The following is a 57,671-nucleotide window of genomic DNA, read 5'->3' on the forward strand; positions in this document are numbered from 1 at the left end:
TCGGTCCATCCACCGGACCGTCGGAACGTATGACGATAATGTCCGGGCTCAGTCCGATGGAACGCATCTCCTTTACGGAATGCTGGGTGGGCTTTGATTTGTATTCATTGGAGCCGGAAATATAAGGCACCAGCGTCACGTGGATGAACAGGCAGTTTTCCTTCCCCACATCCAGCGCCACCTGTCGGATCGCCTCCAGGAAAGGCTGGCTCTCAATATCTCCCACTGTGCCCCCGATCTCCGTAATGACCACGTCCGCATCCGTCTTCTCGCCCACCGCGTAGATGAAATTCTTGATCTCCGTGGTCACATGGGGGATGACCTGCACGGTCTCTCCCAGATATTCCCCGTTTCTCTCCTTCGTCAGCACGTTCCAGTAGACCTTTCCCGTAGTCAAGTTGGAATACCGGTTCAGATCCTCGTCGATAAACCGCTCGTAATGTCCCAGATCCAGATCCGTCTCGGCCCCGTCCTCCGTTACATACACCTCGCCGTGCTGATAGGGGCTCATGGTCCCCGGGTCCACATTGATATAAGGGTCCAGCTTCTGAGCCGCCACTTTCAATCCCCTGGCTTTTAAAAGCCTACCCAGGGACGCCGCTGTTATCCCCTTTCCCAGCCCCGATACAACGCCGCCTGTCACAAAAATATACTTCGCCATCTCACGCCTCCCCGCAGTTGATTCTCAATCGCTGTCTTTTCACAATAACTTCATCTGGTCACGCCGGCTGTCCCGGCCTCCATCGCTCTATTTTTTGTTGCGATCCAACAAGAATATTATTCTTCCCATTTCACCCCTGTTTTCTTTCGTTTTGAACAACAAAAAAGCCGTTGGAAGTGCAGGATAGAACACCTGCACCTCCAACGACCGCCCAAATAAAGGAATTTCAATGTAAAACTCAAGAATAATATTCTCTAGTATGCCCTGTTTCTTTCCTCTTGTCAAGAGTTTTTCGGCCTCTTATGGCACCTGAAACGGAACAGATTTATCAGCAGCCCATCTATGGCAGAACAGGCAGCCATATATTTATAGTGAAGAGCAGAATACATCCGTTCAATGCCACGCTGATCAATAAGTTTATAAACAATAGGACTTTAATCCACACATGGTATTTTCCAAGATCCAGCCCATACTTTTTGATATACCAGAAGGACAGTAAAGTAAAGACTGTCCCTATTACCGGAACTTTAATGCAAAGCACGCTGAGTACGTAGAATATGGTCAGATTTATCTTTTGACTCTTATCCATCAATCTCCTCCCCTGGGCGTGCCAAGCATTCCTATTTCCTATTGTGTGGAGTGAGGGTTCAGGTCTACGGCGCTGCCGCGATCCCTAAACGGCAAATCCTCCGCTGACGCCCAGCACCTGACCCGTAATAAAACCCGCGTCTTCCGAGGCGAGAAAATATACGGCCCGGGCAATATCCTCCGGCGTCCCCAGACGCGAAAGCGGCGTCTCTTCAGCCAACTCCCGCCTGATGTCCTCCGTCACCGGGGACATCATATCTGTGTCCACCACTCCCGGGGCCACGCAGTTCACGCGTATCTGGCTGGGTCCCAGTTCCTTGGCCAGGGCTCTGGTCAGCCCGATGACCGCCGCCTTGCTGGCGGAATAGTGCACCTCGCAGCTGGAGCCTACCTGGCCCCACATGGACGACACGTTCACAATGGCTCCGCGCTTTTCCGGCAGCATGTCCTTCAGCGCCTCCTGAGCGCAGAAAAACATTCCTCTGCAGTTCGTGTCCATCATCCGGTCCCACTGGGTCTGCGTAATATCTGTAAACAGGGCGAATTCGGAGATCCCTGCGTTATTCACCAACACATCGATCCTGCCGAATATCCTGCGGGCGGCGGCGAACATAGCCTGCACCTCTGCCTGACTGGTCACATCCACCGGAAGCGCCGCCGCCAAAAGTTCTCTGTCACAGTCTGCCGGCTTCCCGCCTCCGGCCGCCGCGGCGGCACGGCCGTCCGGGCGCCCGTCTGCCGTCTCCCTCTCTTTTGTTCCGTCTTCGCTGTTTACACTCATCCCACAGGCGTTCAGCTCCGCGGCCAGCCGCTCCGCAGTCTCGCGGTTTTCCCGGTAACCGATGATCACCCGGTCGCCCCTCCGCACAAACAACCGCGCGCAGGCGGCGCCGATCCCGCGGCTGCCGCCGGTGATCAGCACTGCCCGTCTCCTTCTTCCTTCGACGCCGGCGGCGTTATTCTTGCTGCATTCTGCATTCAAAGCTTTACTTTCTTCCGTATATTCCGTCATTTCCCATTCCTTTCACTGCCAGACCGCACTGAACTTTTATCAGCTGCGGCATTTCAGTCCCTCTCCCTCTTCCCCGATCTTGAGGGCGGCGCTCCGCAGGGCCTGCGAAGTATGATAAAATGTCATTTATGAAATTCAAAAATTATCAACAGGCCGGATCACTTCCATATCACGGCGGCCATGACTTTCTAGTGACCCTCCCCTGTCGAAACCATACCCTTATGTCTGTTTTCAGCTCATGGGGGGCTGCCTTATTCCCAGTCGTCCGCCCTCCGCTGCCGTTCCGCCGGGCCGATGCGGCCTGCCGCCGGTGCCGGGCCTGTGCTGTCGACCGCCATACTCTGGCCGTCGGCTCCGCTTGACCACAGGCCTGATGCGGCCTGCCACCGGTGCCATTCCAGCTCCGCCGGACCGGTGCTGCCGGACCAATGCGTTAGACGGTTTCCGAGCCGGTACCGACGCCGGCAGATAGGTCAAAACGTTCAAAAATAATCATTTTCACCGAAATGCGAACCCAAAATAGGCGAAATGGACTATTTTTTTCTGTAATCACCGAAAACAGCCGTGATTCAGACTAAAATCAGGCCAAAATGATGTTGTTTTGGGTGAAACAGCAATTTTTTTGCGTGTTTCACCTATTTGCACAGGCCGATTCGCCGGCTGGCGCTGACCGCCCGCCGTTATCTGGTCGGTACTGCCGGGTGGGCGGGACCTGGCGGGCGCAGCTTCTCTTTCCCGCCCCATCACTTTCACCGCGGCTTTGGAGAGATTATACCATGACTGGCCGCAGGCCATCATAGTATAATCCGCGCATGGCGTCTGCCGCGCACAGAATCTATAATGTCCGCTCTGCGGACATTATACCATGACTGGCCGCAGGCCATCAGGGTATAATCCGCGCATGGCGTCCGCCGCGCACAGAATCATATAATATCCGCTCTGGGGATATTATACCCTGAAATGCCACCACTGCCTACTGATTTCCCGTCCGCGACCCCTGCCGGGGTTGAAATCCCCGCCTGACAAGAGTATAATCAAAACTGGTTAAAACAGTGCAAGCCAGCCTCCGTCCGGACGTTTTTCGGAGGCTACCGTATGTGTGCATACCCGTCCGCCCGTGGGAGCAGCGGCGTATCTGCGGCTCCGGCGGTCAGGGTAAAGAGGAGAGAGAAAACATGTTCAAAGAAGCCATTCGGCCGGCCTGGGTCGAAGTAAATCTAAGCAATCTGGACTACAATATCAAAAATATCAAAGCCAAAGCCGCGGGACGCCAGATCATCGGCGTCATCAAGGCGGACGCCTACGGTCACGGATCCGTCCAGGTGGCCAGGGTGCTGCAGGAGAACGACGTCCACGTGTTTGCCATCGCCACGCTGCAGGAGGCCATCACACTGCGCGAAGCCGGCATCCAGGAACCTATCATCATGCTGGGACTGACGCCTGATATGTACGCCGACACCATTGTGGAGTATGATATCACGCCGGTGACCTGTTCCTATGAGAACGCCAGAGCGATCTCCGACGAAGCCGCGAAAGCGGGCAAAGTCGTAGAGGGCCTTATCGCCGTGGATACCGGCATGGGGCGCATCGGCTACCAGCCTTACGATCCGGCGGCCGTGGAGGATGTGAAGAAGATCAGCGGGCTGCCCAACTTCAAGATCAAGGGCATGTTCTCCCACTTCTCCACTGCAGACGCTGTGGATAAGACATATACCCACGGTCAGGAAAAGAAATACGCTGATTTCTACGACGCCGTGACGAAGGCCGGCGTGGAGATACCATTCCGCACGCTGTCCAACAGCGCCGCCATCATGGAAGTCCCCACCGCTTACTACGACGCGGTCAGACCGGGGATCATCCTGTACGGCCTGTATCCTTCCGACGAAGTGGACAGAAAAGAGCTGGATATCAAGCCGGTCATGTCCGTTAAGGCGGCTATCGTGCACCTGAAAGAGGTGGGCGAAGACTTCTCCGTAGGCTACGGCAGAAAGTTCATCTCCAAGCGTCCCAGCAAGATCGCCACGCTGGCTCTGGGCTACGCGGACGGCTATCCCCGCCCCTATTCCGCCTACGGCAAAGTCATCGTCAACGGCGTATACGCGCCTCTGGCAGGAAACATCTGTATGGACCAGTGCATGGTGGACGTGACCGACGTCCCCGACGTCAAGGTGGGCGACGAGTGTATCCTGGTGGGAAGCGACGGCAAAAACACCATTCTGGCAGACGACATCGCAAAAGCTACCGGAACCATCAACTACGAGATCGCCTGCGCTTTCGGTCAGAGACTGCCCAAGATCTACGTGAAGTAAACGCGATAGTATACGCGGATATATCAATTCATGGACTCGCAGGAGCCGGGACACTTGTCTCGGAGCCTGCGGGTCTTTTTGTATGGCCCCGCCCCGCTCTGAACAGAAGATTGATCCGTATTCCCGTCAATTATCCTGCGGGGGCAGAGCAAGGGCGGAGAGAAACCGCTCCAGACGGTCCATTCCCTCTCTCAGCGTTTCCTCGCAGTAACAGTAAGAGATCCGTATGTGTCCGTCGGCTCCAAAATACTTTCCCGGCAAGGCGGCCAGCCTGGCCTCGCGGACCATGCGCAGGCAGAATTCCTCAGAACCCAGGCCGTATTTGGCGATGGACGGAAAGATATAAAAGGCGCCCCGGGGCTCGCTGACCTCCAGGCCCATCTCCTGGAGACGGCCGTACACGTAATTCCTGCGGTTCCGGTACACCTCCCGCATCTCCGCCGGGTCGCAGTCCAGCGCTGTCCCGCAGGCCTGCTGGATAAAGGAGACCGCGGAGACCACCGTGCTGGCGTGCAGCTTTACCAGCTGAGAAGTCACTTCCCTGTCCGCCATGAGATAACCCGCCCGCCATCCAGTCATGGCGTATGGTTTGGAAAAGCTCTGCACGCCGATGATCTGGCCGCGAAGCTCCTGAAACTGCGTAAAGCTCCGGTACTCCCCATAAGATAGCTGGGCGTAGACGTCGTCACAGATGACGAAGACCACCCCGTTCATGCCCATTTCCGCCTGCCGCATCAGCAGCACGTCCCGGATCATTTCCAGGGTCTCCTGTGTGTAGACCGTCCCTGTGGGATTGTTGGGCGAGTTCAGAACGATGGCCTTGGTGCGCTCTGAAAGGCACGCGTTCAGCATGTTTTTTTCTATCTGGAAATGCGGTCCCACGGTGGGCAGCGGCACCACTGTTCCCCGCGACAGTTCCGTAATGGACTGATAAAGAGCGAAGGCCGGAGTGGGGACGATCACCTCGTCGCCCTCGTTCAAAATCCCCCTCAGGGCCAGATAAAGCGCTTCCGTGGCCCCGTCGGTCAAAATGATCTCTTCCGGGTCATACGTCACGCCGTTCTGTTCCAGCTCGAAACGCGCGATGCGCTCCCGCAGCCGGCGCTGCCCGGCCCAGGGCGGATAATGGACGTCATTTTCGTCCAGAGCCCTTTTCGCCGCCTCTTTTATTTTGTCCGGCGTATTGAAATCCGGTTCGCCGATGGTGAGAAGCAGGCAGTCCTCCACTTCTCCTGCCATGTTGGTAAATGTTCGTATACCGCTTGGCTGGCTCCGCACCAGCTCCCTGTTCATTAATTTCTCCAGCATCTTTTTCCCTTCCACATCTCTGTACACACTCAAGCGAACTGCCCGGCGATGGCATGACCGGGTTCTCAGCTTGTTATCCTGAAACTGTATTTTAATATAATTTCTCTTATGTTGCAAATGCTTATATTGCCTGGGGGCAGACTGTCTAACATAGAGCGTCCTCCTGTGATGGGCTCAAAATGGGCGGTGGGGCGGCGGTTTCCCCTCCGGCGCAGCTGTGTCATCCGATTCCGCCGGTCCACGCCGGCCAAAAATATTTTTTAAATTTCTCTTGATTTTTGATCGAAAGGGTGGTAACATACGACACAATATGATTGACAGAGGCGCGGAAACGACCGACGCAGCGGGAGCCGGCAGGCAGTGATCGCTGGGAAGAGCAATTTCGCCGAACTTTTCCGAACAGGCATGAACGGAATCGTGGGTCTGTGGAGAATATCCACAGGACTGTCCGCATAGCGGTACGCATGTGGGAGTGCTGTCTTTCCGAATATACGCAGATCCCGTATTTACCGGACGGCCCGTCACGCTGGCAGGCTTTCGTGTTTTTGTATTTGGTATGTGTATGATCGGCGAGGAGCAGACTTCCCCGCCGATTTTTTTATTATGCAGGAAATAACAAAAAAATTTACCTGGCGAAGGCGTGCCCGCCCGTTCTGTCATACGAAACAGAGAGAGGATAGGAAGATGATGAAAAATAACTGCAGTCTCAACGATGTTTTTGTGAATAGAGTCAAACACAGTCTGGGTCAGCGAAAGCGTATGCCGGCGCGGTACGGACGATTTTCTGCGCCCGCAGCGCACCGGCTCGCCCCCGGTCAGGTCTCTGTGCCTTTGACCGGCAGATCCTCCGGCCGCAATGGACGCGGCCGCTTTCGAATATCTCAGACGCAGTGAAGACCCCGGCCGGAAGACAGGCTCGCGGGTCGTGAAAGGAATTCTATCATGATGACGGCAACACAACTCAGAGGCTCTATCGTAGCGCTGGTTACCCCTTTTAACGACGACAACACAACCAATTTCGGCAAGCTGGCCGAGTTGCTGGATTGGCACATAGAAAACGGCACAGACGGTATCCTGGTCCTTGGGACCACGGGCGAGACGTCTACCATGTCCCACGAACAGGACGACGAGATCTGCCGCTTCGCCATCGAGCGCGTAAACGGACGGATTCCCGTGATCGCGGGGATCGGGTCCAACTCCACGCAGACCCAGCTGGAAAAGGGACTGAAATATTCCGCCATGGGAGCGGACGCTCTGCTGGCCATCGCCCCTTATTACATCAAATCCAACGTGGAGGGCATGTATCACCACTTCGCCGACGTGGCGGATCAGACCGACGCCCCTCTGATCCTCTATAACGTTCCCGGCCGCACGGGCTGCTCCATCCCCGTGGAGGTGGTGGAACGTCTCTCTGCCCATCCCAACATTATCGGCATCAAGGAAGCCAGCGGCGACATCGCCTACGTAACGAAGATCGCCCGTTTCCTCTCCGATGATTTCGCCATGTGCAGCGGAAACGACGATATCACCATCCCGCTGATGTCTCTGGGGGCCTCCGGCGTCATCTCCGTGTGGGCCAACGTCATGCCTGCGGAATGTCACAACATGGTATTCGACTATCTGGAAGGACGCAGGGAGCAGGCCGCCGCCGCGCAGCTGGCCCATCTGGATCTGATCAACGGCCTGTTTATGGAAGTCAATCCCATTCCCGTCAAAGAGGCCATGAACCTCATGGGCTTCGGCGTGGGAGGCTACAATCTGCCCCTGTATCCCATGGCGGCGGCCAACCGGGAAAAGCTGATCGCTATCATGGAGCGGGAGGGACTGCTGAACTCCCGCCGGTGCGCGGGCGGCAGGGCCGCATCCTTCCATTCATCCTCCTGTGCCGCCGCTTCTGCAGGTTCTGCCGCCGGCGTCAGCGCCGCGTCAACAGGAGGGGAACAGATATGCGCATCCTTCTGATCGGCCGCGGCAAAATGGGCCGCATGCTGGAAGATCTGCTGACCGCTCAGGGCCACACGCTTCTGGGCGCCGTGGGCCGGGGAGATAAGGAGCGTCTGGCGGCCGCGGATAAGGCCGATGTGGTCATCGATTTTTCCGATCCGGCTCTGCTGCCGGATCTGGCCGCCTACATCCGGCGGACCAAAAGCCCCCTCTGCTGCGGCACCACCGGTTACAGTGCGGAACAACAGCAGATCCTGCAGGAACTGAGCGCCTTCGCGCCTGTCCTTTACAGCGCCAATTTCAGCCTGGGCATAGCCCTGTTCCGCCGGATCCTCTCACAGGTCTCTCCCATTCTCCTTGACGGCTTCGATGTGGAGATGGTGGAGACCCACCACAACCAGAAGATCGACGCGCCCAGCGGGACGGCAAAGCTGCTGGCCGACGCCGTGGACCCCTCGGGCAGGCTCAGACGAGTGTACGGCCGAAGCGGCAAGTGCGGAAAGCGCGCCCGGGATGAGATGGGGATCTTCTCCATGCGGGGCGGCACGGTCAGCGGCGCCCACACCGTTTCCTTTTTCGGAGAAGACGAAACGTTCTCCATCACCCACTCCGCCGCCAGCCGCAGGATCTTCGCGGCGGGCGCTCTGAAAGCTGCCGCCGTCCTGACAGAAAAACCGCCGGGACTGTATGAACTGGAGGACATACTGTTCGGCGGCGCGGAATAAACTGTATTAAACGGCCGTTGCCGGCCGGAAGCCGGGGCTTCCGGCTGAGCCTGCAGACGGCAGGCTGCAAACGGCCGTCATCCATTATCATGTTCCGGCCCGCCCGTCATCCCGGACGGGCGGGCCGGTCACACAGCCGCGGGAGGTCTTACGAAAATATGAACGCTTATGAAATCATCGAATACATCAGGTCATCGGAAAAAAAGACGCCCGTGAAGATCTATCTTCGCGAAAAAACGCCGGAGGGCGCAGGCAGCGCGGCGTTTCAGGGAATCACCTTCCCACCGTCCGCAAAAGTCTTTCCCACCGGGGGCGAAACGAAGATCATCTTTGGGGACTGGCGGGATCTTCAGCCTGTCATCGAGGCTAACCAGGGAGCCATCGCCGATTTGGTCATCGAAAACGACGCCAGAAACTCCGCCATTCCCCTTCTGGACAAAAAAAATATCCGGGCCAGGATCGAGCCCGGAGCGATCATCCGTGAACAAGCGGAGATCGGCAATAACGCCGTTATCATGATGGGCGCCATTATCAATATCGGCGCTGTGGTGGGCGAAAACACCATGATCGACATGGGCGTGGTCCTGGGCGGCCGGGCCACCGTAGGGAAGCGCTGCCATATCGGCGCCGGCGCGGTCATCGCCGGCGTAGTAGAACCGCCCAGCGCCACTCCGGTGGTCATCGGGGACGACGTCCTGGTGGGCGCCAACGCCGTAGTGGTCGAGGGCGTGCACATCGGCCGGGGCGCCGTGGTCGCCGCCGGCTCCGTGGTGCTGGAAGACGTGCCATGCAATACCATGGTGGCGGGCATCCCGGCCAGAGTGGTCAAGATCAAGGATGAAAAGACGGAAAAAGGCACGGAACTCATCGACGCCCTGAGGGAGCTGTGATCACTCCCCGGCGTCCTCTTTTTCCACTTCCGTGATCTCCGTATACTGACGGAACTTCCCATCAGGCAGACGGTCCGTGATAATGCAGGCCTTCTCCAGGGTCTCGATGGTAGCCGCGTACACTTTATTGAATTTGCTGTGGTCCGCCAACATGTAAGTCGCATAGGAACGGCGGATGGCTTCCGATTTGACCAGAGCTTCCTCCGGGTCCGCCGTCGTATAGCCCTGACCCGCTGAGATCCCCGTTACGCCCATAAACGCCTTCGTAAAATTGAACTGCCGCAGGCTGTTCAGCGCTCCGGCGCCTACAATGGCCTCTGTGGAAGGCTTCAGCTGACCGCCCAGAATATAGACCTTCAGGCCCTTCTCGCTGAGGATCCGCCCGTGGACGATCCCATTGGTCACAAAGGTCGCCTTCGTGGCTCCCATGTACTCCGCCAGTTTCATCGTCGTAGTCCCCGCATCCAGAAACACAAAATCATCGTCGCCGATCTGTTCCGCCGCGTACTGCGCGATCTCCTCTTTTTCCTCTACATTTAAATATTCTCTGGTGACCACATCCCGCTCCAGCGCCATGAACTCGCTTTCCAGAGCGGTGGCCCCGCCGTGTACTTTATTTAATCTCCCCTGCCGGTCCAGCGTATTCAGATCCCTGCGTATAGTTGACTCCGACGTTCCCGTCTCCCTGGCAAGCTCCGCTACTGTGGCCGCCCGTTTCTGTTCCAACAGCGATAAGATCGCCTGAAACCGTTCCTCTGCCAGCATGTGTGCGGCCTCCCTTCTCCATGATTTTTTTACAGAAATTCTTTTCTTTCATCGAGTATAGCATGCTTTTCAGTCAAAATCAAGCACGATCAGCCAATTACGATCAATCAGAGCGCCAAATCGTCATCTTTACGCAAAAATACGCAGAACTCCTTATTCAGGAAGAAAGATCTCCGCAATGGATAAACGCCATGCAGTGTTTTAGGAATAAAAAAATGAAGGCGGCACTTTGCCGCCCTCATTTTCCGTCACACACTCTCCCGCGCCAACCGGCCAGGCAGCTGCTGCGCTCTCTGTAAAGGATCCGCCCATATCCTACAGACCGGCTCCGGTCCATCCAGCGGTCTTATTTTCGCTCTCCGCCGGGGCAGAAGTGCGGATCACACACTCTTGCCGGAACCGGAATTGCGGCACACACCCCGCTGCTCCACAGTACTGATGGGATATAATGGGGCGGCCGTCTCCAAAAAAACAGAAGCGCAGCAGCATCTCAGCTGTTTTGTATTTTACATACAGTCAGCTGACAATTCAATGTACCACGAAAAGGAGGATCATGCCGGATCTTGTCATAATTCATATATGTTTCTGTTATAATCCGTATTTTTCCCTCTGCCTTATACTGTTTACCTGCGTTTCTCCCGTTCCTGCGTCCCCGTCTGCCTTTCACTCTGATTTAGATAAATAATGATCTTCACAGCAAAAATATCATTTTCATGCCGGATGTCCAGCGCCCCATGGTATTTTTCCACAGTCTTTCTGACGGAAGAAAGGCCGATCCCGTGACCCGCTTTCTGTTTCTTCGTGGTCTCCAGCTTACCATCCAGCCAATAGCTTGGACCCGTATACGTATTTTCTATTCGGATGAGCAGCAGATTGCTGGTCAGGTAGATCTCCACCCAGAGCTTTCTTACCCTGCTTTCCTCCAATGCCCGCAGCGCGTTATCCAGCAGATTCCCAAGGATAATATTCAGATCCAGATCAGATATGCCGAACTCGCAGGGAACATTCACGTCCACGTGGAGTTCCGTATTCAATCGAGCCGCGTCGCGCAGTTTCATATTTACGATACCGTCCAGCACCACATTTCCGCTCTGCACGAATTCATCGCTGCTTTTGAGAGACTCATCCATATCATTGAGATAGTCCGTCAGCTGATCGATGTTCTTATTTTCAGCCAGTATTCGGAGAGCGATGATGTGATTTTTCAGATCATGACGCAGCCGTTCCACCCGCTCATCCGCGCTTTTCTGAAGCCGCAGCTGATTTTCATAGGCTTCCGCCTGCCTCTTCTGCAGTTCCAGCTCATAGGCTTTCCTGTAAGCCCCGGTCAGATGATCCAGCAGATAAAAAATGACCGCGTTCATAAGCAATATTCCCGCGATGGCAAAGGCGGACCACAACACATGAGGATTGTCGTCCAATACGATACCCTCTACGTAGATACTGACCAGCGGCATAAAGATCGTACTGATCCAGCTGGCCGCAGGTACGTGGTATCCGTCTTTCAAGTCTTCCAGCCGCTCCAGGATCATCACCAGAGAAAAAAGGAGCATGTTGGGAACCACAATGCCCAGAGACGGGTTATTTACATGAAAGACAACGATCATCAGCCGATATACGGCCGTCTCACAGATCAGGCTGACAAGACAGATCAGTCCCGCCGCCCGCAGCCTTCTGCCCATCCCGTCCCGATATAAAAATGTAAGCGCGAAAGTCAGCGCAAGATTCAAAGTCACATTCATATACAGCGAATGGAAACACAGATACGCCCCGCTGAGCAAGATAAAATAGGCGAGGTAGGCCGCCGCTATCCTCCCCCCTCCGCGCCGTGAAGGTCCGAAATACAGACGAAGGAAACGATAGATCACATAGACCCGAAACGAATTACCGGCAAGATAAAGCACCAGATCTGCGTAGAATCTGTCCGGCATGCTATTACCTCCTTCTGAGAAGTGCTTCCCTCACAGCCTTTCGGTAAGGCTGACTGATGGGCAGCGCGACCTGATTGATCAGTGTCACTTGATTATATTCGTAAGCCCTCACGTACAGGTGATGGATCAGATACGACTGATGGATCTGTATGAAATCTTCTCCTGCCAGATCCCGCGCCACCTGGGTCAGTTTTCCATAAAATAACGCTTCCGTGTCCGCCGGCTCCGACGCGGTCACCAGTCTGATCTTCCGCCCTCTGCTTTCAAAGTACATAATTTTGCTTAGAGGGATCCGGTAATGTTCCTTACCCATGTCATATTCAAAAAAGCGTCTTCTGCGGCCGGAAAGTTCTCTGGCCTTTTCCGTCACGTCAAAGACTTTTTTCTCATCCAGAGGCTTCAGCAGAAAATGCAGGGGCCTGACCTCAAACAGTTCCATGGCATAGCCCTGCTTGGCTGAGATGTACACGATCTGTATTCCCTCGTCCCGAAGTTCCTCCCGGATCATGCGGCCCACATCAACGCCGGAAAGAAGCTTCAGCTCGATATCCAAAAAGATCAGGTCGGGGCCCGATGCCCCGGAGGATGAGATGGCCTGGTAAAGTGTTTCCCCGCTGTAAAACACATTGACTTCCAGTTCAACGCCATTCTGCGCCCCATATCTCTCCATCATCTTTTCCAATTGAACGCACACCTGCGGTTCATCGTCGCATACAGCAATATGGAACATAGCCGTACTCCTTTTCCATTTGATGCCTTAACTTATCTATGTATGAGAAATTATACCGTACAATTCAGTTAAAATCCACTTCCCCCGTTTACTTTCAGGCCTGTCCCACGGGAGTGTCTTTACGTCGGGCGCTCACAAAAAATTACCCTCTACTGCTGTCATAGAGGGTAAGCCTTCCTGATAGCGCGATCGCCTTCCCCCACGGCTCTAAGCCGGCGGGACGCCCTGGGATCACCGGATCAGCTAAATATTATTCAGCAGGTACACTGCAAACACAAACACCATCTGGGAAGTCTCGCAGACCATGCCCATCGTATCGCCGGTAATGCCGCCCAAAACCTTTTTCAGATACCCGGTCAGGAGGGAAACAGAGCCCATTCCCGCGATGACAGCGACCAGATTGATCCCTGCGGCAGCCGTGGCCGGTCCGAAGGTCTCTCCGAACAGAGACAGCCCCATGGCCGACAGAAATCCGGCGCCGTCGGCGTCGGCCGCCAGAGCTCCCGGCTTCAGAGCGCCGCTGGCCAGCACCCAGCACCTCGCCGCCGCAGGCCGCCACTGCGAACGGCACGGCCAGCGACACGATGATCGGCAGCAGCAGCGCGATGGCGTACTCCCTTTTTCCCACATTGTCCACCAGCAGCTTTCCCATGCCCGCCGGCCGTATATAATCGGCGTGATAGGCGGAAATAAGGGGCGCGCTTTTGCCCACCATAGGCAGAAGGATCAGCGCCTCATAGGGCAGATACTGGTACATCACCATGTAAAACACGAAAAAAAACAGCATAGCCAGCACACCGAAAGAGCCGATCCGGCTGTCCTTCATGATCTCCAGCATACGTTCCCGCTCTCTTCCGCTGAATATACCGTCGCAGGTATCGGCCAGTCCGTCCAGATGCAGCCCCCCTGTGATGAAGATATATCCTCCCAGCAGGATCATGGCTACCACCGGCGGATGGAAAAGAAAATGGAAAAAGGACAGCGCGTACAGCAGCAGTCCCATGATGATCCCTACAAACGGGATCATCGGCAGTCCCCTGACATACCGCTCCTCCGTGTATTTCACCCTCGGCACGGGCAGCCGCGTAAAAAATGACAGCATCAGAAAAAACGTCTTCATTCTTCCCTTCCCTCCGGAAATCCCCTTGCACTGGCCGGCATACCGCCTGTCATAGACGGCTTTCGTTCTACAGCGACTCCTCACGGACCTTCTCTGCCAGAGCCTTGACCTCCAGCGGAATACCAGACACCAGAAAGTAGACCCGGTCCGCCGACGCGGCCACGGTCTGATTGGCCCGTCCGAGAATATCTCTGTAATATCGGGACGAACGCTCCGCAGGCACCAGACCCATTCCCACCTCGTTGGTCACGGCGATGAGCGTCTTGCCGTCCTCCCTGGCCATGGCCATAAGGCAGGAAAGCTCCTCCAGCATGCGCTGTTCCACAGTCTGCATCTCCGCGGTCTCACAGACGTCCCAGTCGCTGATCGTATGAAACATGATATTGTTCAGCATAAAACCCAGGCAGTCGATCAATACCGCCTGACACTGGGCGTACGCAGGTTCTTCCCGCAGCTTGGCAAAGTTCCAAAAGCCCTCCCACGTGCTCCACGCGGATGGGCGCTGGGCCCTGTGCTTTTTTACCCGCTCCGCCATCTCCGCGTCGCAGACCGCCGCGGTGGCCACGTAGAGCACTTTATCCCCGCCGGCCTCCTTCGCCAGTTTTTCAGCCAGCGTGCTCTTTCCGCTCCTGGCTCCCCCGGTGCACAGTATGATCTCACTCATCCGTCTCTGCCTCTTTTTCCTGGCGGATATCGATGCGGTAGGACTGGTCGTACTTAATGTCCTCAAACGTTGCCATATTTCTCATCATAGCGCAGGCCGCGCCGATAATGTTGAAGGCCAGCGTGCAGCCCGTTCCCTCGCCCAGACGCATATCCATGTCCAGCATGGGTTCAATGCCAAGTTCCCGGCAGATCAGGTCGTAAGCCGGTTCGATAGAACGGTGCGATGAGAACAGATAGTCCTTTACCAGCGGATTGATCCTGCAGGCGGCAAGAGCCGCCAGAGCGGAGATGACACCGTCGATGACGATGGGAAGACGGTAATAGGCCGCCGCCAGAAAGCACCCGGTCAGGCCGGCAATGTCCAGTCCGCCCACCTTGGAGATCACGTCGATGGGATCCGCCGGATCCGGCCTGTTCAACTCCAAAGCCCCTGTGATCACCTCTTTTTTATGCGCCAGCCCTTCGTCTGTCAGGCCGCCGCCCTTGCCTACCGCTTTCTCTGCGGATAGACCCGTAAAGGCCATGAGCACCGCGCTGGTGGAGCTGGTATTTCCGATCCCCATCTCCCCGGTACCCAGGATCTCGTAGCCCTCTTCCTTTGCCAGTCCCACCATCTCAATGCCCACCTCGATGGCCTGAATGCATTCGCTGCGGCTCATGGCCGGGCCCTTGGCAAAATTGTCCGCGCCGTATTTGATCTTGCGGTGATACACCTTATCGTTATTGTAATCCGCGTCGATGCCGATGTCTACTACTTTTATATCCGCGTTGGCGTAGGCGGAAAGGACTCCCATGCCGCAGATCCCTTTGGTCATATTCATGCCCTGGATCAGCGTAATATCCTTGGGCGATCCGGCCACCCCTTCTTCGATGATCCCGTTATCCGCTACCATCACGATGCTGCAGCGTTTTTCCACGGTATTCTTCACCTTGCCGGTGATACCTGCCATCTTTACCGCCATGCTTTCCAGCTTTCCCAGGCTGCCCAGCGGTTTGATGAGACTGTCCATGCGCTCCTGCGCCGCAGTCAGCGCCGCCCCGTCCGCCGGACGGATCCCCTCTGTGATCTCCTGCAGTGTTTTCCTTTCCATCGCCTTCTCCTTTTCCGGGAACCTTCCCGTTCCCTCTTCGCCGCTTTTCAAACCGCCGCGGCCAACGCTGCGGCACAGGATGCGCCGCAGCGTTGGCCGCACCTGCCGTCTATCTGCCTCCGGCCATATAAAGCATTGCGTTGCAGATGGCCGCCGCCACGTTGCTGCCGCCCTTCCGCCCGCGGGCCACAATATAAGGTACGGGAAGCTCCAGGATCAATTCCTTTGACTCCACCACGTTCACAAAGCCCACAGGCACGCCGATGATCAGCTCCGGCCTGAGCTTGCCCTCGGAGATCAGTTCATACAATCTGACCAGCGCAGTGGGCGCGTTTCCCACCGCGAAGATGACCGGTCTGCCCGACGATGCCAGTTCCGCCCCCTTGTCCACCGCAGCCGCAGCCCTGGTGGAACCCGCGGCCTTCGCCGCGTCCTTCACTTCCTCGTCGGCGATGAAGCACTGTACCTCCGCGCCGAATACGGAGAGCGCCGGTTTGCTGATACCGGCTTTCGCCATCTGTGTATCCGTAATAATGCAGGCGCCCTTTTTCAGCGCTTCAATGCCCTTTCGCACCGCACCCTCGGAAAAGACCAGATTATCGTAATAATCAAAGTCTGCCGACGTATGAATGACCCGCTTTACCACAGGCTCGATCTCCGGGTCCAGCTTCCTGTCCCCCAGCTCCTGCCCGATGATCTCAAAGCTACGCTTCTCAATATCTCCGGGCAGTACATTGTCCAGTTTGATCTTCATTGAATCCTCCCCATTCCCAGCTGATCGTCTCTTTCTTTCCGAATCGTACCGATGACAGCTTACAGAATTCTGACCTTATTTTTGACCTTTTCAGACAGCGTCCCGCTGTTCCATCAGACGCCCTGCTCCAGAATGCGGTATACCGCGTCCATGTCCATGTTTTTCCTCATGACCTCAGCCAGCAGATCGTACTGCGTTTCCTTGTACGCCGCCACATCCAGACCGGTCACGGCGCTCTCGTCCAGCCCCTTGCTGCGGTAAAGCGCCGACACGATAGTCCTTGCCACATCTTCTGCATCAAAGATGCCGTGTATATAAGAACCGTATAGATTCCCTCTGCACAGGCCCGCCGGCTGAGACGCCGGTTTTCCCGACAGCTCTGTGACGCAGATCAGCGGCTTCGTCTCATCAGCTTCGCCGCCCTCCGACAGCAGTTCCGTCTGGCCCATGTGGATCTCATAGCCGGTGAAATCCACTCCCGCCAGTCCGGAGAACAGGCCGGGGATCTCCTGCGCAAACACGCCCCGGGCCTGGGTCCTGGTTTTCTGCGGTTCAAATACGGTGCGGGCGGGAAGCAGGCCCATGCCCCTCATCCGGCCGCCGTGTTCCACCCCGTGAGGATCGGAAAGTTCCTCTCCCATCATCTGAAAACCGCCGCAGACGCCGAAGACCGGCTTTCCCGCCGCCGCATGTTTCAGCACCGCCGCTTCCAGACCGTTCTGCCGGATATGGAGCAGGTCCTCCATGGTATTTTTCGTCCCCGGCAGTATGATCAGATCAGGGCTTCCCAGCTCGCCGGGAGTCTCCACATAGCGCAGGGTCACGCCGGGAGCGTATTCCAGAACGTTGAAGTCCGTAAAGTTGGAGATGCGCGGCAGGCGGATCACCGCAATGTCGATCAGGCCGCTCTCTCCCTTTCTGCTGAACCGTTCCGTCAGGCTGTCCTCGTCGTCGATGTCCAGATGAGCGTAAGGGATCACTCCCACCGTGGGCACGCCGATGCGTTCTTCCAGCATGGTGAGACCCGGCTTCAGTATGTTAATATCTCCCCGGAATTTGTTGATGATCGTCCCTTTGACCATAGCCCGGTCTCTCTCCGGGAAAAGCATCATGGTGCCCACCAGCGACGCAAAGACGCCGCCCCGGTCGATATCCCCGGCAAGAAGTACGGGCGCTTTTGCCAGATGAGCCATGTACATATTCACGATATCGTTTTCCTGCAGGTTGATCTCCGCCGGGCTGCCCGCACCTTCGATCACGATGATATCGTATGCTGCGGCCAACGTCTCATAAGCCCTGTGTACGTGTTCCACGATCTCCCGTTTCTTCTCGTAGTATACGCTGGCGCTCATGGTGGCGAACACCTCTCCGTTCACGATGACCTGGGACCCCATGTCGTTAGTGGGCTTCAGAAGCACCGGATTCATGAGGACCGACGGCTCGATGCCCGCAGCCTCCGCCTGTACCACCTGCGCTCTGCCCATCTCCAGACCTTCCTTCGTGATAAACGAATTCAGCGCCATGTTCTGTGCCTTAAACGGCGCCACGCTGTATCCGTCCTGTCTGAAAATGCGGCACAGCCCCGCCGCCAGCAGGCTCTTTCCCGCATTGGACGCGGTGCCCTGTATCATGATTGCCTTTGCCAATTCCGTCATCCTCCCATTCTCACGTCTCCATGGACGCCATCTCCGCCGCCCGGGCCCGTGGCCGCCTATCCTTCCCTGACCGCCTCCAGAGCCGCCAGCAGCCTGTCGTTTTCTTGTTCAGTCTTTACCGCGATACGGAAATATTCCTCCGAGAGCCCGCAGTAATTCCCGCAGCTTCTGACCATAATACCCTTCTCCAGCAGCCTCTCTCTGAATCCGTCGGCGCTGTAGCCCGGCCCCAGCCGGAAAAAGATATAATTCGCCCCCGGGGGATAGACGGTGAACCCCAGAGCGCGAAGCTCCTGGGTCAGTCTCTGGCGCTGGCGGAAAACCAGTTCTCTGGCCCGGCGCAGATATTCTTTCTCCCGAAGCGCCTGGACCCCCGCCAGCTGAGCAGGAAGGGACACGCTCCAGGGCTGTCCTGTCTCCCGCAGCACGTTCAGCAGCGTCTCATTCCCGCAGATCCCATAGCCAAGGCGCAGGCCCGGCATGGCGTAATTTTTCGTGAAAGCCCTCAGAACAAACAGATTGTCGTATTCCTCCACAAAGCCTTTCATGGTGTAACTTTCCCGATCCTCCACGAAATCGCAGAAGCATTCGTCCAGTACCAGCAAGATCCCTGCCTCGCGGCAGCGCTTCAGGATGGCCGTCAGCAGCTCTCTTCCGATGAGCTGACCTGTAGGATTGTTGGGGTTGCAGAGAAACAGCATATCCACAGACTCGTTCAGTTCAAAGAGAATGCTCTCGTCCAGGCAAAAGCCTTTTTCTGCGGTGAGCGCGTGGCGTCTGACCACGGCCCCCACGGATTCCAGACACTTTTCATATTCCGCGAAGGTAGGCGAACAGACCAGCGCCTTATAGGGCATCTTTGCCACCACCAGCCGGAAGATCAGATCGGCGGCTCCGTTGCCGCAGACCAGCTGCTCCCCCTTTACCCCCTCGTGTTCAGCCAGAGCCGCGATCAGCTCCCGGCACAGGGGATCGGGATAGTGGGCCGTATCCGACAGTCCCTCTGCAACGGCCCGCTTCACCGATTCCGGCAGCCCCAGAGGGTTGATGTTCGCCGAGAAATCCAGCAGATCCCCGCCCCGTCCCTTTTCTCTTTCCGTATAAATATCTCCGCCGTGAATCAGCTGAACCATAATATTGCCGCTCCTATTCCTGTCAAACACAAAATAAGGCAAAGCCACGCCGTGACATAGAGCAGTCTGCCCGCCCGCACGATGTCCTCCCGCTCCACCGGCCGAAGGGGATCGCCGATGGTCTGTTTCGGGCACAGCTTTCCAAAATAATACGCGTCTCCCGCCAGCTGGATGTCCAGCGCTCCCGCGCACACAGCCTCAGTCTGGGCGCTGTTGGGACTGGCGTGATTGAAGCGGTCCCTTCGAAAGACCCGGAATGCGTTTTTCCAGTCCAGTCTCAGCAGAAACGATCCGGCGATCATGAGGAACGCGGAGACCCTGGCTGGAATAAAATTCAGCAGATCGTCCAGCCTGGCCGCCGTCCTGCCAAAATACAGATAGCGGTCGTTTTTGTAGCCGATCATGGAATCCATGGTGTTGACGGATTTGTAAAGAAAACCGAAGGGCGCGCTGAGAAATACCGGATTCACCGCTCCGAACGCTCCCGTGCCCGCCGCCAGAAAGACCGTCAGCGGGGGGACTGAGCCGTAGACGATCAGCCCCGGCATGCTTCCCTGAGACAGCGTCAGCCAAAGGCTCAACGCCGCGCCCAAAGCCATGGAAAGCATCGGGGCCACCGTGCCGTCGGAGGTGTTCTCCGCCACCGTCTCCACCGCCGCCTTGGCCACCTGTTCCTCCGTCAGCTCTTTCGTATCCCGCCCCACGATCATGGACACCTGAAAGCGCGCCTTTTCCAAATCGCACCGCCCGTCAATATCCGACGGCGCCAGCGCGTGGTACACCTTCATGCTCTCCGTCTTCAGCCCCTTGACCGCCAGGATCTGATAGCACATCACCGCCTCCAGTCCCAGAGCCAGCAGGGGATGGATCAGAGAAGCCCCCCACAGAAGCAGAGCCGGGACCAGAAAGGAAAGGCTCATGACGATGATCGCCAGCACCGTTCCCGCCGCCCGCTCTCCCCTCTGCGCGGCGGGGAAAAGCGGGCGGATCAGTGCCTCGCCTTTTTCTATGAGGGTCCCGATCAGCCGTATGGGATGGGGCAGAAAATCAGGGTCGCCAAAGATCAGATCGGCCAGAAACCCCAGCGTCACAGAGATCACTGGGTGCCTCCCGCCGCGCCTCCCGGCCTGCCCGTGTACGTCTGCTGCGCCGCCTGCTCAAGCGCATCCAGCCGATCCAGTGGATCCAGCCGATCCGCGTTCGCCCGCGCGGATCTGCGCTCCAAAAGCAGGCGGTCCACCATGCTGTCCATGGTGGCTTTCTCCGAGACCAGCACCTGCATACCGTAAGCTCCGGCCTGGGCCGCCGTCTGCTCTCCGATACAGAGAGCTTTCACCTTCGTGAGATCTGCGTTCTCATTCATCTTCACAAAGCCCCGCACCGTGGAAGCGCTGGTAAATGCCACGTAATCCACCGTTTCGTCGCAGAAGGCGAACCCGCCTCCGGGCAGGTAGATCGTATCGTACACCGGCAGATCGGTAAATTCAATAGCCGCCTCTTTCAGCGGCGCGATCACATCCTCTGTGCCGATCTTCGACCGGGGGATCAGCAGCCTGGCCCGCCGGCCCGCCGCCTGTTCCTCTTTCAGCCGTTCCGCCAGCGCCTGACCCAGGGCCTTCCCGCTGTACACCTCCGGCATAAGATCCGTCAGGATTCCCTTCTCCTCAACCGCCTTTCGCGTCCCCTCGCCGATGACGGCAAATTTCAGGCCCCAGAGGCGGCGGACGTCCATCTGCATCTGCTTCATTTTATCGTAGAACACCTTCACGCCCGCCGGACTGGTAAAGGCGATCCAGTCGTAGTCACTGATCTGCGTCAGAGCCTGTTCCAGACCGCGGTCGTCCGTCAGGGCCTCCGTCTCGATGGTGGGCAGGACCACCACCTCCGCTCCCAGATCGGAAAGCTTGCCCGCCAGAGCCGAATTTCTGTCCTTCGGTCTGGTGACGGCGATCTTCAGACCGCCCAGCGGCCGGTCCTCCGCCCAGTGAAACTGTTCCGCCAGAGCGCACACCCGGCCTACCACGATGATGGCCGGCGTGCTGATCCCGGCGGCCGCCGCGTCCTCAGTCAGATGAGCTACGTCGGAGACCACCCTTCTCTGATGGGCCGTAGTGCCCCGTTCCAGCACCGCCGCCGGCATATCCGGCTCCATGCCCGCCGCCAAAAGTCCGGCGCAGATCTTTTTCATGGCCGTCACGCCCATGAGAAAGATAAACGTCCCGCCCACCCGGACCAGCGCTTCATAGTCGATATCCGCTTCATCGGATTTCTTCGTGTGGCCGGTTATGATATGGAAGGAAGAACAGAAATCCCTGTGCGTCACGGGAATGCCGTTATAGGCCGGGACCGATACCGCCGAGGTGACGCCGGGCACGATCTCAAAGGGAACGCCGTGTTCCACGAGCAGCTCCAGCTCCTCGCCTCCTCTGCCGAAGACAAAGGGATCGCCCCCCTTCAGGCGCACCACCTGTCTGCCCTTCTGCGCCTCCCGCAGCAGGATCCGGTTGATCTCGTGCTGGGGAATAGGGTGATGACCCGCCACTTTGCCTACGGTGATCAGCTCTGTGTCCCTGGGGATCAGCGCCATAACGCCCTGGCCCACCAGTTTGTCGTAGACCACCACGTCGGCCTTCTCCAGAAGCTCCCGGCCCCGGAGAGTGAAAAGTCCCGGGTCCCCCGGACCCCCGCCTACCAGATACACCTTGCCCTGGGCGGTCCTGTCTTTCCCAGTCCCGTTTTTCCCAGTCTTCTCTTCCGCCTTTTTATCTGCCGCCCTGTTTTCCGCTGTGCTGCACACTTGCCATACCTCCCTCCCGCAGTCCTTCGGCCAGCTTTACAGCCAGCTCTTCTCCCTGAGTCTCCGGTCCCCGGATCTCTCCGGTCCGCCAGAGACCGCTCTCTTCGTAGTAAAGTCCCCGAATGTGGATCTGCCCGTTTTCCGTCTGAGCGAAGGCCCCCACCGGCGAACTGCATCCGCCGTCCAGAAAGCGGACGAAAGCCCGTTCCGCCCTGGCCTCGATCTCCGCCTTCCTGTCGTTGATGCAGTCCAAGAAGGAGTAGTCCTCTCCCTTTCTGCCCTGTACGGCCAGAATTCCCTGCCCGGCGGCGGGGATCATCTGATCCGGCGTGAAACGCAGGCCGATCCGCTGCGACAGATCCAGTCTGGCCAGTCCGGCGCCGGCCAGGATCAGCGCGCCGTACTGGCCGTCGTCCAGCTTCGACAGCCGGGTGATCACATTTCCCCGCACACTCTTTGTCTCCCAACCGGGATAGAGTACGGACAGCTGCAGATTCCTGCGCATGCTGGAACTGCCGGCCGGCTTGGAAAGATCCGGTTTTTCACATCCCGCGGGAAACACCATCACGTCCGATGGATCTTCCCGCCTGGAAAACGCCAGAAGAGGCAGGTCCTCCGGCACTTCCATGGGCATATCCTTCAGACTGTGCACGGACAGGTCGATCTCTCCCTCCAGCAGAGCCCGGTCCAGTTCCTTGACGAACAGACCTTTCCCCCCCACTTTGTCCAGCGTCCTGTCCAGTATGATATCGCCCGTAGTCTTCATGGTGACCAGCTCAGTCCGGATCTCCGGATGGTATTTGCTGATCAGATCCATGACGATGCGGGACTGAATGACAGCCAGCCTGCTTTCCCGGCTGCCAATGCGTATGGTCTTCGTTTTCATATGGTCTCATCCCTTCTGACGACTGGACCGGCTGCCGCAGCCGGCGTCTCCGTCCGTCGTCCTATGTGCGGCCTGATCCCGAAGGACGGCCTCCGCCGCCCCGCCGGAGTTTTTCTGTCCCATCTGCGCCAAAACTTCCCGGACGCGCCCTGCGGCCTCCTTCGCCAGACTGTGATCCCGCCCGCAGGCCGTGACCCCTGCCACGACGCCGCCGCCGGCGGCCACCCCTGGAAAATAAAAATCACACTCCGCCCGGCAGTCCGCTGTATTCACCGGTATGCCAAGTCTGCGGCAGTCCTGCACCACCTGGCTGCTGCATTGGCGGTCGCTGACTGCGGCCAGCACAAAGACCGCTCCGGGACTCCCATCTTCGTTCAGGAGGTCCTCAGGGCCGTAGGCCTTTTTCACCAGCCGCAGCCTCCCCTCCTTCGCCGCTTCTTCCACCGCCTCCGAGACTTCCGGCGCGATGACCGTCAGCCGGCAGGAAAACTGCAGAAGCGTACGGATCCTCCGGGCGGCCACGCGTCCGGCGCCCACCACGATCACCGGCCGGTCCTTAATATTGATAAACAGCGGAAACCAGTCTTCCGGCCCGCCGTCCCTTTCGTCACTGCATTCTTGACCCCCGCCGACGGCCTCCAAGCCGCCGGGTCTTTCCGCCGGGGCGGTCCCTGTCCCTTCCAAAGGGCTCTCAAAATCCCCCGGGGCCCCGGGTACCCCGAATTTCTCCTCCAGCAGGTCCAGCACCTCTTCCAGGCTTTTCCCATCCTCCTCCGGCTTCCTGCCGATGATGACCGGACGCACGCCCAGATCCAGCGCCGCCCGCAGCTTTTCGTCAAATCCGCCGGCCTTTCCCGTCTCCTTGGACACCAGATATCTGGCCCCCGTCTGCTTCAGCATGGCCGCGTTCATCTCGTAGGAAAAAGGTCCCTGCATGCAGATCAGCTGCCTGCCCTGAAAGCCCAGCTTTGTACAGGCTTCCACCGCCTCGGCCATGGGAAGCACTCTGGCGTACAGCCTGCGGCCGAAATCCTCCACCGCTGTGAAGGCGGCCAGCTCTTTGCTCCCCGTGGTCAACAGCACCGGTCCTTCCGTGGTGTTGAGAAAATCCGCGGCCTCTGCGGCGCTTTCCACAAAGACGATGCTGTCCGCGCCCTCTCCCCCCTGTTCCATCTGGGGATCGATCCTTTTCCCCTGGTCCCGCACCAGCCGCAGACAGCAGGTGTGCGTCTCGCGGCAGGCCTGCCGAATGCAGGCTGTCACCTGTGAGGCGTAGGGGTGGGTGGCGTCCACCGCCACATCGAACCGTTCTTCGGTCATCAGACGGCACATTTCCTCTTCTGAGAGCCTGCCTGATAAAATACGCAGCCTGCCGCTGCCGGTCTGCCGGCCTGCAGCGCTGTCTTCCAGGACCACCCGGCCGTACTCCGTGGCCACGCAGGCCGTGATCTCCACCGCCGCCTCAGCCCTTCCGGCTCCCCATCCGCCTTCGCCCCGTTCAGCCGTTTCCATGGACCCGGCGCCGGCTGCTCCAGCGTTTCCGGCGGCCGCGGCCCGCGTCCGCTCAAGGAGCCGCTCCGTCAGCACTCTTCCCTCTGTGGTCCCGGCGAATATCAAAATCTTTATCATTTTAAACTCCCCGATAGCCCCTGGGGGTCACCATCTTTCCACCGATGTTTTTCGTCTGGGAATTTCCGATATAGACGGTGGTGAACATATCCACCGCCGTGTCTCTCAGCTGGGCCAGAGTCAGAACGGTGCCCGACTCGCCTTCTCTGCCGATGTTCTTCACAAATCCCGCCACCGTGTCGGGCCCCCTGTGCCTCATGACGATGTCGCAGGCTTTCTGCAGATAGTCGTGACGCTTTTTGCTGGACGGATTGTACAGACAGATGACAAAGTCCGCCTCCGCCGCGCAGTCCAGCCGCTTCTCGATCCGCTCCCAGGGAGTCAGAAGATCGCTGAGACTGATCACGGAAAAATCGTGGATCAGCGGGGCGCCCAGCACCGCCGCTCCGCTGCAGGCCGCCGTGATCCCCGGTACGACTTCGATCTCTACCGGCTCATATTCCTGCGCCACCTCGTACATGAGCCCCGCCATGCCGTAGACGCCCGCGTCCCCGCTGCAGACCATGGAGACCGTCTGGCCCTTTACCGCTTCCGACAGAGCCAGATGACACCGGTCCACTTCTTTTTTCATGGGCGTGGACAGCAGCTTCTTGTGCCCGAATCTCTCCCGGATCAAGTCAATATAGACATCGTAGCCCGCAATGACCTGGCTTTCTTCAAGTACCGCTTCCGCCCGGCCCGTCATCTGGTCCATGCCCCCGGGCCCCAGGCCCACCACATATATTTTCATTCTGTTCTTATCCTTTCTTTTGCCTGATCCGTCTGTTTTAAGCGATCGGGCTTTTTTCTATCGGCCTGCCGGATTGGGCGAGCCCGTTTTCAGCGTGTCCTTCTGCGCGGCGCGGACCAGAGCGTCCATACAGACCTCCCACAGTTCCGGCGTCAGCGTCTCCCGCAGCCCGTAGAGGATCTTGCCCACCGATTTTTCAGCAGCCGTGTAGATAGAATCCGACAGCTCGGCCACGGCGTCGTCGGAGACGGTCAGCTCGCGCATGGTCCCGGACAGACGGTCCATCACATCCTCCGCGGCCAGCTCGGTGATCTTCTTTACCTGAGGCACCTCTTCGCGGAAAGCGAACCATCTCTCCAGCTCCGCCGCGTGATCCTCCAGGATCTCCAGGGCCCGTCTAACGGCGGTCTCGCTGGCAGTTCCCATGCTCCCGTCGCTGAGAGAGTCGATATCGTAAACGTGAAAGCCTTCCATCTCCCCGATGCGGGGATCAATATCCCGTGGAACCGCCAGATCCAGCCAGATCCGCTGCTCCGGCAGCTTCATGCCTTCTATGTCGGTCTTGTGGATCGTGTAATGGGGCGACAGCGTGGCGCTGATCACTACCTGACTGTCCGTCAGCTCGGCGATCCGGTCTTCGTAAGGGACCATGCGGCATCCCTCCGGTACGATGGAGCCCTGCTCTTCCCGGCCGTGTATGCGTTTGCGCAGAGTCATGCTGACGCAGGCCCCCTGATCGACCAGCGCGTTGGCGATCAGCCTGCCCATCTGGCCGTTTCCGATCACAAGACACCGGACGCCTTTCAGACTGCCCATCCTGTTTTTCAGAAGCTCCAGCGAACTGACGGCCGTAGACTGGTCCGCCGCTGTGATGCGCACGGTGGATTTCACTTTCTTCGCCGCCGCGATGGCGCTCTGAAACAGCTTTTCGATGACCATGTCGTCGCAGCCGCACTCCCTGCAGTGGACCAGCGCTTCCCGCACCTGGGAGATGATCTGATCCTCGCCGAACAGTCTGGAGGCCAGTCCGCAGCTGAGCTGAAAGAGATGATCCACAGCCTCCCCGTCCCGGCGTTCCACGAAGTACGCGCCGTATTGGGACTTATCGATGCCTTTTACCTCACACAGCATGTCATAGGGCGAGATCCGTCTCCCGGCCTCCCCGCTGATCCACAGCTCTGTCCGGTTGCAGGTGGAGAGCAGCAGACAGCCGTCCACGGCGAACTCGTCTCTGATGCGCTTCATGGCCGCGGCCGCCTGCGCTCTGGTAAAGGAGAACAGTTCGCGGTAGGCCACGGAAGCCCTGCTGTGATCGATTCCTATCATGCTGATGTTCATTTTATAACAGCCTCTCTGAATTCATGAGTAAAGGCGGGATCGTACAGTTTGGAACGCTGATAAACGTCGCCCAGGAAATTCCCCACCAGGATCAGCGCCGTCTTTGTGATGTGATTCTCCGCCGCCGTTCTCTGCAGGCCGCCCACTGTGGTGTAAAACACCTGCTCATCCGGCCACGTGGCCTTATAGACGATGGCCGCCGGCGTCTCCGCCGTGTAGCCGCCGGCGATCAGACGCTCTGACAGCGGCTCCAGCAGTCCTGTGGACAGAAAGATGGCCATGGTGGCCTGATGGGACGCCAGCAGCGAGATCTCTTCTTTTTCCGGCACCGGCGTGCGCCCCGCCATGCGGGTAATGATGACAGTCTGGGACACATCGGGAAGCGTATACTCCGCTTTCAGCGCCGCCGCCGCGCCGCAGAAAGAACTGACGCCCGGCGTCACCTGAAAGGCGATCTTCTCCGCGGCCAGCAGATCCATCTGCTCCCGGATCGCCCCGTAGATGCTGGGATCTCCCGTGTGAAGCCGAACGGTCGTCTTCCCTTCCGCCTCCGCCTTCTTCATCACGCCGATCACCTCTTCCAGCGTCATGGAAGCGCTGTCGTGAATCTCACAGCCCTCCTTTGCCAGCTTCAGATGTTCCGGGTTCACCAGCGAACCCGCATATATGATCACGTCCGCCTCCGAAAGCAGATCGCGGCCTCTCACGGTGATCAGGTCCGTAGCCCCCGGTCCCGCTCCTACAAAATGTACCATACTGTTACCTCCTCCGTCGCCGCAGGCGTTTCCATTCACCCGATCCGTCCCCGGCGCCCGCCGCTCTGATTCATCATATCGTTTATTTGCTTTATACGTTAATTTTTCTTGTCCTTCACGACGATGAGGGAGAAATATCCCGCGTTCTCGTCGATCTCTTCCGCCGACCGGAAGATCCGCTCCCCTTCCATGCCGCAGCGCTCCACCATCATGACCTCCTGAGGCGGATCCATATCGGCGATCATTTCCCTGATCTTTCCGATGGACTTCCCGCTTTTCATAAGCACTTTGGTGCCCGACAGGCTGAGCGCCTCCTCCAGCCCCTTATAGGAGGCCGGAATGATGTGCAGTCCCTGATGGGCTTCGGTGAGCCCCTCGTTCAGCCGGGCGGCTACGGCGCAGAAGGACGGGATGCCGGGCACGATCTGAGCCTCATATCCCGCCGCCAGCACTCTGTCGTGGACATAGATATATGTAGAATAGATAGACGGATCTCCCAGGGTCAGAAATGCCACGTCCCTGCCCTCCTTCAGTTTTTCCACTACCTGAGCGGCAGCGGCGGCGTGGCAGGCCTCCAGCTTTTCCCGGTCTCTTGTCATGGGCATCTCCAGCTCCAGCCGCTCTTTCCCTTCGATCTCCGGGCAGGCTCCCCTGGCTATGGTGTATGCCGCATTGACCTCCTGACCCGATCTCGGGACCGCTATGATACCGCACTGGCGGATCAGCCGCACCGCCAGCAGCGTCATCAGTTCCGGATCTCCCGGCCCTACACCGATTCCATATAATTTTGCCATTGTTTTCGCTTTCCCTCTCTCCGGCTGTAAAGCCGGTCCGTTTCTCTGTCCGCCGGCTGCTCCCTTGCGCCTCCGGCCCTGCCATTCTATCCATAGACCGCGCTGTTTAGGTCCGCGGCTTCCCCTCCGCGCCGTCCTGCCGTAATTTCTCCACAAGGCAGGACGCCCGTGACGTCTGTCCCAATAATCCATAGCGGTTGGAGAACATCACCGCTCCCGCCGCCATGCCGTCTCCCACGCGCTGCCCGATGTGATACTCCACCTTTTCCAGAATGGAAGCCATCGTCTTTATCCGCAGCATGCTTGGCCGCTCCGTTCCTCCGCCGCCGTCCGTTTCCTCACGTGCTTCTCCATCCAAAACAGCGATGGCGTCGTCTGTGGTCACGCAGGAAAACAGCCGCTCCACGATCTCCCTTTCGGCTCCCATTCTGGCCGCGTGGGCCGCCAGGATCTCCAGTCTGGCGTCTCCGTATTTCGAATGGGTATTCATGATCCCGCCGGCCACCTTCACCAGCTTCCCGATGTGGGCCGTCAGCAGTACGCCGTGAAAGCCCAGTTCAACGGCATGATCCAGAGCTTCCCCCAGAAAATTGCTGCACTTGACCGTGTAGATGCTGCCCAGGCTCATACTCTCCCTCAGAAAGGTCTCGCCGTAGTTCCCCGGCGTAATGAGAAGGTACTCCGCTCCCGCCGCCTTCTGCATATTCATCTCCACCTTGATGGTGTCGATGAGGGCCTGCTCGCTCATGGGTTCCACTATGCCGCTGGTCCCCAGCACAGAGATGCCCCCCTCGATACCCAGTCTGGGATTGTATGTTTTTCTCGCCAGGTCCGTTCCCGCTGGAATGGAGATCTCCACGAATATGCCTCCCTCATAACCTGCTTCGGCGGCCGTCCGGCGGACCTCCTCTTCGATCATCCGCCTGGGCGTAGGGTTGATCGCCGCCTGACCCACCGCGCAGGCCAGACCCGGCTTGGTCACCCGGCCCACGCCGGGGCCGCCGTCGATCAGGATCCGATCGTCGTCGCCCCCGGTCAATTCCACTCTGGCGTAGACCAGCACGCCGTCCGTCACGTCGGGATCATCCCCGCTGTCCTTTCTGACGGCGCACACCGCTCCGGCTCCGCTTCCCTTTTCCACGCAGCTCCCGCCGTCAGCAGTACTTCCCCCTGCAGTGAGACGGCCTTCCTCTATGGGAATAGTCAGTACCGCGCCCCCCGGCGTGGCGATCTCAACCTGTTCCACCCGCCGGGCAAGCCCTGTGGCCAGCACAGCCGCCGCCCTGGCCGCCGCAGCGGCGCAGGTTCCGGTGGTATAGCCCCGCCTGAGCTTCTTATGATCTTTCATTACGTAATCTTCCATGGCGTCCTGTTTCTCCTCCCGGCGTGGTCTCTCTCTGCCGCCGCGCCGGACCATTCGTCCCGCATGCTCCTGAGAAAAGATTATTCCTGTTCCTCCATGGCCGCTCTGACGTGTTCCAGATAAATATCCCGCACCGCCTGGATCTCACCCAGCCCTTTCATCACGCACTTGACCGCGTACCCCTGAGATTCAAAGATGTTTTTCCAGGAGTCCTCATCCTCCCCCGCCATATCGTTGCTGGCGTGATCACCGGCCACGATCATGAACGGCATGAGCACCACCCGCTTTGGTCCAAACCGTTTCAGCTGCTTATGCACCTGCTCCAGCGCGGGATAACCCTCCACAGTGCCCACGAATACATTCTCGTGGCCCGTGTCTTTAAAGCGATAATCCAGAGCGGCGTACGCCGCGTCCACGTGATGTTCCGTACCGTGGCCCATGAGCACCAGCCCATCTCCCTCTTCCAGCTCCGCCTCGCGGATCACCGCCTCCACTACCTTATCGTAATCCTCGGAAGAAGTGAGCAGGGGCCTGCCCACCAGAAACCGCTCAAAACGTCCGCTCCAGGGGGCCAGCAGCGCGACCATCTTCTCGTACTCCTCCCCGTTGATCACGTGGGTGGGCTGCACCACCAGATCCCTTATCCCGTCGGCCGCCAGACGTTCCATCGCCTCCGTTACATTATCGATGTGGATCCCGTCGCGCTTTTGCAGGACCCGCAGGATCATGCCGCTGGTAAAGGCTCTGCGCACTTCCCATTCCGGCCAGGCGGCGGCGATCTCCCTCTCGATGGCTCCGATGGTTTTATCTCTTGTCTCCTGATAACTGGTGCCGAAGCTGACTACCAGGATCGCTTTTTTTGTCTCTCCCATTTTGTCTCCTTTGTCCCGTCCTGCGACCTGCATTTTATTTAAAAAAAAACTGCTCCGGCTATGCCAAAGCAGTGTAATAAGCAAAAATCCAAAAAGATTTTTCTTCCATTACGCCTTCTCATCGCCCGTAAGAAATTGTAATCCCGGCCCCGCCGGCCGGTCTCATGCGTTCAGGCAGGTCTTCTGGCTCAGGCGTCCTCACCGCATTCTATCTTCCCGTGTTGCACAGTGATGTTTTGAATGCAGCTCTTCCTTTACAGCGGCGCGACCGCGCGGGATTCTCACCCGTCTTCCCTATTCTCCCGGCAAAAATCGCCGGGCACCTGTCGGCATCTCTATTTTCTTTTATTCATCCATACATTATAGCACGGCGAAAGGGCTGTAACAAGTGGTTTTACACACTTTCAGCCGCTTTCATCTCCCTCCGGCGCATATCTTCCACTGTCCGCGGAAGCGGCTTCATCCCCTGCAGGATGCCCACCTGATACAGGATCGGCTGCTCCAGTCCGCAGCGGGTCAGCAGTTCCTCATCCGCAAACACGGATTCCGGGTCCGCGTCCGCCTGCAGCCGTCCCCGGTGAAAGACCAGAATGCGTTCCGCCCAGCGCCACGCGAAATCCACGTCATGGGTGGCGATCACAAGGCCCAGCCCCCTCCGGGACAACAGCTCCAGATTTTGTTCCAGAAGCCGGGAATTGGCCGGGTCCAGACTGGCCGCCGGTTCGTCCAGCAGCAGAAGCTGCGGCTCCATGGCCAGCACATCCGCAATGCTGACCCTCTTCTTTTCGCCCCCGGACAGATAGTGGGGCGCGCGGCTGCGAAAATCCTCAAGCTGCATATTCGCTATCGCCTGATCTACTCTGCGGCGCACGTCCTCATCCTGCAGCCGCAGGTTCATAGGGCCGAAGCTGATCTCCGCCTCCACCGTGCCCGCGATGATCTGACTGTCCGGATCCTGAAATACCAGACCCACAGACCGTCTCAAAAGGGAGCGGTCAGGCCCCTTTCGTTCCAGCTTTTTTCCCTCCAGCACGATCTCGCCGGAGGCGGGAGACAGCACTCCGTTGCAGCACAGGAAAAAAGTGCTCTTCCCCGCGCCGTTATTCCCAAGCACAGCTACCTTCTGCCCTCCGTAAAGAGTCACGGATAGATCCGCCAGCGCGGTGCGGTCTTCCTCATAGGCGTAACTGAGCCCTTCCAGTCTCAAAATTTCTCTCATGAAATATCTCCGATCTACATCCTGCCCCCCGCAAACAACAGCCCGGCCGCGAGAAGCGCCAGTCCGGCCGCGGTCAGGATATGCAGCGGACGCAGCGGTTTCGCCTGCTCCAGAAAACGTATCTCTCCGTCGTAACAGCGGCTCTCCATAGCGTCGAAGCAGGCTCCCGCTTTCCGGAAGCTCAGCGCCAGAAGATTGCCGTAGATCTGTCCCGTCGTCCGCAGGCTCTGTCTGTAGCTGTCGTAGCCTAACCGGCTTTCCGCAGCGTCCCTCATGGTGCGGTGCATGTTCAGCAAAATAAAAATATATCTGTAGATCAGATACATCAGCTCCACCACCACCGCCGGCACTCTGGCGCGGCGCAGCACATTGATAATGTCCGTCATGGGGGTGGACAGGCTCAGCAGGTACAGGCAGCTCACCGCCCCCAGAGCCTTGGCCATGACCAGCAGCGTTCGGACCTGGGCCGCTGCAGTCACCGAGAGCCAGCCTCCGGCCAGGGGCAGGTTGATGACGCCCACCGGAGACTTTTCCCAGGAAAACAGCAGAGCCAGACCGCTGACCAGCATAAAAGCCGCCGGCAGCGCCAATAACGCCAGATAATCGTGGAGAGGCAGTCCCCCCGCCGCCACAGTCAGCAGCAGCATAGCCAGCGCCAATCCTACGCCCACGGGAACGGAATCCGCCGCCACACAGAAGATCAGCAGCCCCACGCATCCGCATACTTTCAGCGCCGGATTGACACTGCAGAGCCGGGATCTCTGAGCGATGATGTCGATGGACAGCACTCCGTCGTGAGAGTGGCGTCCCAGCGCCGCCAGCCCAGCGCCTGCCGCCGCGCAGATCATCCCCAGCGGCAGGGTGGCTACCGTTCCGTAAAACAGGAGCCACACCACTACCGCAGTCAAAACAGCAGTCACTATCATTTCGTTTTCTCCACATCCCTTTCCCCTGCACCCCGTCTGCGCGGCGGACCGCGCGGACCCGTACCCAGGGAAGTATCAAAGAAATAGTCTGCCCCTCAGGGGCAGACCAGTCTTTCTCAAGGCCTACGCCTTGGTCGTTTTATATTTTTTACGGGCTACCAGATAGCCGAATCCGTAAGCGATGATGCCCACGCCGATCCCTGTCTGCAGGCAGAACAGCAGACTTTCTACTTCTCCGGGCAGTTCTCCGCCTATCATGGTCTCCAGAACCGGCGTAAACCAGGGTTCGTACTCCGTCCCTGTGATCTCAGCGACCATCTGGCTTCCGGCGTCGTCGCTGCCGCCGAATTCAGCGCCTTTCAGTGCGAACAGCGGAACGATGGCGATGAGCAGAACGATAATCAGCAGAACGATCACAGTTGTTTTATTGCTCTTCATATTAAATTCCCTCCCCGATAAATCCGATTTCCTTCAGCTCCGGTTTCGCATAGCTCTCCATGCCCATGATGATGATCACCGTGAGGATCCCTTCAATGACCGCAAGGGGCAGCTGCGTGGGGGCAAACACGCCCAGAAATTTTACGGCGCTGGCCATAACGCCGCCGGTAGCGCTGGGGTAGGCCACCGCCAGCTGGATGCTGGTCACGCAGTATGTAAACAGATCTCCCAGAGCCGCCGCGATGAACACGTTGACTTTTCGGTTGAGATTCAGCTTCTTGCCCAGCTGATAGAGCAGAAACGATACGATCGGGCCCGCGATCGCCATGCTGAAGGTATTGGCGCCCAGAGAGGTCAGACCGCCGTGGGCCAGAAGGATCGCCTGAAAAAGCAGGACGATGATGCCCAGTATGCTGACCGCAAAAGGTCCGAAGAGAATTGCCGCCAGGCCCGTGCCGGTCATGTGGCTGCAGCTTCCCGTAACGGACGGAATTTTCAGCGATGAAATAACAAAGATGAATGCGCCTGACATTGCCAGCAGAAGCAGCGATTTGCGGTGATCCGACACCGTGCGGCGGATGCTCATCAGCCCCAGGACCAGAAACGGCAGGCAGATCACGCCCCAGATCAGGCAGTGAGACACAGGCAGATAGCCCTCCATGATGTGCATGGCGCTGGCCGTGGCCGCTGTGCCCAAGGCCACTGCGGCTGTCACACTGGCCAAAAAGATACGTCTTTCTGATTTTGTTCTCATAATTTTCCCTCCTTGTTTTGTACCGAAATACAAAAAAACTGCTCCGAACTTGTCGAAACAGCGTAATAAGTGAGAAACTCCCTCTTTTCAGGTAGCCAAAAATAATGGCAGAGGCGCTCGTCTCCCATTCACTACACCTTCCTATCGTCCGTAAGAAAATGCAATCTCCGGTCTGTTTACCGGAACATATCATCAGGCAGGTCTTCTGGCTCAGGTCTCTTCATCGCATTCCATCTTCCCATTTCCACAGTGATGTCAGCCAATGCGACTCTTCCTTTACAGCGGCGCGACCGCGCGGGATTTTCACCCAACTTCCCTATTCTCCCGGCAGGAAAAAACCGGGCACCTGTTGATACCTCAATTTTATGTACCGATCGCTGTTGTTCAGATCGGGACGCCGTTATTATAGCACACGGATCCCCTGAATGCAAGTCGCCTGTTCGACAATTTATCTGAAAAAAAGCGGACCCGGCCGCTTATTTTTCGGCCTTTCGGGTCCGCCTGTCTCTTCTATAGTCTCTCATCCAGAAACTCGTCAAAATACTTCCTGTCTGCGCTCAGGCGCTTCTCATTGCCCAGGACCACGGTCCGCGCCCGGTCAAACGCCCTTTTCAGGTAAGCCACAGCCTCGGCCTGATCCTGCAGCGAGGCGCTGCGGATATCGGCCGTCACCTGCAGTCCCGTCTGGGGATCCACGCCCTCCACCGCCTGACTCAGGGCGTTCATCGCGCTGTTCAGAGGGCCTGCGGGCTTTTCAGCGGCAGCGCAGGTGCCCAGGATATATCCCAGCAGCTCCTCCTGAGAGAACTCCGCCCGGGCCATCTGATCCCATACCCGGTCCAACGCTTCCAGCGTACTGCCCGCGCCGGGATCTCCGAAGGTGTAGAGGTACATCTGTTCCAGCCAGATCCGAAAGGCTGTACCGGCGCCGTAGGCTCCGCCCTCGAAGCGCAGATGGGGCACCAGGAAGCGGTCGGCGGCGGCGGTGAGCCAGACCAGATAACGGCCCTGAAATCCCGGCTCTTCTCCAAAAGACGTCATGCGGACGCAGCTCTGATCTGAGGCTTCGATGCAGATGGCAGATCTGCCTTTTTCCTCCCTCTGCAGAAATGGATAGGGCAATTCCCCGGGCATCCTCTGGCGAGCCTCCGGCGGCAGCGCGTTCAGCTTTTCCTCCAGGATCCGTTCCATTCGAGGCAGCTCTGCTGCGGGGGCCGCCGTCAGCGCGCAGAGCCGGCGGCTGTGGACCGCGGCGCCTACCGCCTGCTCCAGCCTGTCCTGCAGCACGGCGGCAAAGCCCTTCTCCTCTTCCAGACGCGACAGCGTATCCACGAGAAACCGGTAAAAGGGCTGTCCCTCGATATAATTTCGATACCGCTGATACAGGTCCACGCTTCCCGCCGCCAGATCCACCGCCGTAGACAGCGGATCCCCCGTGCGGGACAGGTCGTAATCATACATGTATTTTTCCATCAGACCGGCTATCTTTTCTCCGTCATCAAAGCGGGTGCCCCTCAGCACCTCCAGAATAAAATCCAGTCCGGTCTCGAAATCCTCCGTCAATCCGTACCATTTGACTGAGAGCATGGGATGGTGATTTTCCCCGGCCTGGGGCCCGGGATAGGCAAAATCAACAGACAGCCGGCCGGCGTATTTCAGCTCAAGCAATTTCTGCCGCTCTACGCTGAGACGGCCGGTGTCCAGCTCCAACAGCAGAAAAGCCCAGAGGGACAGATAGTGGAGATCCTCCTCCCTTACAGCCGAAGTATCAAAGAGCAGCCGGCAGCAGTATGTGCCGTCGGACTCCGCAGGGGAGGTGTAGCTTCTCACCGCGCCCAGAGGTTTTTCCATCACCGGCGCAGGGGCGGCCGGTTCCGGCAGACTCTGCAGATCCTCAAGGCCTGCGGCAAAGCTCTTCTCCTGTCTCTCCAGGCCGTTCCAGCGGTCGAACGCCTCCGTCTCCCTGATGAGGGCGTCGATCTCCGATTCCGTCATGGCCGCTTTCCGCAGGGCCAGCTCCCCTTCCCGCCGCCGCTCCAGTTCTTCTGCCAACCCCGGACGGGGCACCGTCACCACCAGCGCACGCCGCCCGGCCCGGACCAGCCTTCCCGCCAGCTCCCGCAAAAGCCGCTGACCGCCCTCGCCCTTCACCCTGGCCAGAGCGGACTCTCTGCACGCGTAATAATCCGTCTTCCCCGTAACGGCCCAGTACAGCCCTACGGCCGCCGACACGTCGGCTCCAACCCCCGACCCTTCCCGGGCCAGGCGCAGGGAAAACTCCCGATCCTTGACCACCGCCTCCGCCACTTCCGGATCCGGCCCCACGCTGGCCGTCTCGGCCAGCGCTCTCTCCGCCGCCTGACGGAACGCCTCTTTCTGCTCTTCCTCCGCATCCTCGATGCCCATGAGAAAATAATTTTTCGAGCCGTCCTGACTCAGATCGCAGTAAGCCCGGTTTTGGATGCCCGCCTCTCTCAAATATCGATGAAACAGCGAGTTCTCGTGGTCCAGCATATCCGTGAGAAAGTCCAGCTGCAGCTGTTCTTCAAAAGTAAGATCCGACACGTCGATCCCAAGCTCCACCACAGAGGCCCATTCCTCCGAATCCCCCTCGTAGGACGGGCACTGGCAGACCTTCTCCACAGAGCCCTCCGGACTTTTTTCATCGAAGAGACTGCGCACCGCCTCGCCCCGGTCCGTGCAGCCGTCCCGTCCGGTCATGGAGGAACGATGGCGCCGGCTCAGATACTCCCGGTCCAGAAATTCCATCATGACGTCAAAATCCATATCCCCGTACAGCACGATCAGCGCGTTGTCAAAGACGTAAAAATCCTCATACAGCTTCCTGATCTTCTCTTCCGTCAGTTCCCCGGCGTTGCGGTGAGCTCTTCCCACACAGTTGGCGGCCCGCAGGCCCGGATACAGAGCGTGAGCCATATTGTGGGAAGCCTCCGCTGCAATGTCCGTCAGATAACCGAAGTCCTCCCCGTAGACAGTGCCCGCCAGAGTCAGATCCTGATCTCTGTCCCGCAGCTCATACCGGACCGCCTCTCTGCGGAATATGTTCGGTTCCCGCAGAAAAGCGGGATCTGTCAGACAGCTCAGATACACGTCTGCCAGCTTCATCAGCTGATCCCCGCTTCGGCTGCACAGCGGAAAACAGGTCATCACCGGATAAGTATAGGCGTTGATCACCGTGCTGTAGCTTTTCCCCACCGCATCAAAGAAAATGTCCCGGCCGGGGTATTTGGAGGACGCCGTGAGTACTGCGTGCTCCAGCGCGTGGTTGGCGTCCGACTCGTCCAGATACGGCGTCCGGTAGATGACGCTGAAGCCCAGTTCCCGGTCGCTGTTTTGTATGCAGAGAAGCTGCGCTCCGCTCTGCCGGTGATAAAACGAAAGGGTCCGGGCGGCCAGCGGACGGATCCGCCCCTCCTCCACCGCCCTGAAGCCATGGATCTCTCCGCCTGCCGGCGGCAGCTTGCATTTCCTGCTCTGATTCATAATCTATCTCCCGTCGTCTCCCGCAGTGCGCGGAAGTGTATTCAATATTTTATCATATCTCACTTCACCGCCGCTTTCAACTACTTCAGGGAGTTTCGGACGACCTTGACACAGGCGTTATAATGAAAAGAAAGGAGGCGAGATCATGGCAGTACAAGGAATCGGAGATATTTTATACGGCTACGGAGCGGGTATTTATCTAAATATAACCAATCGCTGTCCCTGCTGCTGCGACTTCTGCATCCGCCATATGACGGATGCGCTGGGCGGCGCGGATTCACTGTGGCTGAAACGGGAACCGACAGTAAGCGAAGTGATCGAAGAAATGAAAAAATGGGACCTGAGCGGTCCCGGAGAGCTGGTCTTCTGCGGCTACGGCGAACCGCTGGTAAGACTGGACGACGTTCTTCTTCTCTGCCAGTGGATCAAAACCAACACCGGCCGCCGGACCAGAGTCAACACCAACGGTCTGTCCGATCTGATCCACAAGAAAGAGACGGCTCCCATGCTGGCCGGCTATTTCGACGCGGTGTCCGTAAGCCTGAACGCTCCCACGGCCCAGGCGTACAACGCCCTCTGCCACCCGGAATTTGGGGAAGCGTCTTTCGACGCCATCCTGCACTTCACACGGGAGGTAAAAAAGGTCGTGCCGGACGTGACCATGTCTGTGGTGAGCGTGATCTCCGGGCCGGAGATCGAGGCCTGCCGCAGGATCGCCCAGGATGATCTGGGCGTGCAATTCCGCGTCAGATAAGGTCCCCTCCGCGGATGAGACCGCGGGAAAAACTGCTGCAGGCCGTCACAAACCGGCCTGCGGCCTGCGGGTTGGAATAAAAATGGATGTGCGGATACCCGGCGGACAGATTCCCTTGGGTCTGAATGCCGTCGGACAAGATGCAGTTCCAGGTCCTGTTTCTCAGGGGCTTCTCCGCCAGATAGCAGTCTCCTGTATTGGTGCTGTCCCAGTAATGGAACTCGTGGCCCCGAAGCGTCGCGCCCTCCCTGCACAGCAGCGTATCGCGCCTGGCGGTCAGGCTGATATAACCGAACCGTCCCAGCTTTCCCGTGGGAAAGCTCTCGCCCTTTATCACTCCCGCCATGGGCCATCGTCCGCCCTCTTCATCCAGGATCCATTCATGCAGGTACATAAAGCCTCCGCACTCCGCGATGCAGGGCATGCCGCTTTCCAGCGCGGCGCGGATCTCCCCCATCAATCCCCGGTTTTGCGACAGCTGCTTCAGGTAGAGCTCCGGATAGCCGCCGCCGAAGATCAGTCCGCTCAATCCCTCCGGCAGAGCGCTGTCTTCCAGCGGACTGAAGGGCACCAGCTCAGCCCCCAGTTCTTCAAGCAGGTCCATATTGTCCTGATAATAAAAACAGAATGCTTTATCTCTGGCCACGCCGATGCGGGGCTTTTTTTTCCGCTCGTTCCCCACCGGCTCCGTCTCGCCGCCGGCGATGGGACCGGTCATGTGGTATGTCAGCTCAGGCGTCTGCTCCGCCAACTCCAGCAGCCTGTCCAGATCCACCGTTTTTTCCATCTGATCCGCCAGGCGCTCCACGATCTCCCTGAGATTTCCCACCTCCTGCGCCGTCACCAGTCCCAGATGCCGGCTTTCCAGCCCGCAGTCCTTCATCACAGGCACGTAGCCGCAGACGGCGATGTTCAGCTCCTCTTCGATCATGCGCTTCATTTCCGGATAGAGCATCGGCGACAGGCGATTCAAAATGACGCCCCGAATACCGCTGTCCTCCCTGTATTCAAGGAACCCCTTAAGCTCCGCCAGAATGGAGACGGATCTCCCCCTGCAGTCCGCCAACAGCACGGCGGGAGTCTGCGTGGCCCGGGCCAGATCGTAGGAACTGGCCTTGGTTGAAATCGCCGCCAGTCCGTCATAATACCCCATGACGCCCTCGATCAGAGCCAGCGCCGGGCCTTCGCCCCGTTCTCCAAAGGCGGCTGCCGCCGCCCTGCACAGCAGAAACCGCGTTGCGTTCTCGTCCGTAAAAAAAAGATCCAGATTTCGCGAGGGGATCCCCAGAACTTCCGTGTGAAACATGGGGTCGATATAATCAGGACCGCATTTGAAAGAGGCCATCTTCACGCCCCGGCGCGCGAAGGCTGCCAGCAGCCCGCAGGTGACGGTGGTCTTTCCGCTTCCGCTTCCCGCCGCCGCGATCATGAAACGCGGCACGCTTCTTCTTCTTTCCATCCTACCCTCCTGCTCTCTTTCTCTTTCGCTTTACTCTTCCGCCCCGCCGCCGGTGATGATAAATACGGGATTCTGACCCGTCATCATGTGGTACCTCCCGGCTTCTCTGGCCCGGGCCGCCGACAGCTGCACCACGTCCACGGGGGCCCGGCCTGCTTTCGTCAGGCAGGAGACCGCTTCCGCCAGCGTCTCCAGCGCGATGGCGTTCACCACCACCAACGCCTTCCTGTTCTTCTCGAAGACCGTCTGCAGGATGGCTTCCATGTTTCCCTTGGTCCCGCCCAGAAAGACCTTATCCGGCGCCGGAAGACCGTCCAGCGCCTCCGGCGCTCTGCCGGCCACCGCCCGGAGATTGCACAGGCCGAAGGCGCGGCTGTTCTCTCTGATGAGCTCCAGACCTTCCGGATCCATCTCCACCGCGTAGACCTGTCCCTGTCTTGCCAGCAGCGCCATCTCCACGGACACGGAACCCGTTCCCGCCCCCACGTCCCAGACGACGTCTTCCTCTTCGATGCAGAGCTTGGACAGCGTGACGCTGCGCACCTCCTGCTTGGTCATGGGAACGCCGCCTCTGATAAAACGTCCGTCCGCCAGGCCGTGAGCGCAGCGGGCGAATTCCATCGCCCGGCTGTTTTCAGCCAGGACCACCGCCAGCGTGTCGAACTCCCGTCCCGCCAGATCCTCCGCCGTACCCGTCGTGATCCGCTCATCCTCGTAGGAAAGACGCTCTCCCACGTGGATGATCACATCGCCCAGCCCAGCCTCCGTCAGGCTTTTGCAGATCAGCTCCGCCTTGTGATCGCTGCCCGTGAGGAAAAAGGTCTTCCTGCTGGTCTGCACCGGCCCGCAGATATTTCCCTCTCTGCCATGGAGGCTGACGATCCTGGCGTCGTCCCAGGAAAGGCAGAGCTTCGCGCAGAAATACTGAAGAGAGCTGACTCCCGCTACCATCTCCAGCTCTATGCGCTGTTCCGGCTCCGCCCCATGGTTGTATCCGGCGATCAGCGCCGACAGCTTCTTTGCCCCGCTGTAAAACCCAACGTCCCCCGACATGAGCACCGCGATCTTCTGTTCCGGCCGGTCCTTGATCCAGCCGAAGATATCCTCCGCCAGAATGCCGAATCCCCGCTGCCCCTGGGCCTGGGGAAAGCTCTCCACCATGCGCCGGGCGCCGATCAGCGCCTGACTTTCCTCTATGATCTGTTTTCCTCTCACAGTCACAGTATCCGGATTTCCCATCCCGATGCCTACGATCCATACTTTTTTCATCTGTTCCTCCCGCTGCCCCGTTTATTTATTCTCCGAAATATGCTCCGAAGGCCTCCAGCGTGGCGTCGATCTCTCTGTCCGTGTGAGCCGCCGACAGGAACATGGCTTCGAACTGGGCCGGAGCAAAATAGATCCCGCTTTTCAGCATAGCTCTGAAATAATCTCCGTAGGCGGCGATGTCCGCCGTTTTTGCGGAGGCGTAATCCGTTACAGGCGTCTCCGTAAAGAAAACGGAGCCGATGGAGCCGATGGAATTCACCGTGCAGCAGGCCTTTGTCCGGCCGGCCTTCCGGGCTCTCTCCAGGATCTCCCGGAATCCGCCGAACAGCTTTTCCCCCAGACGATTGATCTTCTCATATGCCTCCGGGTGTTCAGAGAGCCAGGTCAGCTGAGCGATGCCCGCCGCCATGGCCACAGGGTTTCCGGACAGAGTCCCCGCCTGATAAACAGGTCCCAGAGGAGCGACCATCTCCATGATCTCCCTCTTTCCGCCGTAAGCGCCCACCGGCATGCCGCCGCCGATGATCTTTCCGAAAGTAGTCATGTCCGGCTTTACGCCGAACAGTTCCTGCGCGCCTCCCGGCGCCAGACGGAATCCCGTGATGACTTCGTCGAAGATGAGCACCGCGCCGTTGACGTCGCAGATCTCCCGCAGCTTTCTGAGAAATCCTTCCGCCGGCGGAACGACGCCCATGTTGGCGCCTACCGGCTCGATGATCACGGCCGCGATCTCGCCTCTGTTTTCCTCAAACAGCTTTTCCACGCTGTCAAAATCGTTGAATCTGGCGGTCAGCGTGTCCTGGGCGCAGCCCGGCGTCACGCCGGCGCTGTCCGGAGCTCCGCCGTTTGCGATGAGCCCTGAACCGGCTTTTACCAGCAGAGCGTCGCTGTGGCCGTGATAGCAGCCCTCAAATTTGATGAACTTATTTCTTCCGGTGTAGCCTCTGGCCGTGCGGATGGCGCTCATGGTCGCCTCCGTGCCTGAATTGACCATGCGGACCATTTCCATGGAAGGCACCATGGCGCACACCAGCTTAGCCATGGTAATCTCCCGCTCTGTGGCGGCGCCGAAGCTGAGACCGTTTCCGATGACCTCCTGTACGGCCTCCCGCACCTGAGGCGGGTTGTTGCCCAGGATCATGGGGCCCCAGGAGCCGATGTAGTCGATGTATTCATTTCCGTCCACGTCGTAGATGTACGCGCCGTCGGCTCGCACAATGAAACGGGGCGTGTCGTTTACGGCCAGATACGCGCGGCAGGGACTGTTCACGCCGCCCGGTATGTATTGTTTCGCTTCCTCAAACAGCGCCTGGGAACGCGCCGTGCTGTTGCTGTTCGTCATCAGCCGATCCTCCCTTCGTCGATCATCTTCGCCACTTCTTTCGCAAAATATGTGATGAGAATATCCGCGCCGGCCCGGTACATGCTGACCGTGCTCTCCGCCACGATATTCGCCTCGTCCACCATGCCCGCAGCCGCAGCCGCCTTGATCATGGCGTACTCTCCGCTGACGCTGTAGGCTGCCACCGGTACGTTTACATGATCCTTTATCTCCCGGATGATATCCAGATAGGAGAGGGCCGGTTTCACCATCACCAGATCGGCTCCCTCTTCCAGGTCCTTGTCCACCTCTTTGCGCGCCTCTCTGCGATTGTGAAAATCCATCTGATAAGTCTTTCTGTTGCCCTTGAAGTTGTCGGATCCAGCCGCTTCCCGGAAGGGTCCGTAAAAGGCGGAAGCGTACTTCGCCGCGTAGGACATGATCGGCGTGTCGATGTATCCCGCCTCATCGAGAGCCTGACGGATTACGGCCACCCGGCCGTCCATCATGTCTGAGGGGGCCACCATATCGGCGCCGGCCTCCACCTGGGACACGGCGGTCCTGGCCAGCAGCGGCAGCGTTTTGTCGTTGTCCACCGAATCGCCCTTGATGATGCCGCAGTGGCCGTGAGAGGTGTATTCGCACATGCAGACATCCCCTATGTAATAAAGCTCGGGCACGGCTTTTTTCGCCGCCCGCAGGGCCTGCTGGGCGATGCCGTTCTCGCAGAAAGCGCCGCTGCCGCACTCATCCTTCTCCTTGGGGATCCCGAAAAACATGACGTTTTTCACTCCTGCCGCAGCCAGCTCCTCCAGTGCGTAGGGCAGCGTGTCCGGGCTGTAGCGTTTCTGGCCCGGCATGGCCGCGATCTCCTTGATAATGTTCTTCCCCTCTTCCACAAAGATGGGGTAGATCAGCGAAGATTTGCCGATCCGCGTCTCCCGCGCCATATCTCTCAGCCGTTCGTCCATGCGCAGTCTTCTGTACCTGTCTATCATTTTCTTCCTCCTCCGTTTTCCTCTGCATCAGCTTCGGGCAGTTTCAGCCGTACGCCCGGCCTGCCTTCCATCTCAGCCAGACAGGCGGCGGCCACGGTGACCCCTCCGCCCGCTGTCTTTCTCACCATCAGCTCCGGTCTAAGATCAGGGCGGACTCCGCCGCCGTCCGCGGCTGCGGACAGGATGGCCGCTCTCTCGCAGACGTTGTCCACCCCGGTCACCGACCGCACAAAATTCGACGGTGAAAAGCTCTGGCCGTGGGCAAGCCTGGCATTCTCCAGCTCCTCCGCGGTATACACCGTGAAGGGAACGCCCAGACTGCCGGCAAAGTCCGCCAGCCCCTGTTCGTCCTTTTTTATATCGATCGAAGCCACTCTCCTCACCGCTTTCAGGCTCAGTCCCCTTTCAGAAAGGGCCCCTTCCGCAGCGGCGCGGATCTGCTCCTGGGACGTCCCTCTCCTGCAGCCGATACCCAGCGTCAGCACCCTGGGTATCAGCCAGAGTATCTTTTTAAAAGGAAGTTCCTTCGGTCTCTCCAGACTCACTGCGATGCAGATATCCGGCGGCTTCGTCTCCCCGGTCTCTTCACTCTGCCGGTTCCACCTCCGCAGTCCCCGGGGCAGCGTTCCCTCTGTCGGAAACTCACTGTAAAAAGCGCACTCTTCCTTTCTCAGCAGCGCGGCTGAGACCTCCTTGGCTATTTTCATATCCGCAATGGCCAGATCCTGATCCTTCGCCCACTGGTCCACGGCGAAACGCCCGCTGACATCCGTAGCCGTGGTGATCACCGGCTGTCCGCCGATGGCCCCAGCGATACGCAGAGTCAGGCGGTTCGCCCCTCCCATATGCCCGGACAGCAGCGAGATCACGTGGATCCCTCGCTCGTCCGTCACAATGACCGCCGGGTCCTCCGTCTTGGACCTCAGAAATGGAGCGATGGCCCTCACGGCGATCCCTGTGGCCGACACGAAAACAAGGGCCTCCCCCTGCGAGAAGGCCTCCTTCGTCCACTGTCTCAGTCCGCCCGCCAGCCTTCTGCCGTCGCTGCTTTGACAGCGGCAGCCGTCGGCCGTCAGGGCTTCCCGGATCCTGCGGCAGGTCTGTTCTCCTGCCTGTGTAAAATAAACCAGATAAATATTGTCCATATTATTTTGCCGCATCCGGCGCGATCTCCGAAAAATACTCAGCGGTCCGCTCTCTCACTTTTTCCATCAGAAATTCGCACAGTGTCAGAGCCGCTTCCTTTTTTCCGTAGAGGGCGATGGTATGCCGAAGGTCCTCCACCCGTTCAGGATGACGGAACAGGGAAAACACCGCCTCGTCCACAGGAAATGATTTTGTGGCGTAGAGAGCCAGCCCGTTATTCAGCATAAACTCCGCGTTGCGCTGCTCGTGACCGGGAATGGGATTGACCATGATCATGGGCAGCCCCTTGGCCAGCGCCTCCGACGAGGTGATGCCTCCCGGTTTGGTGATAATGCAGTCCGCCGCGTCCATCATCAGATATACATTGTCTACATAGCCGTAGACCCGCACGTCTTTTTGGAGACTGTCCTGCATCCTGGATATTTTCTTATACATTTTTTTATTATTTCCGCAGACTACCATGATCTGAAGATCCATGGCCAACTCGTCGATCTTTTTCAGAGACTTGTCGATCTTTCCGTATCCCATGCTGCCGCTCATCAGCAGTATAGTGGGCTTTGTCTCGGACAGACCCAGCGCCCGCCGGGCCTCAGCCCGATCGGTGCTGTAGGAGAATTCGGACCGGATGGGAATGCCGAAAGGCAGCATTTTCCCAATATCCATTCCCTTGTGTCTCATCTGATACTCCAGCAGCTCGCTGGGCGTCACGTAATAGTCGATGTGCAGCGCTTCTTCCCAAAGCGGGTGCAGTGTGAAATCCGTCACGATGCCGACCACGATCCCTTTCCATTCTCCCCGCTCTTTCAGAACGCTCATCATTGCCGAAGACAGCACGTGAGTGCACACGACCATGTCGGGCTTATATTCATCCAGATAACCCAGAAGCTCCTGAGCCATAAAGGTGTTGGTCATCTTGCCCACGGAATAATCGGGCATGGGTTTGCTCTTTTTTACCACCAGATCATAGGCCTTCGCCGCCACCTTGGGAATGTACTTTGTGGAGATCAGATATCCCCTGGATACCAGTCCCTTCAACAGCGGTTCCACGTATTCGTACGCGTCCAGCGTCTCGCAGACGACGCCCAGACTCTCAAAACAATTTGACACCGCCTGTCCCGTGGCGTGATGCCCCTGACCTGTGGAGATGCTCAATATCAACGCTTTCATTTTAACCCCAATCCTTTCCTTCTCCTGCTCTCCGTATATTACCGCCGCGCAGACGGCAGACTTCCCCATTTTCTTTCTATCATACTATCATTTTGTCCCAGGGAAAACCCTTATTTTTTTATTCGGCAGGAAATATAGCCGGGCAGCGCCCATGGAATGCTGAAAAAATTCGCCCGCTGCAGTCTGTCCTAACTACAGTATATAGTCTGTCTCCCTGAAGAGGATTTTAGTGCAGAATTCCCCGGTTCACTTTCGCAATCTCATAATAATTTTATATGTTTGGCATGTAAAACATTGACACCCTGTTCTCAGTGCCTTATAATATAAACATTCGAAACGAATGTAATCGGGAGGATAGTTGGTATGGCAAGAAACAAATATCCAGAAGTAACGGTTGATAAAATTTTAGAAGTATCTGAGCGTTTATTCCTTGAAAAAGGATATGACAATACCACGATTCAAAATATAGTCGATGAATTGGGCGGTTTAACAAAAGGCGCTGTTTATCATCATTTTAAGTCTAAGGAAGAAATTATGGACGCTCTTGGCACGAAGATGTTTTCCAGAAACAATCCATTTGAGGAGGTAAAAAAGCTCACTGATCTAAATGCACTTCAAAAAATGAGAATGGTTATACAGTTAAATCAGTCTAATGAACAACAGGTGGAATTATCAAGACAGGCGATTCCACTCTTGAAAAATCCTCATGTTTTAGCGAGGATGATTGAAGAAAACCGTCGTACCCTATGTCCGCATTGGCTTGAGCTTATCGAAGAAGGAAAAAGGGATGGCTCTATTCATACGGAATATGCGAAAGAGCTGTCAGAATTTCTGGTACTGGTAGATTTATTGTTTATCCCCTCTGTGTTTCCAGGCAATTTACAGGATATACAGCGTAGATATCTATTCATTTCTGAAATGTTGGATAAAATGGGATTACCACTTTATAATGATGAGATAGCCGATATGATAAAAAACTTACCCTATTTTACTAATGAGGATTAATTAAAATTGCCTGCTCCTTAGGCAATTTTATATTCCGTCTATACATTCATTCGGTTGGTATTAAAAAGGAGACGTGATTATGGTTAAACAGGGTATCGCAATTTCTGTATCTGAATTAACGAAAAAATATCGAGAGAAAGAGGTTCTAAAAAGTGTTAATTTTACTGTGCCCCGCGGGTCAATCTATGCTCTGTTAGGTTCTAATGGCGCAGGCAAAACAACTATTGTTAAAATTTTATCTACTTTGTTAAAGCCAGATAGCGGCAGCGCTGCTGTTAACGGCTTCGATGTGGTATCTCAAGAAAAGCTCGTTCGAAAGTGTATTAGTTTAACAGGACAGTTCACAGCAGTAGATGAAGTATTGACTGGCAGAGAAAATTTAAATCTCATCGGACAACTCATGCGCCTGTCGGATGTCAAAAGTAAAACAAATGAGTGGCTGTCTTTTTTTGATCTGCAAGAAGCGTCTGACCGAAAAGTATCAACTTATTCTGGTGGCATGAAACGCAGACTGGATATAGCTATGAGCCTTATGATCGATCCTGAAGTGCTTTTTCTCGATGAGCCCACTACGGGACTTGACCCACAGAATCGTATCGCTATGTGGGATTTAGTAAAACATTTAGCAATGCAGGGGACTACAGTGTTTCTTACTACACAGTATTTAGAAGAGGCTGAATATCTCGCAGACAATGTTGCCATTCTTCATAAAGGCAGGATACTCATTGAAGGAACACCGCAATACCTTAAGGAGATACGGCCGCAATCAGGGGCGTACCTGAATTTCAAAAGCGAAAAAGACGCTGCAAAAGCTATGAAATTATTGAATGAAAACAGTATTCCTGTGGATGCCATTGAGCTGAATCTGCCCTCTTTGGAAGATGTTTTTTTAACTTTGATCGACGAAAAAAAGGAGGATACGGAACGTGTATAAATTAAAGACACATATCATTGCTGACGCGTGGATCATGTTTAAACGCAGTTTACTTATTTCTCTGCGGAACCCCGAAGCTCTATTGGTGGCGACGATCGTACCATTTTTAGTAATGTTCTTGTTTGGGACTGTATTTGGGAGTATCGCAAATGTAGGAGAGCTCAACTATATTGATTTTATTGTACCGGGCATTATCCTGCAAAGTATTGGACAATCTTCACAATATTCGGCGATGAATGTAGCGGCAGATATGACCAAAGGCGTCATTGACCGCTTTCGTACCATGTCTATCTCGAAAACGGCTGTGATTATAGGTCATGCTGGCGCCGGGGTAGTTAGAAATACGATTTCTACTATTACAATTATCAGCACAGCCTTTGTTCTTGGGTTCAGACCCCATGGAGGTTTTATGAATTGGCTTGTTATTATTGGACTTCTTGCTTTAGTAAGCATCGCAATTTCATTGCTTGCAGTAATGTGTGGACTGCTCTCAAAGACGGTAGAAGGTTCAAGCGGTCTTATGCTCCCACTTTTTATCTTACCTTTCATCAGTTCTGGCTTTGTTCCTGTTGATTCAATGGCTGGTGGTATTAAATGGTTTGCAGAAATACAGCCTATGACGCCTATTATTGACAGTTTTAGAGCTTTAACGCTTGATCTGCCTTTGGGCGATAACCTCTGGATGGCATTGGCCTGGTCCGTAGGAATAGCCGTTGCAGCATTTTCTTTTTCTATTCAAATTTACAAGCGGAGAATATCATGAAATCTGCCCCTGCCCATTAACCTGTCCCTTTACAAATTTCTGCATCATATGTTTCACGATAAAAGGGTCCCTTTGGAAACATGATTCGCCCTGCGGGCTCGCTTTCACAAGGCGAACTTTTTTTGAACCATACGGAAATATCAGCGAACGATATTCTGCAGAAAAGTTTCCTTCGGAACCTTGTTCGCGCTTATTGTTTCGTCAATATCCCTTGGCGATGTTTCCTTCGCAATGCAGATGATCGTCCATCAAAACATCAGTGGATCCATTTTTTCTTTTTGCCCTCTATTTACACTCAAAATAGAAAAAAACAGAGGATATAGCAGGCATTTCAATCGTTTGTCTTGTCGATTTATGTCGCTTTTTTCTTTTTGAACGCGAATTTGTGGTAAAAGCGAAAAATAATTTCCATATTTTTATAAAAAAGATCACTCATTCCATTTTCTTTTCGTTTTTGTGCTGCTTTTGCCGGCAAAAAGAAAAAATCCAGGAAACGACCCACTCATTTTCCTTTTGGGCCGTCCGCGTCCGCCGGCTCACCCATCTCTCTGCTTTCAGGAGTTGTCCGGCCGCGCATCAGAATAGTTACCGGCATTGGTCTCCGTGTGTCTCCGTGTTTTTCAGTGTTTTTATACAGGAACCATAGAGCTTCACAATATCATCTTTACAGAAAAGAAGGTTCCTTCGGAAATATAATTGCCGCCGAGGGCTCACGCTTATCTTCGCCACATTTCCTGCATAATAAAAAAGTTTCCTTCGAAAACTTATTCGCCCGTCGGGCTCGCTTTCACAAGGTAAACTTTTTTGAACCATACGGAAATATCAGCGAACGATATTTCCTATATTATGAAAAAACTGTCCCGCCGGCGGACCGGAGCGGGACAGTTTCTCATTTCGTCTTTTTCTATATCTTATAGGTGAAGTATCTTCCGGCGGAGGTCTTCTCCAACGCCGCTGCGATGACGGAGGCAAGCGCCACCCCCACCGCGCCCTGGAGCAGGTTCCAGGGAACGCCGATGATCGGAGCGGCCCAGTTTCCGTAGATCACGCCCTCCGCCGCATAGTAGCCGCAGACCATCCAGATCACGGCGACGGTCATGCCCGCGGTGCTGCGGATCTTCCCCACCGTCTCCTCCTGTCCCCGAAGAAAAAGTCCCACGATGACAGCCATGCACGCTTTGATCACCAGAGTCCAGGGCGCCCACACCGCCGATCCCAGCAGCAGATCCGCAAGCCCGGCGCCCACGCCGCCGGCAAAGGCCGCGTATTTCCAGCCCAGGATCAGGATGCTGAGAAAGATGATCCCGTCTCCCAGGTTGATATATCCTGTGGTCCCCGGAATGGGGATAGGCAGGACCATGGTGGCCACCGTCACCAACGCGGTCATCAGTCCTGTCATTACCAGCTTTTTCGTCTGATCCATTTCGCTCTCTCTCTGATACATATCGAATCTCCCCTTTTTCAGCTTGCCTTATCTATCCCGCACATGAGACGGCCCGCAGGCCGCGGACATTTTACTCATGGAGCGGTTGCGTCCACCCCTGTTCTATATTATAATAACCCCAAAGTGTTATTCTTTAAATACTCACTTTTGATTATTTAAGTATATACAGTTATAGAAAGGACACGGTTATGGACACCATTTCCCCCATATTGAACGACAGTCTGAGCACCCCCCTGTACCTGCAGTTGTATGGGTATATCCGCAACGCCATTCTCGCCGGCGATATTCTGCCCGGGGAGAAACTGCCCTCCCTGCGTAAGGCTGCCAGAGATCTGCATCTGAGCGTCACCACCGTGGAACAGGCCTACGCCCAGCTGACGGTGGAGGGCTACATCAGCAGCCGGCCCCAGTCCGGTTACTACGCCAGCAGCATACCTCAGGAAAAGCGTCGGGATTCGGAAAAGGGCAGGGGGATCGGCGACATGCCGCTGAATCCGCTGGAGATCGACAAGAACAGCTTATCGTATTTGGACGATGCGACATTAAAGTCTTCCTATTACGATCCGGCCTGCTTCGATTTTGGCAAGTGGAAAAAGTGCATGAACCGCGTTCTCAGCGATTATACGGATTTTCTTCTCATCGAGGGAGATCCCCAGGGCGAGGCCCCTCTTCGCTATGAAATATCCAAATACATCTATCAGGCCCGCGGCGTGCGCTGCGTGCCGGATCAGATCGTCATCGGCGCCGGCACGCAGCAGCTCACCGGCCTGCTCTGCACCCTTCTATCCCGCCTGGGCATCGAGTACGCCGCTTTCGAGGAGCCGGGCTATCTTCCCGTGCGCGAAGCCTTTCTGGACAGAGGTTTCAAAACCACGGCTGTCCCCCTGGACCGGGACGGTATCCTGATCGGAAAACTGCCGGCCAACATACGCTCCGTGGCCTACATAAGTCCCTCCAATCAGTTTCCCACCGGCGCCGTCATGCCCGTGGCCCGCTGTTACGAACTTCTTTCCTGGGCAAAGGAAAACGACAGCATCATCATAGAGGACGATTACAACAGCGAACTGCGTTATCTGGGAAAAGCCGCCCCCTCCCTGCAGGGGATGGACGACAACCGCCGGGTGGTCTATCTGGGGTCTTTTTCCTCCACCCTCTTTCCCTCCATAAAGATCAGCTACATGGTTCTGCCCCTTCCGCTCATGGAACTGTTTTCCGGGATGCTCCCGGTCTACACTCAGACCTGTTCCCGCACGGAGCAGCTGACGCTGGCCCTCTATATGGAGAAAGGTCTGTATCAGACCAATATCAAAAAGCTACGCAACCTCTACGCGCAGAAAATGCAGCTGGCCGCCGCCTGTCTACGGAGGGAGCTGGCGGACAGGGCCGCCGTGCTGGGAGCCAGCTCCGGTCTGCACATGCTGCTTTCCGTAGAGCTGCCGGAGGGGATGACCGCAAAGGAGCTGTGCGAGGCAGGAAAACGCCTGAAGCTGCCGCTGAGCCCCGTAACGCCGTCTCCCCAGGGCTCTCCGGCTCTTCTGATCTTTTATTACACCCGTATCCCAGCGGCCCGCATCGAAAAAGCCGTGGGCGATTTCGCCAATCTGCTTCTCAGCGGTCAGCAGATGTGGTAAAATAGCCGTAGGTCGGCTATTTTACGGATTCTGTGCGCGGCTAACGCCATGCGCGGATTTTCCCATGATGGCCTGCGGCCAGTCATGGTAAAATAGCCGTAGGTCGGCTATTTTACGGATTCTGTGCGCGGCCGACGCCATGCGCGGATTTTCCCATGATGGCCTGCGGCCAGTCATGGTAAAATAGCCGTACGCCGGCTATTTTACAAACAGTCGGAGAACCAATGCAAAAATGACGGGCGCATGCCGCCCGCCCGATCCTCAGGAGGAATAAAATGAAAAGAAAACTGGCCATCATACTGGCGGCGGTCATGCTGCTCAGCCTTGCACCTGTCTCGGCGTTGGCGGCCCCAAAGGTCACCGTCACCATGAACGGCGCCGCTGTCGCCTTTCCCGATGGACAACCATATGTAGATAAAAACGACCGGACGCTGGTCCCCATCTCTCCCATCGCGCAGGCTATGGGAATGAGCTACAATTGGAACGACAGCACAAAGGTAGCCACCTTCACCAAAGATTATACGGCGGACTCATCCCCCCTCACAGAGCTGGCCAATGAGACCCATTCCGCCAATTATTTTCTCGGAAGAGAGACCGTCGCCTTCACCATCGGAAGCAGGAACGTGATCTATACGGCTTACTACTTCGACCTGGGCGACACGGCGAAGGCCGCGCCCGTGGCGGAGAAGACATACACCAAAACCATCGTCATGGACACCACCTCCGTACTGCAGAACCACCGGACCTACGCGCCGGTCAAATATCTTGCGGAGACCCTTGGCTATACCGTGCTGTGGCAGGGAAGCACCAACACCGTGGCCATCCATGCCAATCCCACGGACAACGCTCTGATGAGAGTGGAGCTTGTGGGCGGAAGCGGCGATCACCTGTCTTTCGCCGTCTTCAAAGGCCGTCTCTTCGACGCCGCCAGTGTTGACACCATCAAATACAATAGTTCAAAGATTGGAACGGACACCTGCGCCTATCAGAACTACACGGATAAAGAGATCGCGTCCATCAAAGCCGCCTATGGCGACGATTATCTGACCGGAACCAGGATCACGGAGAAGTTTATCTCCGGCAGAACGGAGACCGTTGAACTCTATCTCAATGTGGTCTACAAAACCGGACTCACGGTTCCCCAAAAGTACACGATAGAGTACACGTATTCCGGCGGCAGCAGTTCGCTCTAGAGGGTCTGACGGTCCAAAAAGTTTAAAACGGGACTTCGAAGTCGTTTCTCGACGCGGAAGTCCCGTTTCTTTTTCTTTTCTCCGATCAGATCCCCATCTCCGGGTTCAGACTCTTCATGGCCGCAAGGGTGCGCTCGATCAGCTGGTCCATGTCCCATCCAAGCATTTCCGCGCCCTGGGTGATGATGTCTCTGGAACAGCCCGCAGCGAACCGCTTATCCTTGAACTTCTTCTTCACCGACTTGGCTTCCATGTCGTCCACGCTCTTTGACGGCCGCATGAGCGCCGCCGCGCCGATCAGTCCGGTGAGCTCGTCCGTGGCGAACAGGACCTTCTCCATCACATCTTTGGGCTCCATATCCACCCCCGTACATCCCCAGCCGTGGCTGCAGGTAGAGTAGATGATCCCCGGGTCCAGATCCAGCTCCTTCATCAGCTCCTGCTGTTTTACACAGTGCTCCTCCGGATACTGCTCAAAATCCAGATCGTGGAGCATGCCCACGACTCTCCAGTAATCCACCCTCTCCGGATCCAGCTCCTTCGCAAAATATCCCATGACGCCCGACACGATCTCGCCATGCTTCAGGTGAAATTCATCCTCGTTAAATTTTTTCAGCATCTCCCGCGCTTCGTCCACCGACGGTACATAACTCATAACTCTCAAGCCTCCCATTTTCGTATTTCTCAGTGATCCATTCTTCCGGTACGGCGGAAGGCAGTATCATATCTTAAACAATATAGTACCATAGTCGTTCCCTGAATCCAAGTGTTCCGCCGGAAGTTGCCTCATCTGCTTTTCAATTCCCGCCGGACGATCCAGAGCATCGTCCCATAACAGGCCAGTCCGCCTACAAAATTCGATACGGGCTCGGCCATGAATACACCGCGCACGCCCAGTCCCCCGACTCGGGGCAGAAGCAGCGTAAGGGGCACTACGATAAAGGTCTTGCGCAGCAGGGAAAAGAAGGTCGCCTGCTTTGATTTTCCCAGCGCCAGAAAGGTGGACTGCCCCGCAAACTGCAGCGCCATCATGAAAAATCCAAAGAAGTACAGATGGAGCAGCGGCACCGCCGTCTCCACCAGCGCCCCATCACCGCTGAACATGCGGATGAAGAGCCGCGGGAAGAAAAAGACCAGCGCCCAGGCGGCCAGCGAATAGATCACCGCGGCCGCGGTGATAAAACGGATGGATCGTTTGATCCGATCCATGCGGCCCGCTCCGTAGTCGAAGCTGATCACCGGCGTGGCCCCGTTGGTAAATCCCAAAACAGGCATGGTCAATATCTCTCTCACCGTGTTGACCACCGTCATAACGCCCACGTAGAGATCTCCGCCGAAGGCCTGCAGCGTCGCGTTGCAAGCGATCTGGACCAAGCCGTTGTTCGCCTGCATGACAAAGCCGGAAAATCCCAGGGCCGCGATCCGCAGGACTCTTCTCCCCTGCGGTCTCAGGGTCTGCCGTTTGAGACGAAGCATGGCTTTCGGACTGGTCAGAAAACGCATGATCCACAGACAGGAAAGCATCTGGGACAGCACCGTGGCCAGGGCCGCTCCCTTTACCCCCATGCCCAGCGCAAAGATAAAGACAGGATCCAGCACAATATTTGCCGCCGCTCCCAGCGTCACCGTCATCATGGCCGCTCTGCCAAAACCCTGGCTGTTCAGAAAACCGTTCATCCCCAGATTGATCATCACAAGGACCGTTCCGCAGAGATAGATGAGAATATAGTCCCTGGCAAAGGGGTAAGTGGCGTCGCTGGCGCCAAACCAGTAAAGCAGCGTGCGGTGCATGGCGATGCCCAGCCCCGTCAGCACGATTCCGGTGCCCAAAAGCATGGTAAAGGCGTTTCCCATGATCCGCTCCGCTTCCTCCTCGTTTCCTTTCCCCAGCTCGATCGAACAGAGGGGACCTCCCCCTGAGCCAAAGAGGCTGGCGAAGGCCGACACGATGGTGATGATGGGAAAGCAGAGTCCCAGCCCCGTCAGCGCCATGGCCCCCGCGTCCCCGATGCGCCCGATATACATCCGGTCCACCACATTGTAAAGCAGATTGATCAGCTGGGCGGCCATCATGGGCAACGCCAGACTCCATATATTCCGGTAGACCGATCCCTGCAGGAAATCCGTTTTCTGTTCCTTCATTGCAACCTCCTTTCGATTTTTATTGATATACCATTATGCCACAGATCCTGCCATTCGAGTAGGGGGAATTTGATCCGCCGCTCACCACCGTACATGCCCTTCGGTATACGGCGCTTCAACATAACTTCAAAACATGACGTTCCGAGTAATCATCATTTCACCGCAGAACACGGACATGCCCGTTATACCAAAAAAGCTGCCTTCCGGTGAGGAAGGCAGCCTTTTAAATGATATACGCTTTACTCGGAATCTTTGGTGACCAGCTGGAGATCAACTGGGATGCTTGCGTCAACAGTCTCGCCGTTGATTACCTTAACAGCCGCTTCAACGCCCTTCGCACCGATTTCCTTCGGCAGCTGCTGTACGGTTGCGGCCATGTCCCCCGCTTTTACGGCGGCAAGAGCGTCGTCCGTGGCGTCAAATCCCACCACTATGATGTCTCTGCCGGAAGCCTTGATGGCTTCCACCGCGCCCAGAGCCATTTCGTCGTTGTGGGCAAACACGGCATTGATCTCAGGCTGCGCCTGAAGAATGTTCTCCATTACGGACAGTCCCTGAGCCCTGTCGAAGTTGGCGGTCTGTCTGGCAACCACTTCGATGTCGGTTCCCTCTAAGGCTTTGTTGAAGCCCTCGCCTCTGTCTCTGGCCGCGGAAGCGCCCGGAATGCCTTCCAGCTCCACGACCTTACCTTTTCCGCCCAGCAGATCTACAATGTACTTGCCTGCCATCTCGCCGCCGGCAACGTTGTCAGAGGCGATGTGGGCCACGACCTCGCCGGAATTGGCGGCGCGGTCCAGGGTAATGACGGGAATGTTCGCGTCGTTGGCCGACGCCACGGCGCTTCCCACCGCATCGGAATCAGTGGGATTGATCATGATGAGATCCACCTTCTGGGTGATCAGATCTTCTACATTAGACATTTCGGTGGCTGAATCGTCCTGAGAGTCTAAGACCACCAGGGTGGCTCCCAGCTCGTCGGCTTTGGCCTGGGCCCCGTCTCTCAGATCGACGAAGAAGGGATTGTTCAGAGTAGATACGACCAGTCCGATGGTCGCCCCGCCCTCTTCACCGCCGCCGTTTCCGCTGTCGCCGCCCGAATTACCGCAGGCGGCCATGGCGAAGATCAGAGCGCCGGCCAGTAAAACTGCAAGTATTTTTTTCATGTTCTTCTCCTCCTCTTTTCGGGCCCTTACGGGTCCAACTGCTCTATCTTAATTCAATATGAATTAAAATCTTATCTGGACGCCTTCTGCTGTCTGTCTAACAGCACGGCGATGAGAATGACCACGCCTTTCGCCACATTCTGATAGTAGGACGGGACCCGAAGCAGATTCAGCGCGCTGCTGAGAATCCCGATGATCAGCGCGCCTACCGCGGTGCCGAAAATAGTGCCCACGCCTCCCGCCATGCTGGTTCCCCCCAGTACAACGGCGGCGATGGCGTCCAGCTCGTAACCCTCGCCGGTGGTAGCCTGGGCCGACCCCAGCCTGGCCGTCATGATGATGCCCGCCAGCGCCGCCAGCGTTCCGGATGCCCCATAGACGAACACCTTGATCCGATCCACCTTGATACCCGAATAGATGGTGGCTTCCTCGTTGGAGCCCAGAGAGTAGACGTAGCGCCCGGTGCGCGTGTGCATCAGCACATAATACGCGGCCACAAAGACAAAGATCATAATGTAGATCGGTACGGGAATTCCCAGAATGTATCCTTTTCCTATGAACGCAAAGGCCTTTGTGATCTCCGGCTCGGCTCCCGTGGTGCTGATGGGCTTGCCCTGGGTGTATACCAGCGTGATCCCGCGAATGAGCGTCATGGTCCCCAGAGTGGCAATAAAGGGCTGAAGTCTGCCTTTGCTGATGAGAATGCCGTTTGCGGCGCCGATTCCCAATCCAAGTACCAGAACCGCCAATACCGTGAGCCATACGTCTATTCCGCTGTTGATCATGGTAGCCGCAATGGCGCCGCAGATGGCCATAACAGATCCCACGGAGAGATCGATACCGCCAATGAGGATCGCGAAGGTCATACCTGTGGCGATTACCGCATTGACGGAACTCTGGCGCAGTATGGTCAGCAGATTTCCCGGGGTGAGAAACCGGTCGTTCATTATACTCATAACCACGACGAGAATCAAAAGCACCACCAGGGGCTTGTTCTTCTTTATGAATTCTAACAAAGATTTTTTGTTGATCGAAGGCGTCGTCATTTTTCCACCCCTTTTCCTACGGCCAGACTCATGATAGATTCCTGGCTCGCCTCTTCCATAGACAGTTCTCCGGCAATTTTCCCCTCGTGCATGACGAGGACCCGGTCACTCATACCCAGAATCTCCGGAATTTCCGACGATATCATGAGAATGCTCATGCCCTTTTGCTTAAATTGATTGATCAGCTCGTAGATCTCTTTTTTCGCGCCCACGTCCACCCCGCGGGTGGGTTCATCCAAAATCAGGACCCTCGGCTCTACGTTGAGGTTCTTGGCCAGAGAGACCTTCTGCTGATTTCCTCCGCTGAGGTATTTCAGAAGCTGTCTGCTCCCCGAGGTCTTAATGGACATTCCTTTTATGTATTCCCGGGCCGTCTCCTCCTCCTGCCGGTGATGAAGGTTCCCCATTTTTCCACAGAAACGTTTCAGGGAAGCCAGGGAAATATTTTCGCGGACGCTCATTCCCAGTATAATACCGTTGGCCTTTCTGTCCTCCGACACGTAGGCGATGCCCTGTTTCAGCGCGTCTGTGGGGCAGTGTATCTTTACGGGCGCCCCCTCAACCAGTATCTCTCCCTGGTCCGCTTTATAGATACCGTAGATCGTCCTGGCCAGTTCCGTTCGCCCCGCTCCCATCAAGCCCGCGATCCCCACGATCTCCCCTCTTCGCACGCGGAAGGAAGCTCCCTGAACAAAACGGTTGGTCAGCCCCTTCACCTCAAGGGCTGTGTCCCCCATCTCACAGTGCACCCGGGGGTATTGATCCTCCAGCTTCCGGCCTACCATCATTTCGATGATGGCGTCCTCGTCCAGCTCGGTCACCGGTTTTTCGCCGATGAACCGTCCGTCCCGCAGAACGGTCACATCGTCGCAGATCTCAAAGATCTCGTTTAAGCGATGGGATATGTACACGATGCTGCGTCCCTGGGCCCTCAGATCGCGTATTACCT

At 56.9% G+C, this 57,671-nt stretch carries 49 protein-coding genes, 1 pseudogene and 3 riboswitches (2 of these 53 only partly in view); of the genes and pseudogenes, 10 read left to right on the top strand and 40 right to left on the bottom strand.

The window, feature by feature from the left end; genetic code table 11:
- Positions 1–661 carry the 5' portion of a CTP synthase gene (locus E0E37_RS10480; protein ID WP_130863001.1) on the bottom strand. The gene continues 956 nt to the left of window position 1, outside the view, so only the first 661 of its 1,617 coding nucleotides appear in the window; the start codon lies at positions 659–661; its stop codon lies beyond the left edge, outside the window.
- 673 nt (positions 662–1,334) lie between these two features.
- Positions 1,335–2,261 carry an SDR family NAD(P)-dependent oxidoreductase gene (locus tag E0E37_RS10485; protein WP_130863002.1) on the bottom strand — a complete coding sequence of 309 codons (927 nt, stop codon included), beginning with the start codon at positions 2,259–2,261 and terminating at the stop codon, positions 1,335–1,337.
- Positions 2,262–3,436: 1,175 nt separating this feature from the next.
- Between E0E37_RS10485 and alr the strand changes: the two genes are divergently transcribed.
- Entirely contained in the window at positions 3,437–4,570 is a 1,134-nt protein-coding gene (alr, locus tag E0E37_RS10490) for an alanine racemase (protein WP_130863003.1), read from the top strand.
- A gap of 126 nt (positions 4,571–4,696) precedes the next feature.
- Here the strand turns inward: alr and E0E37_RS10495 are convergent, their stop codons facing one another.
- Entirely contained in the window at positions 4,697–5,878 is a 1,182-nt protein-coding gene (locus E0E37_RS10495) for a pyridoxal phosphate-dependent aminotransferase (RefSeq protein WP_246019698.1), read from the bottom strand.
- A gap of 310 nt (positions 5,879–6,188) precedes the next feature.
- Positions 6,189–6,364: riboswitch (Lysine riboswitch) on the top strand.
- 456 nt (positions 6,365–6,820) lie between these two features.
- On the opposite strand from E0E37_RS10495, the gene dapA reads away from it, so the two are divergent.
- The 3 genes from dapA (at position 6,821) to dapD (ending at position 9,437) form a co-directional block, all read left to right on the top strand.
- A complete protein-coding gene (gene dapA / locus E0E37_RS10500) occupies positions 6,821–7,840 on the top strand; it encodes a 4-hydroxy-tetrahydrodipicolinate synthase (protein ID WP_246019699.1) in 1,020 nt (339 codons plus the stop codon).
- Positions 7,825–8,547 carry a 4-hydroxy-tetrahydrodipicolinate reductase gene (dapB, locus tag E0E37_RS10505; RefSeq protein ID WP_130863004.1) on the top strand — a complete coding sequence of 241 codons (723 nt, stop codon included), beginning with the start codon at positions 7,825–7,827 and terminating at the stop codon, positions 8,545–8,547. Before dapA ends, dapB begins: the two co-directional genes overlap by 16 nt.
- 158 nt (positions 8,548–8,705) lie before the next feature.
- Positions 8,706–9,437, top strand: coding sequence for a 2,3,4,5-tetrahydropyridine-2,6-dicarboxylate N-acetyltransferase (gene dapD / locus E0E37_RS10510; RefSeq protein WP_130863005.1), 732 nt, complete (start codon positions 8,706–8,708; stop codon positions 9,435–9,437).
- On the opposite strand, the gene E0E37_RS10515 is transcribed toward dapD, so the two are convergent.
- From E0E37_RS10515 to E0E37_RS10630, 25 genes and pseudogenes are all read right to left on the bottom strand, one after another.
- Positions 9,438–10,202 (bottom strand): DeoR/GlpR family DNA-binding transcription regulator, encoded by a 765-nt coding sequence (locus tag E0E37_RS10515; RefSeq protein ID WP_130863006.1) that lies wholly within the window; start codon positions 10,200–10,202, stop codon positions 9,438–9,440.
- Positions 10,203–10,825: 623 nt separating this feature from the next.
- Positions 10,826–12,133, bottom strand: a complete 1,308-nt coding sequence (locus E0E37_RS10520) for a sensor histidine kinase (RefSeq protein WP_130863007.1) — start codon at positions 12,131–12,133, stop codon at positions 10,826–10,828.
- A gap of 4 nt (positions 12,134–12,137) precedes the next feature.
- Positions 12,138–12,863, bottom strand: a complete 726-nt coding sequence (locus E0E37_RS10525) for a LytR/AlgR family response regulator transcription factor (RefSeq protein WP_130863008.1) — start codon at positions 12,861–12,863, stop codon at positions 12,138–12,140.
- Positions 12,864–13,106: 243 nt separating this feature from the next.
- A complete protein-coding gene (locus tag E0E37_RS19250; protein ID WP_130863009.1) occupies positions 13,107–13,493 on the bottom strand; it encodes an adenosylcobinamide-GDP ribazoletransferase in 387 nt (128 codons plus the stop codon).
- A pseudogene (gene cobS, locus E0E37_RS19255) lies at positions 13,429–13,983 on the bottom strand (adenosylcobinamide-GDP ribazoletransferase); the annotation flags it as partial. The pseudogene cobS and the gene E0E37_RS19250, both read right to left, overlap by 65 nt.
- A gap of 67 nt (positions 13,984–14,050) precedes the next feature.
- A complete protein-coding gene (cobU, locus tag E0E37_RS10540) occupies positions 14,051–14,647 on the bottom strand; it encodes a bifunctional adenosylcobinamide kinase/adenosylcobinamide-phosphate guanylyltransferase (RefSeq protein WP_130863010.1) in 597 nt (198 codons plus the stop codon).
- On the bottom strand, positions 14,640–15,740 hold the full coding sequence (cobT, locus tag E0E37_RS10545) for a nicotinate-nucleotide--dimethylbenzimidazole phosphoribosyltransferase (protein ID WP_130863011.1): 1,101 nt from the start codon (positions 15,738–15,740) through the stop codon (positions 14,640–14,642). The genes cobU and cobT overlap by 8 nt, the downstream gene beginning before the upstream one ends.
- Positions 15,741–15,849: 109 nt before the next feature.
- On the bottom strand, positions 15,850–16,494 hold the full coding sequence (locus E0E37_RS10550; RefSeq protein ID WP_130863012.1) for a precorrin-8X methylmutase: 645 nt from the start codon (positions 16,492–16,494) through the stop codon (positions 15,850–15,852).
- Positions 16,495–16,607: 113 nt separating this feature from the next.
- Positions 16,608–18,140, bottom strand: a complete 1,533-nt coding sequence (locus E0E37_RS10555) for a cobyric acid synthase (RefSeq protein WP_130863013.1) — start codon at positions 18,138–18,140, stop codon at positions 16,608–16,610.
- Between the two features lie 65 nt (positions 18,141–18,205).
- A complete protein-coding gene (cobD, locus tag E0E37_RS10560; RefSeq protein ID WP_130863014.1) occupies positions 18,206–19,282 on the bottom strand; it encodes a threonine-phosphate decarboxylase CobD in 1,077 nt (358 codons plus the stop codon).
- Positions 19,270–20,382, bottom strand: coding sequence for a cobalamin biosynthesis protein CobD/CbiB (locus tag E0E37_RS10565; protein WP_130863015.1), 1,113 nt, complete (start codon positions 20,380–20,382; stop codon positions 19,270–19,272). Before E0E37_RS10565 ends, cobD begins: the two co-directional genes overlap by 13 nt.
- Entirely contained in the window at positions 20,379–22,079 is a 1,701-nt protein-coding gene (gene cobA, locus E0E37_RS18555; RefSeq protein WP_207302954.1) for a uroporphyrinogen-III C-methyltransferase, read from the bottom strand. The genes E0E37_RS10565 and cobA overlap by 4 nt, the downstream gene beginning before the upstream one ends.
- On the bottom strand, positions 22,045–22,965 hold the full coding sequence (gene hemC / locus E0E37_RS18560; protein ID WP_165445320.1) for a hydroxymethylbilane synthase: 921 nt from the start codon (positions 22,963–22,965) through the stop codon (positions 22,045–22,047). Before hemC ends, cobA begins: the two co-directional genes overlap by 35 nt.
- A 6-nt stretch (positions 22,966–22,971) precedes the next feature.
- Positions 22,972–24,594 (bottom strand): precorrin-6A reductase, encoded by a 1,623-nt coding sequence (gene cobK / locus E0E37_RS10575; RefSeq protein ID WP_130863016.1) that lies wholly within the window; start codon positions 24,592–24,594, stop codon positions 22,972–22,974.
- Between the two features lies 1 nt (position 24,595).
- Positions 24,596–25,324: a precorrin-3B C(17)-methyltransferase gene (gene cobJ, locus E0E37_RS10580; RefSeq protein ID WP_130863017.1), complete on the bottom strand. Its 729-nt coding sequence runs from the start codon at positions 25,322–25,324 to the stop codon at positions 24,596–24,598.
- Between the two features lie 57 nt (positions 25,325–25,381).
- Positions 25,382–26,662 (bottom strand): glutamyl-tRNA reductase, encoded by a 1,281-nt coding sequence (gene hemA / locus E0E37_RS10585; protein WP_130863018.1) that lies wholly within the window; start codon positions 26,660–26,662, stop codon positions 25,382–25,384.
- Entirely contained in the window at positions 26,659–27,417 is a 759-nt protein-coding gene (gene cobM / locus E0E37_RS10590) for a precorrin-4 C(11)-methyltransferase (protein WP_130863019.1), read from the bottom strand. The genes hemA and cobM overlap by 4 nt, the downstream gene beginning before the upstream one ends.
- A gap of 98 nt (positions 27,418–27,515) precedes the next feature.
- Complete coding sequence (gene cobI / locus E0E37_RS10595; RefSeq protein WP_130863020.1) at positions 27,516–28,211, bottom strand: precorrin-2 C(20)-methyltransferase; 696 nt, start codon at positions 28,209–28,211, stop codon at positions 27,516–27,518.
- Between the two features lie 106 nt (positions 28,212–28,317).
- A complete protein-coding gene (gene cbiD, locus E0E37_RS10600; protein ID WP_130863021.1) occupies positions 28,318–29,574 on the bottom strand; it encodes a cobalt-precorrin-5B (C(1))-methyltransferase CbiD in 1,257 nt (418 codons plus the stop codon).
- A gap of 80 nt (positions 29,575–29,654) precedes the next feature.
- A complete protein-coding gene (locus tag E0E37_RS10605; protein ID WP_130863022.1) occupies positions 29,655–30,446 on the bottom strand; it encodes a sirohydrochlorin cobaltochelatase in 792 nt (263 codons plus the stop codon).
- 156 nt (positions 30,447–30,602) lie between these two features.
- Positions 30,603–30,788, bottom strand: a riboswitch (cobalamin riboswitch).
- A gap of 52 nt (positions 30,789–30,840) precedes the next feature.
- Positions 30,841–31,665, bottom strand: coding sequence for an energy-coupling factor ABC transporter ATP-binding protein (locus tag E0E37_RS10610; RefSeq protein WP_130863023.1), 825 nt, complete (start codon positions 31,663–31,665; stop codon positions 30,841–30,843).
- A 14-nt stretch (positions 31,666–31,679) separates the two neighbouring features.
- Entirely contained in the window at positions 31,680–32,591 is a 912-nt protein-coding gene (gene cbiQ, locus E0E37_RS10615; protein WP_130863024.1) for a cobalt ECF transporter T component CbiQ, read from the bottom strand.
- A 123-nt stretch (positions 32,592–32,714) separates the two neighbouring features.
- On the bottom strand, positions 32,715–33,029 hold the full coding sequence (locus E0E37_RS10620; RefSeq protein ID WP_130863025.1) for an energy-coupling factor ABC transporter substrate-binding protein: 315 nt from the start codon (positions 33,027–33,029) through the stop codon (positions 32,715–32,717).
- Position 33,030: 1 nt separating this feature from the next.
- Positions 33,031–33,783, bottom strand: a complete 753-nt coding sequence (locus tag E0E37_RS10625) for an energy-coupling factor ABC transporter permease (RefSeq protein WP_130863026.1) — start codon at positions 33,781–33,783, stop codon at positions 33,031–33,033.
- A gap of 178 nt (positions 33,784–33,961) precedes the next feature.
- Positions 33,962–34,148, bottom strand: a riboswitch (cobalamin riboswitch).
- Positions 34,149–34,293: 145 nt separating this feature from the next.
- On the bottom strand, positions 34,294–37,287 hold the full coding sequence (locus E0E37_RS10630; RefSeq protein WP_130863027.1) for an insulinase family protein: 2,994 nt from the start codon (positions 37,285–37,287) through the stop codon (positions 34,294–34,296).
- 145 nt (positions 37,288–37,432) lie between these two features.
- On the opposite strand from E0E37_RS10630, the gene E0E37_RS10635 reads away from it, so the two are divergent.
- Positions 37,433–38,041: a TatD family nuclease-associated radical SAM protein gene (locus E0E37_RS10635; RefSeq protein WP_130863028.1), complete on the top strand. Its 609-nt coding sequence runs from the start codon at positions 37,433–37,435 to the stop codon at positions 38,039–38,041.
- Here the strand turns inward: E0E37_RS10635 and E0E37_RS10640 are convergent.
- Genes E0E37_RS10640 through E0E37_RS10665 form a run of 6 tightly spaced genes read right to left on the bottom strand, consistent with a single transcriptional unit; the run spans position 38,034 to position 45,401 of the window.
- Complete coding sequence (locus E0E37_RS10640) at positions 38,034–39,500, bottom strand: cobyrinate a,c-diamide synthase (RefSeq protein WP_130863029.1); 1,467 nt, start codon at positions 39,498–39,500, stop codon at positions 38,034–38,036. The two genes, E0E37_RS10635 and E0E37_RS10640, sit on opposite strands and share 8 nt — an antisense overlap.
- A 30-nt stretch (positions 39,501–39,530) precedes the next feature.
- Positions 39,531–40,769 carry a precorrin-6y C5,15-methyltransferase (decarboxylating) subunit CbiE gene (gene cbiE, locus E0E37_RS10645; protein ID WP_130863030.1) on the bottom strand — a complete coding sequence of 413 codons (1,239 nt, stop codon included), beginning with the start codon at positions 40,767–40,769 and terminating at the stop codon, positions 39,531–39,533.
- 25 nt (positions 40,770–40,794) lie between these two features.
- Positions 40,795–42,111: a glutamate-1-semialdehyde 2,1-aminomutase gene (gene hemL, locus E0E37_RS10650; RefSeq protein WP_130863031.1), complete on the bottom strand. Its 1,317-nt coding sequence runs from the start codon at positions 42,109–42,111 to the stop codon at positions 40,795–40,797.
- Complete coding sequence (gene hemB / locus E0E37_RS10655) at positions 42,111–43,088, bottom strand: porphobilinogen synthase (protein ID WP_130863032.1); 978 nt, start codon at positions 43,086–43,088, stop codon at positions 42,111–42,113. Before hemB ends, hemL begins: the two co-directional genes overlap by 1 nt.
- Complete coding sequence (locus E0E37_RS10660; protein WP_130863033.1) at positions 43,085–44,248, bottom strand: cobalt-precorrin 5A hydrolase; 1,164 nt, start codon at positions 44,246–44,248, stop codon at positions 43,085–43,087. Before E0E37_RS10660 ends, hemB begins: the two co-directional genes overlap by 4 nt.
- Positions 44,235–45,401, bottom strand: coding sequence for an MGDG synthase family glycosyltransferase (locus E0E37_RS10665; RefSeq protein WP_165445321.1), 1,167 nt, complete (start codon positions 45,399–45,401; stop codon positions 44,235–44,237). The genes E0E37_RS10660 and E0E37_RS10665 overlap by 14 nt, the downstream gene beginning before the upstream one ends.
- Positions 45,402–45,764: 363 nt before the next feature.
- Between E0E37_RS10665 and E0E37_RS10670 the strand changes: the two genes are divergently transcribed.
- The 3 genes from E0E37_RS10670 to E0E37_RS10680 all read left to right on the top strand — a co-directional run bounded on the left by E0E37_RS10670 (position 45,765) and on the right by E0E37_RS10680 (position 48,103).
- On the top strand, positions 45,765–46,406 hold the full coding sequence (locus E0E37_RS10670) for a TetR/AcrR family transcriptional regulator (RefSeq protein WP_130863035.1): 642 nt from the start codon (positions 45,765–45,767) through the stop codon (positions 46,404–46,406).
- A 79-nt stretch (positions 46,407–46,485) separates the two neighbouring features.
- On the top strand, positions 46,486–47,340 hold the full coding sequence (locus E0E37_RS10675) for an ABC transporter ATP-binding protein (protein WP_130863036.1): 855 nt from the start codon (positions 46,486–46,488) through the stop codon (positions 47,338–47,340).
- Positions 47,333–48,103, top strand: a complete 771-nt coding sequence (locus E0E37_RS10680) for an ABC transporter permease (protein ID WP_130863037.1) — start codon at positions 47,333–47,335, stop codon at positions 48,101–48,103. The genes E0E37_RS10675 and E0E37_RS10680 overlap by 8 nt, the downstream gene beginning before the upstream one ends.
- A gap of 904 nt (positions 48,104–49,007) precedes the next feature.
- Here the strand turns inward: E0E37_RS10680 and E0E37_RS10685 are convergent.
- Complete coding sequence (locus E0E37_RS10685) at positions 49,008–49,547, bottom strand: ECF transporter S component (RefSeq protein ID WP_130863038.1); 540 nt, start codon at positions 49,545–49,547, stop codon at positions 49,008–49,010.
- A gap of 188 nt (positions 49,548–49,735) precedes the next feature.
- Between E0E37_RS10685 and pdxR the strand changes: the two genes are divergently transcribed.
- Together pdxR and E0E37_RS10695 are read left to right on the top strand one after the other, a co-directional pair.
- Positions 49,736–51,178 carry a MocR-like pyridoxine biosynthesis transcription factor PdxR gene (gene pdxR / locus E0E37_RS10690; protein ID WP_130863039.1) on the top strand — a complete coding sequence of 481 codons (1,443 nt, stop codon included), beginning with the start codon at positions 49,736–49,738 and terminating at the stop codon, positions 51,176–51,178.
- 275 nt (positions 51,179–51,453) lie between these two features.
- A complete protein-coding gene (locus E0E37_RS10695; protein ID WP_130863040.1) occupies positions 51,454–52,371 on the top strand; it encodes a copper amine oxidase N-terminal domain-containing protein in 918 nt (305 codons plus the stop codon).
- An 85-nt stretch (positions 52,372–52,456) separates the two neighbouring features.
- On the opposite strand, the gene E0E37_RS10700 is transcribed toward E0E37_RS10695, so the two are convergent.
- The 5 genes from E0E37_RS10700 to E0E37_RS10720 form a co-directional block, all read right to left on the bottom strand.
- Complete coding sequence (locus E0E37_RS10700) at positions 52,457–53,026, bottom strand: hydrolase (protein WP_130863041.1); 570 nt, start codon at positions 53,024–53,026, stop codon at positions 52,457–52,459.
- Positions 53,027–53,157: 131 nt separating this feature from the next.
- A complete protein-coding gene (locus E0E37_RS10705) occupies positions 53,158–54,513 on the bottom strand; it encodes an MATE family efflux transporter (protein ID WP_130863042.1) in 1,356 nt (451 codons plus the stop codon).
- 239 nt (positions 54,514–54,752) lie between these two features.
- A complete protein-coding gene (rbsB, locus tag E0E37_RS10710; protein WP_130863043.1) occupies positions 54,753–55,676 on the bottom strand; it encodes a ribose ABC transporter substrate-binding protein RbsB in 924 nt (307 codons plus the stop codon).
- A 71-nt stretch (positions 55,677–55,747) separates the two neighbouring features.
- Entirely contained in the window at positions 55,748–56,722 is a 975-nt protein-coding gene (gene rbsC, locus E0E37_RS10715) for a ribose ABC transporter permease (RefSeq protein WP_130863044.1), read from the bottom strand.
- Positions 56,719–57,671, bottom strand: partial view of a sugar ABC transporter ATP-binding protein gene (locus E0E37_RS10720; RefSeq protein WP_330548574.1) — the 3' portion only. Its footprint extends 547 nt past the window's final position; only the last 953 of its 1,500 coding nucleotides appear in the window; its start codon lies beyond the right edge, outside the window; the stop codon is at positions 56,719–56,721. Before E0E37_RS10720 ends, rbsC begins: the two co-directional genes overlap by 4 nt.

This window comes from Bacilliculturomica massiliensis (assembly GCF_900605495.1).
GTDB lineage: Bacteria > Bacillota > Clostridia > Peptostreptococcales > Anaerovoracaceae > Bacilliculturomica > Bacilliculturomica massiliensis.

Coding starts and splice junctions, on each gene's coding strand:
- cobK (WP_130863016.1), bottom strand. CDS start 24,594: ATGATAAAGATTTTGATATTCGCCGGGACCACAGAGGGAAGAGTGCTG.
- E0E37_RS10665 (WP_165445321.1), bottom strand. CDS start 45,401: ATGAAAGCGTTGATATTGAGCATCTCCACAGGTCAGGGGCATCACGCC.
- dapA (WP_246019699.1), top strand. CDS start 6,821: ATGATGACGGCAACACAACTCAGAGGCTCTATCGTAGCGCTGGTTACC.
- hemA (WP_130863018.1), bottom strand. CDS start 26,662: ATGAACATCAGCATGATAGGAATCGATCACAGCAGGGCTTCCGTGGCC.
- hemL (WP_130863031.1), bottom strand. CDS start 42,111: ATGACGAACAGCAACAGCACGGCGCGTTCCCAGGCGCTGTTTGAGGAA.
- E0E37_RS10620 (WP_130863025.1), bottom strand. CDS start 33,029: ATGAAGAGCAATAAAACAACTGTGATCGTTCTGCTGATTATCGTTCTG.
- E0E37_RS10635 (WP_130863028.1), top strand. CDS start 37,433: ATGGCAGTACAAGGAATCGGAGATATTTTATACGGCTACGGAGCGGGT.
- E0E37_RS10630 (WP_130863027.1), bottom strand. CDS start 37,287: ATGAATCAGAGCAGGAAATGCAAGCTGCCGCCGGCAGGCGGAGAGATC.
- E0E37_RS10675 (WP_130863036.1), top strand. CDS start 46,486: ATGGTTAAACAGGGTATCGCAATTTCTGTATCTGAATTAACGAAAAAA.
- cobT (WP_130863011.1), bottom strand. CDS start 15,740: ATGGAAAGGAAAACACTGCAGGAGATCACAGAGGGGATCCGTCCGGCG.
- E0E37_RS10520 (WP_130863007.1), bottom strand. CDS start 12,133: ATGCCGGACAGATTCTACGCAGATCTGGTGCTTTATCTTGCCGGTAAT.
- cbiE (WP_130863030.1), bottom strand. CDS start 40,769: ATGAAAAAAGTATGGATCGTAGGCATCGGGATGGGAAATCCGGATACT.
- E0E37_RS10625 (WP_130863026.1), bottom strand. CDS start 33,783: ATGAGAACAAAATCAGAAAGACGTATCTTTTTGGCCAGTGTGACAGCC.
- E0E37_RS10515 (WP_130863006.1), bottom strand. CDS start 10,202: ATGCTGGCAGAGGAACGGTTTCAGGCGATCTTATCGCTGTTGGAACAG.
- cobU (WP_130863010.1), bottom strand. CDS start 14,647: ATGAGTGAGATCATACTGTGCACCGGGGGAGCCAGGAGCGGAAAGAGC.
- E0E37_RS10660 (WP_130863033.1), bottom strand. CDS start 44,248: ATGCGGCAAAATAATATGGACAATATTTATCTGGTTTATTTTACACAG.
- rbsC (WP_130863044.1), bottom strand. CDS start 56,722: ATGACGACGCCTTCGATCAACAAAAAATCTTTGTTAGAATTCATAAAG.
- cobI (WP_130863020.1), bottom strand. CDS start 28,211: ATGGCAAAATTATATGGAATCGGTGTAGGGCCGGGAGATCCGGAACTG.
- cobD (WP_130863014.1), bottom strand. CDS start 19,282: ATGGTTCAGCTGATTCACGGCGGAGATATTTATACGGAAAGAGAAAAG.
- dapB (WP_130863004.1), top strand. CDS start 7,825: ATGCGCATCCTTCTGATCGGCCGCGGCAAAATGGGCCGCATGCTGGAA.
- rbsB (WP_130863043.1), bottom strand. CDS start 55,676: ATGAAAAAAATACTTGCAGTTTTACTGGCCGGCGCTCTGATCTTCGCC.
- E0E37_RS10495 (WP_246019698.1), bottom strand. CDS start 5,878: ATGCTGGAGAAATTAATGAACAGGGAGCTGGTGCGGAGCCAGCCAAGC.
- hemB (WP_130863032.1), bottom strand. CDS start 43,088: ATGATAGACAGGTACAGAAGACTGCGCATGGACGAACGGCTGAGAGAT.
- E0E37_RS10485 (WP_130863002.1), bottom strand. CDS start 2,261: ATGACGGAATATACGGAAGAAAGTAAAGCTTTGAATGCAGAATGCAGC.
- alr (WP_130863003.1), top strand. CDS start 3,437: ATGTTCAAAGAAGCCATTCGGCCGGCCTGGGTCGAAGTAAATCTAAGC.
- hemC (WP_165445320.1), bottom strand. CDS start 22,965: ATGAAAACGAAGACCATACGCATTGGCAGCCGGGAAAGCAGGCTGGCT.
- cbiQ (WP_130863024.1), bottom strand. CDS start 32,591: ATGATAGTGACTGCTGTTTTGACTGCGGTAGTGGTGTGGCTCCTGTTT.
- E0E37_RS10610 (WP_130863023.1), bottom strand. CDS start 31,665: ATGAGAGAAATTTTGAGACTGGAAGGGCTCAGTTACGCCTATGAGGAA.
- E0E37_RS10705 (WP_130863042.1), bottom strand. CDS start 54,513: ATGAAGGAACAGAAAACGGATTTCCTGCAGGGATCGGTCTACCGGAAT.
- cbiD (WP_130863021.1), bottom strand. CDS start 29,574: ATGGAAGATTACGTAATGAAAGATCATAAGAAGCTCAGGCGGGGCTAT.
- E0E37_RS10525 (WP_130863008.1), bottom strand. CDS start 12,863: ATGTTCCATATTGCTGTATGCGACGATGAACCGCAGGTGTGCGTTCAA.
- cobJ (WP_130863017.1), bottom strand. CDS start 25,324: ATGAAAATATATGTGGTGGGCCTGGGGCCCGGGGGCATGGACCAGATG.
- E0E37_RS10695 (WP_130863040.1), top strand. CDS start 51,454: ATGAAAAGAAAACTGGCCATCATACTGGCGGCGGTCATGCTGCTCAGC.
- E0E37_RS10605 (WP_130863022.1), bottom strand. CDS start 30,446: ATGGGAGAGACAAAAAAAGCGATCCTGGTAGTCAGCTTCGGCACCAGT.
- E0E37_RS10685 (WP_130863038.1), bottom strand. CDS start 49,547: ATGTATCAGAGAGAGAGCGAAATGGATCAGACGAAAAAGCTGGTAATG.
- pdxR (WP_130863039.1), top strand. CDS start 49,736: ATGGACACCATTTCCCCCATATTGAACGACAGTCTGAGCACCCCCCTG.
- cobM (WP_130863019.1), bottom strand. CDS start 27,417: ATGGTACATTTTGTAGGAGCGGGACCGGGGGCTACGGACCTGATCACC.
- E0E37_RS10640 (WP_130863029.1), bottom strand. CDS start 39,500: ATGGAAAGAAGAAGAAGCGTGCCGCGTTTCATGATCGCGGCGGCGGGA.
- E0E37_RS10550 (WP_130863012.1), bottom strand. CDS start 16,494: ATGAAGATCAAACTGGACAATGTACTGCCCGGAGATATTGAGAAGCGT.
- E0E37_RS10670 (WP_130863035.1), top strand. CDS start 45,765: ATGGCAAGAAACAAATATCCAGAAGTAACGGTTGATAAAATTTTAGAA.
- E0E37_RS10700 (WP_130863041.1), bottom strand. CDS start 53,026: ATGAGTTATGTACCGTCGGTGGACGAAGCGCGGGAGATGCTGAAAAAA.
- dapD (WP_130863005.1), top strand. CDS start 8,706: ATGAACGCTTATGAAATCATCGAATACATCAGGTCATCGGAAAAAAAG.
- E0E37_RS19250 (WP_130863009.1), bottom strand. CDS start 13,493: ATGTGGGAAAAAGGGAGTACGCCATCGCGCTGCTGCTGCCGATCATCG.